Consider the following 57,204-nt stretch of genomic DNA (forward strand, 5'->3'; position numbering starts at 1 on the left):
AAGAAGGCCCCGGTCCACTGGACCGGGGCCTTCTTCGATCTATCTCACGAGCGGACGACCAGGTTCGAACTGGCGACCTCAACCTTGGCAAGGTTGCGCTCTACCAACTGAGCTACGTCCGCGCTGCGCCGTGGCGCGAGGCCTACTATACCCAACCTCGCTCCCGTGCGAGACGCACCGCCGCGTGCCGGTTCTCCACCCCGAGCTTGGACACGGCCGACGACAGATAGTTCCGCACGGTCCCCTGGGACAGCGCGGCCCGCTCGGCGATCTCCGCGACGGGTGCACCGTCGGCCGCGAGTTCGAGCACCTCGGCCTCCCGCGCCGTCAGCGGGGAGTCGCCGGAGGAGATCGCGTCGGCCGCCAACTCCGGGTCCACGTAGCGGTTCCCCGCGTGCACGGTCCGGATGATCTCCGCGAGCCGCTGCGCGCTGACGGTCTTGGGGACGAACCCGCGCACACCCGCCGCGAGCGCCCGCTTCAGATGCCCCGGCCGGCCGTGCCCGGTGACGATCAGCACCCGGCAGTCCGGCAGTTCGGCCCGCAGCGATGTGGCGACCCTCACACCGTCCGCCCCCGGCATCTGCAGGTCGAGCACGGCGACGTCCGGCTCGTGCGCCCGGGCCATGGCCAGCGCCTCCGGCCCGCTCGCCGCCTCCGCGACCACGGCCAGGTCGTCCTCCAGCGACAGCAGCGCGGCCAGGGCACCCCGGATCAGGTGCTCGTCGTCGGCCAGCAGCAGCCGCACGGGCCGCCCCGCCCTCGCCGGTGCGCCGGCTGCGCCGGTCATGACGCGCCCCCGGGAACGGCCGCGACGGCCGAGCCCCGTGCGACCGGGTCGGACACCGGGGCCGACGCCGCCTCCGGGCCCGAGGCGGCCTCCGGACCGGCCGGGCCCAGCGGTACCCGCGCCACCACCCGGAATGCCTCCCCGCCCACCGGGCCCGCCTCCAGCGTCCCGTCCACGACCGCCAGGCGCTCCCGCAGCCCGGCGAGCCCGGACCCGGCGCCGACGGAACGGCCGGCGTCCTCCTGCGCACCCGCCGTCCGCATCCCGTCGTTCTCCACGGTCAGCACCACCTGCCCCTCGGTCACCTTCAGTGTCACCGCGCACCGCACGGCGTTCCCGTGCCGCAGCACGTTGGTCGTCCCTTCCCGCACCACCCAGGCGAGCGCGGACTGCACCTCGCCGGGCAGCCCGGCGGCCTCGGCGCCGTCGACCGAGCAGTCGATGCCGGCCGCCGCCAACACGCCCTGGGCACCGGCCAGTTCGACCCCGAGGTCGGCCTCCCGGTACCCGCGGACGACCTCCCGCACCTCGCGCTGCGAGTCCTGCGCGATCCGCTGGACCTCGATCATCTGCTCGACGGCCTCGGGCCGCTCCCTGCGGGCCAGCTGGACGGCCAGCTCGCTCTTGAGGGCCATGACCGCGAGGTTGCGGCCGATCACGTCGTGCAGGTCACGTCCGAAGCGGAGGCGCTCCTCGGCGACGGCGAGCCGGGCGCGGGTCTCGCGGGCGTCGGCGAGTTCGTAGACGGCGTCGAGGAGCCAGACGGAGAAGACGGCCGTGAAGGCGAGCGCTCCGCCGCTGATCAGCACGACCATCGCCGTGACCAGCGCGCCGGGCCCCGGTGTGCCCAGCAGGAGGGCCAGCAGGGCGGAGCCCGCCGCGAAGCCGCCGACGATTCCCAGGACCCGCTTCCGGTCACGGACGCCGAGCGTCACGTTACCGACGCCGAAGATCACCACGACGCTGAAGATGCCGGCGTTGTCGGCGACCTCCCCCTTCAAGCCGTGGTCGGCGATCACGAAGGTGAGGACGGCGATCACCGCGGTGACGGCGGTGAGTGTCCACAGCAGCCGTACGGGCTGGGCCCGCCGGCCGCGCGTCCAGTCGAGTGCCCGGGACGCGGTCACCGCACAGGTCGCGGCGTGCAGGACCACCACGAGCAGCATCAGCCAACTGGCCGGCCGCCCCGGCCCCACCTCGGCGAAGGCGGGCAGTCCGGCCGCGAGGAGCTCGATCACCGCGAACATGTGGAACGACCACCGCGTGTACGCCTCCACCTTCGCCGGTGTGCTCTTCATCCGCCACCAGGTCCCCGGCCCCCGCATGGCTCAACTCCCCTCATCGGCGCGGTTCCCAGCGGAACCACCGCCGTACAGCAAACACCGCGATCACGGTCCAGGCCAGCGCCGTGGCGACGGCGCCCAGGGCGTCGTACGCGGACAGGTCGCCGGTCCAGCCGCCGCGCACCAGGGTGATGACCGGGGTGAGCGGCAGCAGTTCGAGGAAGGAGGCCAGGCGGTCCGGCAGCACTTCGAGCGGCACGGTGATGCCGGAACCGAGCAGCGACACGAACATCAGCGGCAGGCTGGTGACCTGCGCGCTCTCGGCGGTCCGGCTGAAGCTCGCGGTGACCGCCGCCAGCGCCACGCACAGCACGACACCCAGCAGCAGCCCCAGCACGGCCAGGTGTGGCGCGGACGGCGCCTCCATGTCCAGCAGGACCGTGCATCCGATCGCGACGAGCACGCACTGCGCGAGCGCGATGCCGGCGGCGGGCAGCGCGGCCCCGATCAGGATCTCCGGGTCGCGCAGTTCACCGGTCCGCAGCCGCTTGAGGACGAGTTCCTCGCGGCGGACGACGAAGATGTTGGTCAGGGCGGTGTAGACCGCGAAGAGGAGCGAGAAGCCGATGGCGGCGGTGAGCATGACCGTCCCGACGTCCAGTCCCGCCTCACCGAGGTCCATCTGGTCCGTCGCCGACCGCACGCTGAGCGGCAGCAGCAGCGGCACGAACAGCGCCGTGAACAGTGTGGCCCGGCTCCGCCCCAGCAGCGTCAGCTCGGCGCGGGCGAGCGCCGTCATCCGGCCCCTGAGGGTCGTCGTCCCGGCGGCCGCGACGACCGGCGCCGCACCCGCAGCGGTACCCGTCGCCCCCGTACCCGTACCCGTACCGCTGCCCGTACCCGTGGTCGTCCTCATACCGCCACCCCGCCCTGGTGCGCTTCCTCGCCCGCGGGCGATCCCATGTCCGTACGTGCCCCGGCGCCCGCCCGCGCCGCCTCCGCCGTCTCCCGTGCGATCCGCAGGAACGCCTCCTCCAGCGAGGCCGACCGCACCTCCAGCCGCCGCAGCTCGATGCGCGACCGCTCGGCCCACAGCAGCAGTCCGGTGGCCGCCCGCTGGAGTTCGTTCGTGCGCAGCACGACCACGCGGTCGTGCTCCTCGTGCCCGGTGACGCCCAGTTCGCCGAGCGGCGGCAGGTCGCCGAGGAAGTACCCGGCGGGCAGTTCGAAGGAGATGCGGGACGGCTGGGAGGCGGTCACCTCGGCCGGGGTCCCGGTCACGGCGACGGTCCCCTCGTGGAGGATGGCGAGCCGGTCGGCCAGGTCCTCGGCCTCCTCCAGGTAGTGCGTGGTGAGCAGTACGGTCGTCCCCCCGTCCCGCAGCTCCCGCACCAGTTCCCAGGTGTCCTGGCGGCCCTCCGCGTCGAGGCCGGTCGTCGGCTCGTCCAGGAAGAGGACCTCGGGGCGCCCGAGGAGCGCGAGCGCCAGGTCCAGGCGCCGCTTCTCGCCCCCGGACAACTGCTTGACCCGTACGCCGGCCCGCCGCCCGAGCCCGACGATCTCCAGGGCCTCCCCGACGGGCCGGGCCCCGCTGGTGCAGCCGGCCCACATCCGCACCGTCTCCGCGACGGTCAGCTCGGAGGGGAAGCCGCCTTCCTGGAGCATCACGCCGATCCGGGGGCGCACGGCCGCGCGCTCCCCGTAGGGGTCGTGCCCGAGGACCCGTACCCGGCCGCCGGACGGCGGTGCGAGCCCCTCCAGCACCTCGACCGTCGATGTCTTGCCCGCGCCGTTGGTGCCCAGGAGCGCGAAGAGTTCTCCCCGGCCGACGGAGAAGGTGATTCCCCGTACGGCCTCGAAACCGCCCCCGTACACGCGGCGCAGGTCGGTGACCTCGATCACGTTCTCGTGATCGTGAGTGTTCACGTCGTCGTGCCCGTTCGTCTTCATGTCCTCAGCGTCCCGGTGACACGGGCCGTGGAGCAGTGCGCGGTGTCATCACTCGGCATGACAAATGTCAGACGCGGGCAGCGGGATACACGGGGAGCGGGATACACGGGCAGCGGGATACGCGGGCGAGGGGAAGACGGACACGAAGAAGGCCCCGGTCCAGTGGACCGGGGCCTTCTTTCACGAGCGGACGACCAGGTTCGAACTGGCGACCTCAACCTTGGCAAGGTTGCGCTCTACCAACTGAGCTACGTCCGCATTGCCTCCGACCGGCTCCCACCGATCGGCGCGAGGACTACTTTACCTGATCCACCGGAGTGGTCGGTCAAGTGATCCAGAGCGGGTGACAGGAATTGCACACTGCGCCTTCCCCCTGGAAGGGGGATGTTCTACTACTGAACTACACCCGCGTGACTCCGGTGAGCCGGGCCTTTCGGCCTTGCCCCTCGGCGTGCTCCAGACTCTAGCTGATCCGCCGGGGGGCAACGCAAGTCGGTTGTCCCCGGGGGCCAAGTCGGCCGCCCCCGGGGCCCGCTGACGGACTCTGAGGGCGACCGTGTCCGGAGCGGTGCCTACTGCGCCTCGGCGAACGCCTCGTAGACCCGCTTGGGGATCCGGCCGCGCGCGGGGACCTCCAGCTTGTTGGCCTGGGCCCAGGCGCGGACGGCCGCGGGGTCCGGGGCGACCTGCGTCTGCTTGTAGGCCTTGCCCGACCTCGACCGCTTGCGGCCGGCGTCCACGTAGGGCGCGAGCGCCTTACGCAGTTTCCTGGCATTGGCTTCGTTCAGGTCGATCTCGTACGACTTGCCGTCGAGTCCGAAGGCGATCGTCTCCGCCGCTTCCGAGCCGTCGATGTCGTCGGAGAGAGTGACCACGACACGCTGCGCCACGAATATCGGTCCCTTCGTGCGACATCTCAGTCGTTGACGTGCTCTGACGTCAGCAAGATGTCGGTTGTCCGGCTGTTATTTGGGCAAAGTATCGGCTATTGCCAATTCATTTGTACAGTGCCCGGCATTGCAATGTGAAGACAGACTTAATCCGCCCGCGTGTCCCGCGCGCAATAGGGATCCCGGATCTTTCCCAGAAGTTTTCATGAGGGTGATCACCTGATACCGGATCGTGACCGCCGTCACCCGGAATCCCTGTAGATTCCTACGAATCTACCCGCGTAGAAATTTTGTACAGGTAGTCTGAAGGAACCTGCTCAGCACCACACACCGGGAGTGCCAGTGGCACGCGTCGTAGTCGACGTCATGCTCAAGCCGGAGATCCTCGACCCCCAGGGCCAGGCGGTGCAGCGCGCGCTGCCGCGTCTCGGTTTCGAGGGCGTCTCCGACGTACGTCAGGGAAAGCGATTCGAACTGGAAGTTGACGGACCGGTGGACGACGCCGCGCTCGCCCGCATCCACGAACTGGCGGAATCCTTCCTCGCCAACACCGTGATCGAGGACTTCACCGTCAAGGTCGAGGAAGTCGCGGAGGCCGGAAAGTGACCGCTCGTATTGGCGTCGTCACATTCCCCGGCAGCCTCGACGACCGGGACACCCAGCGTGCGATCAGGCTCGCCGGTGCCGAGCCCGTCGCCCTCTGGCACAAGGACAAGGACCTCCACCAGGTCGACGCCGTGGTGCTGTGCGGCGGTTTTTCCTACGGCGACTATCTGCGCGCCGGAGCCATCGCGCGCTTCTCGCCGGTGATGGAGACGCTCATCGAGCAGGCGAAGGCCGGACTGCCGGTCCTCGGCATCTGCAACGGCTTCCAGATCCTCACCGAGGCCCACCTCCTGCCCGGCACGATGCTGCGCAACGACCACCTGCACTTCATCTGCCGCGACCAGAAGCTGCGGGTGGAGAACGCCGAGACCTCCTGGACCACCGACTACACGGCCGGCCAGGAGATCCACATCCCGCTGAAGAACAACGACGGGCAGTACGTCGCCGACGCGTACACGCTCGACAAGCTGGAGGCCGAGGGCCGTGTCGCCTTCCGGTACCTCGACTTCAACCCCAACGGTTCCCAGCGGGACATCGCCGGCGTCACCAACGAGGCCGGCAACGTCGTGGGCCTCATGCCGCACCCGGAGCACGCCGTGGAGCCGCTGATCGGCACCGGCCGCACCGACGGCCTCCCCTTCTTCACCTCGATCCTCAAGAAGCTGGTCAACGCATGAGCCGGACGCCTCTGGACACGGTCGAGCACGCGGCCGCGACCCCCGACGTCGAGCTGCCCTGGGCCGAACTGGGCCTGAAGAAGGACGAGTACGAGCGGGTCGTGGAGATCCTCGGCCGCCGGCCCACCGGCGCCGAGCTCGCCATGTACTCCGTCATGTGGTCCGAGCACTGCTCGTACAAGTCCTCCAAGGTCCACCTGCGCCAGTTCGGTGAGAAGGCCCCGCAGTCCGACGCCCTCCTCGTCGGCATCGGCGAGAACGCCGGCGTCGTCGACGTCGGCCAGGGCTACGCGGTCACCTTCAAGGTCGAGTCGCACAACCACCCCTCCTACGTCGAGCCCTACCAGGGCGCGGCCACGGGCGTCGGCGGCATCGTCCGCGACATCATCGCGATGGGCGCCCGCCCGGTCGCGGTCGTCGACCCGCTGCGCTTCGGCGCGGCCGACCACCCCGACACCAAGCGCGTCCTGCCGGGTGTCGTCGCCGGCATCGGCGGCTACGGCAACTGCCTGGGCCTGCCGAACATCGGCGGCGAGGTCGTCTTCGACGCCTGCTACCAGGGCAACCCGCTGGTCAACGCCGGTGCCATCGGCGTCATGCGGCACGAGGACATCCACCTCGCGAAGGCGTCCGGCGCCGGCAACAAGGTCATCCTCTACGGGGCCCGCACCGGCGGCGACGGCATCGGCGGCGCCTCGATCCTGGCCTCCGAGACCTTCGACGACGCCAAGCCCTCCAAGCGCCCCGCCGTCCAGGTCGGCGACCCCTTCCAGGAGAAGCTCCTCATCGAGTGCACCCTGGAGGCCTTCAAGGAGAAGCTGGTCGTCGGCATCCAGGACCTCGGCGCGGCCGGGCTCTCCTGCGCCACGTCCGAGCTGGCCTCGAACGGCTCCGGCGGCATGCGCGTCACCCTCGACGACGTCCCGCTGCGCGACTCGACCCTCTCGCCCGAGGAAATCCTCATGAGCGAGTCGCAGGAACGCATGTGCGCGGTCGTGGAGCCGGAGAAGGTCGACCGGTTCCTGGAGATCTGCGACAAGTGGGACGTCATCGCCACGGTGATCGGCGAGGTCACGGACGGCGACCGTCTGGAGATCTTCTGGCACGGCGGCAAGATCGTCGACGTCGACCCGCGCACGGTCGCGCACGACGGCCCGGTCTACGAGCGCCCCTACGCCCGCCCGGAGTGGCAGGACGCCCTCCAGGCGGACGACGCGAACAAGCTGCCGCGCCCGGCGACGAGCGAGGAGCTGAAGGACCAGGTCCTGAAGCTGGTGGCGTCCCCGAACCAGGCGTCGAAGTCCTGGATCACCTCGCAGTACGACCACTTCGTGCAGGGCAACACGGTGCTCGCCCAGCCCGAGGACTCCGGCATGATCCGCGTCGACGAGGAGAGCGGCCTCGGTGTCGCCATCGCGACCGACGGCAACGGCCGCTACGCCAAGCTGGACCCGTACCACGGCGCCCAGCTGGCCCTGGCGGAGGCGTACCGCAACGTCGCCACCACCGGCGCCAAGCCGCTGGCCGTCTCCGACTGCCTGAACTTCGGCTCTCCCGAGGACCCGGCGGTCATGTGGCAGTTCGCGGAGGCCGTACGCGGTCTGGCGGACGCCTGCCAGCAGCTGGGCACCCCGGTGACCGGCGGCAACGTCTCCCTGTACAACCAGACGGGCGAGGTGGCCATCCACCCCACCCCGGTCGTCGCGGTCCTGGGCGTCATCGACGACGTGGCCCGGCGCACCCCGGTCGCCTTCCAGGAGGAGGGCCAGCTGCTCTACCTGCTCGGCGACACCCGTGAGGAGTTCGGCGGCTCGGCCTGGTCCCAGGTCGTCCACGACCACCTCGGCGGACTGCCCCCGCAGGTCGACCTGGAGCGCGAGCGCCTGCTGGCCGAGATCCTGATCTCCGCCTCCCGCGACGGCATGATCGACTCCGCGCACGACCTCTCCGACGGCGGCCTGATCCAGGCGGTCGTGGAGTCGGCGCTGCTCGGCGGCAAGGGCGCGCGCCTGATCGTCCCCGACGGTCTGGACGCGTTCACCTTCCTCCTCTCGGAGTCGGCCGGGCGGGCCGTCGTGGCCGTCCCCCGCTCCGAGGAACTCCGCTTCAACGACATGTGCGGCGCCCGGGGACTCCCGGCCACCCGCATCGGTGTCGTCGACGGCGACTCGGTGGAGATCCAGGGCGAGTTCACGCTCTCCCTGGAAGAGCTGCGCACGGCCCACGAGGCCACGATCCCGGCGCTGCTGGCGTAGTCCCCGTACGACGGAGCCCCGCCCGGTCGGTCATCGACGCTTCCGGGCGGGGCTTCCTCGCGTTCCGGCGGGTCAACGGACGTAGGCCCTGAGGATCTCCGTGTCGAGTGCGGTACCGGCCGGATCGGGGAGAGGAACTCTCTCGCCGAACGCCGCGGTGCGCACGTCGCGATAGCCGCCGACCAGCGGGTCGGGGCCGCTGTGCACGACAACCGTGCGGGAGCCCCGGTCGATCAGCAGGTACAGCGGGATCCCGGACTGCCCGTAGACGGCCGGCTTCTCCTGCCGGTCCCACCGGTCGGTGTCCGCGTCGTAGGAGGTGACCTCGACGACCATGAGTACCCCGTCGGGGTCGGCCCACTCGCCGTGCCCCGCGAAGTGCGCCTCGGGCACGAGCACCGCGTCCGGTCTCGCCCGGCCCTCCCGGGACGCGTCGACCCGGAGCCCCTGGCCCTGGTACAGGTCCAGGTCGGGCCTGGTCCGCAGAAGGTGCCGGGCCAGCCGGGCCACGATGGTGCCCCGGCTCCCGTCCGCGGCCCTCTTGACGCCGAGCCGTCCGTCGATGAACTCCAGCGTGACGGTCTCGGGAGCGGCGGAGGCGATCGCTTCGAACTCCTCCACCGACATCTGGGACGTGCGCTCGGCTCCGGCCTCCATGGCGCCCCCTTCCAGGTGAGGGCCAGTGGCACCGGGGTTTCGCCGTCGCCGGGTGCAGTTCGCCGTCGATCACGCTGGCGGGTGACCCCCTCCCAGGGCCCCGCCCTCGCCCAGAAGGGCCCTACGCTCAGCCCATGCCCCCCGCCAGGAAACGCCCCCGCACCTACGACCCCGCCAAGACCCGCAAGGCCGTGCTGGCCCAGTTCGGGAACGTACGGGAGGCGGTGGGCACCCTCACCGACGAGCAGCTCGCGGCGCCGACCCGGCTCGGCGCGTGGACGGTCCGGGACCTGGCCGCGCACCTCACCATGGCCGTCGAGAGCGTCAGCCGGGCCCTGGAGCGGCCCGAGCCGCCGAAGGCCGAGCTGAACCCCCTCGACTACGCCTCCGCGACCGCCGCCCACGCCGAGGCGATCGACGAGGGCAGCCGCGGCCTGGCCGCGGCCACCCCCGACCTCGTCGCCCTCTACGCGGGCGTCGAGCGGCGGATCACCGAGGCCCTCGCCGCCGCCCCGCAGGGCCGGATCATCGACACCCGGGCCGGCGGCATGCTGCTGGACGACTACCTGGTCACCCGCACGATCGAGCTGATCGTCCACACCGACGACCTGAACGCGGCCGTCCCCGGCCTCGCCGTCCCGCACGACCGGACCGCCCTCGCCACCTGCGTCCGGCTGCTCGCCGACACCCTGGCCGCGCGGGCGCCCGGCGGCTCGACGGAGGTACGGATCCCGCCGTACGCCGTGGTGCAGTGCCTGGAGGGGCCGAGGCACACCCGGGGCACCCCGCCGAACGTCGTCGAGACCGACCCGCTGACGTGGATCCGGCTGGCCACCGGCCGCCTGGACTGGGCCGGCGCCCTGGACGACGCCGAGGTCAGTGCGAGCGGCGAACGGGCCGACCTGAGCGCGCTCCTGCCCCTCATGCGCTGATCCGGGCCACGGAACCCGGTGGAACCACCCACGCATCCCACCCGTCCCACCGCCATGGACAAGCGACTGCGACTGACCCTCACCGCCCTGGCCGTGCTTCCGCTGCCGCTGCTCGCGGCCTGTGGCTCCGAGTCGGCCGGCGACCCCGGCAGCGGCGCCGTCGACGCGAGCACCAAGAAGTCCTCGGTCACCGGCGTCCGCTGGAAGGTGGACAGCCTCACCGTGGGCGGGAAGACCGAGCAGGCCCCCGCCGCCGCTTACCTGGAGATCGCCGACAACGGTGACGTCGAGGGCAACTACGGCTGCAACACCTTCGGCTCGACCGCCGCCTTCGAGAAGGACGGCATCGACTTCGAGACCGCCCGGTCCACCGAGATGGCCTGCGGTGACGCGCCCATGAAGTTCGAGAAGACCTTCGCCCGCACCCTCGACGCCGGGACGTTCACGCCCGAGACCACCGACGGCGGACTCACCCTCACCACAGGTGACGGCGACACCGTGAAGCTGACGAAGGAGAAGCCCGCCGCGCTGTACGGCACGACGTGGCGGGTCGACTCCCTCATGGACCACGACGTCGCCACCTCCCTCCCCGAGGCGGCCCGGGGCAAGGCGTGGTTCACCCTCGACAAGGAGGCCGGGACCCTCAGCGGAAGCGTCGGCTGCAACGACATCTCCGCGAAGGCCACGGTGAGCGAGGACCGGATCACCCTCGGCAGTCCGCGGACCACCCGGAAGATGTGCTCCGACTCACTCATGGCCGCCGAGAGGAGCTTCCTGGAGATCTTCAAGGGCACGGTGGAATATCGGATCGATCACCGCAGTATCACGCTGACCAGGGAAAACGACACAGGTATCGGTGCCGTCGCCGACAAGTGACGTGCGAAGGGCCGCAGTCGGGGACCAGGGTGGGCGGGATCGCCGGATTCGGACCGGTGCACGATCTCGCCTACACTCGGTGGCGTGCCACGTGGTGACGGACGACTCAACCACGACCTTCTCCCCGGCGAGAAAGGCCCCCAGGACGCGTGTGGCGTCTTCGGTGTCTGGGCGCCGGGTGAAGAGGTCGCGAAGCTCACTTACTTCGGGCTCTACGCCCTCCAGCATCGGGGCCAGGAATCCGCGGGTATCGCGGTCAGCAACGGCTCCCAGATCCTCGTCTTCAAGGACATGGGCCTCGTTTCCCAGGTCTTCGACGAGACCTCGCTCGGTTCCCTCCAGGGTCACATCGCGGTCGGTCACGCCCGCTACTCGACCACCGGTGCCTCCGTGTGGGAGAACGCCCAGCCGACGTTCCGTGCCACCGCGCACGGCTCCATCGCGCTCGGCCACAACGGCAACCTGGTCAACACCGCCCAGCTCGCCGAGATGGTCGCCGACCTGCCCAAGCAGGAGGGCCGTACGCCCCGCGTCGCGGCCACCAACGACACCGACCTGCTCACCGCGCTCCTCGCGGCCCAGGTCGACGAGGACGGCAAGGCGCTGACCGTCGAGGAGGCCGCTCCGAAGGTCCTCCCGCAGGTCCGCGGTGCCTTCTCCCTGGTCTTCATGAACGAGCACACCCTCTACGCCGCCCGTGACCCGCAGGGCATCCGCCCGCTGGTCCTCGGCCGGCTGGAGCGCGGCTGGGTCGTCGCCTCCGAGGGTGCCGCCCTCGACATCTGCGGCGCGAGCTTCGTCCGCGAGATCGAGCCGGGCGAGTTCATCGCCATCGACGAGAACGGTCTGCGCAGCTCCCGATTCGCGGAAGCGAAGCCCAAGGGCTGTGTCTTCGAGTACGTCTACCTGGCTCGCCCGGACACCGACATCGCCGGCCGGAACGTGTACCTCTCCCGCGTGGAGATGGGCCGCAAGCTCGCCAAGGAAGCACCCGTCGAGGCCGACCTGGTCATAGCGACCCCGGAGTCCGGAACCCCGGCCGCCATCGGGTACGCGGAGGCCTCGGGCATCCCGTTCGGTGCGGGTCTGGTGAAGAACGCGTACGTCGGACGTACGTTCATCCAGCCCTCGCAGACGATCCGCCAGCTCGGCATCCGTCTGAAGCTGAACCCGCTGAAGGAAGTCATCAAGGGCAAGCGCCTGGTGGTCGTGGACGACTCGATCGTCCGCGGCAACACCCAGCGCGCGCTGGTCCGGATGCTCCGTGAGGCGGGCGCGGCCGAGGTCCACATCCGGATCTCCTCGCCGCCCGTGAAGTGGCCCTGCTTCTTCGGCATCGACTTCGCGACCCGCGCCGAACTCATCGCCAACGGCATGACGATCGACGAGATCGGCACCTCGCTCGGCGCCGACTCCCTGGCGTACATCTCCCTCGACGGCATGATCGAGGCGACCACCATCGCCAAGCCGAACCTCTGCCGTGCCTGCTTCGACGGCGAGTACCCGATGGAGCTGCCGGACCCCGAGCTGCTCGGCAAGCGGCTCCTGGAGACCGAGCTGGCCGCCGGTCCGGCGGCCACGGCCGCGGCCGACGCGATCCGTCGCCCGTAAGCGGCGTCCCACCTGCAGTACGACACGAAAGTTCTCACCGTCATGTCTGAGACAACTGGTGCCAGCTACGCAGCCGCGGGCGTCGACATCGAGGCGGGCGACCGCGCCGTCGAGCTGATGAAGGAGTGGGTGAAGAAGACGCAGCGCCCCGAGGTCCTCGGCGGCCTCGGCGGCTTCGCCGGTCTCTTCGACGCCTCCGCCCTCAAGCGCTACGAGCGCCCGCTGCTCGCGTCCGCCACGGACGGCGTCGGCACGAAGGTCGACATCGCCCGGCAGCTCGGTGTGTACGACACCATCGGCCACGACCTGGTCGCGATGGTGATGGACGACATCGTGGTCTGCGGCGCGGAACCGCTGTTCATGACCGACTACATCTGCGTCGGCAAGGTCCACCCGGAGCGGGTCGCCGCCATCGTCAAGGGCATCGCCGAGGGCTGTGTCCTCGCCGGCTGCGCCCTCGTCGGCGGCGAGACCGCCGAGCACCCCGGTCTGCTCGGCCCGGACGACTTCGACGTGGCCGGCGCCGGCACGGGCGTGGTCGAGGCGGAGCACCTGCTCGGCCCGGATCGTATCCGTACGGGTGATGCGGTGATCGCCATGGCGGCCTCCGGCCTTCACTCGAACGGGTACTCGCTCGTCCGGCATGTCCTGCTGAACCGGGCGGGCCTGTCCCTGGACGCCGAGATCGCGGAGCTGGGCCGCACCCTCGGCGCGGAGCTCCTGGAGCCCACCAAGATCTACTCGCTGGACTGTCTGGCCCTCACCCGCACCACCGAGGTCCACGCCTTCAGCCATGTCACCGGCGGCGGTCTGGCGGCCAACCTGGCCCGGGTGATCCCCGACGCCCTGCACGCCACGGTCGACCGCTCCACCTGGACCCCGGCCCCGATCTTCGACCTCGTCGGCAGGACCGGTCAGGTCGAGCGCCTGGAGCTGGAGAAGACCCTGAACATGGGCGTGGGCATGATCGCCATCGTCCCCCAGGAGTCCGCGGACGTGGCCCTGACGACCCTGGCGGACCGGGGTGTCGACGCCTGGGTGGCAGGCGAGATCACCGACCGTGCCGACCACACGACAGGCGCGGAACTGGTGGGCGACTACGCGCGCGGCTGAACAGCACCAAGCCCCTGATGGCGGCCGACGGCCAGCCGTCAGGGGCGCGGGGAACTGCGCGAGCAACCACGAACAACCCGTGGTCGCCAGAACACAGTCACCCCCGAGCTATGAAGCGCGCCCCAGCCCCCAGCGGAGCGGGACCGCACAAAACCCGGTCCGGCGGTGGAAACCCACCCGGACCGGGTAAGCGCGGCGTTACGGCGTCAAGCCCCGCGGCGATGCGACGCCGGACCGGACTCGTCGTCCTCGTCCTCATCGTCGTCGTTGTAGAGATCCGCGTACTGGGAGTACGGGTCGTCGTCGTCTTCGTCATCCTCGAACGGCTCGCCATTCGGCGGCTGGCTCGAAGTCGAAGCGCCCAGCTCATTGGCCAGACGCGACAGATCAGTCCCGCCGCTGCTGTACTTCAGCTGGCGGGCGACCTTCGTCTGCTTGGCCTTTGCCCGGCCGCGCCCCATGGCTCGACCCCCTCGGATACGGGGCTCGGTGGCCCCAGAGTCTTGACACGCGTTCATGATCTGGAACGGACTCTCCATGGAGAGACCGGTCCGTAGGGCTTCCACGGTACCTGAGCCCACGCCCATACGGTACGTCGCCCGCAGGACGTGCCCGTGCCCAGGACCTGCGGGGAGCCCTTTCCCCGCTGGTCAAAGGTGATTTTAACCGTTTCTGGGCGAGCGACCCGCCGACGGAAGTGAGAGTTCTCTCTAAAGCCGCCGACGGGTACCGGCCGGCGCCGCGCCGAGGCCGTGCGGTGCCGGCCGTCCGGACTCAGCGGCCGCGGCGCAAGGCCGCCTCGTGCATCCGCTGTTCGGCGATCCGGTCGGCCGCCGCGGCCGGCGGAATCCCGTCCGTCTTCGCACGTGCGAAGATCGACAGCGTGGTGTCGAAGATCTTCGCGGCCTTCGCCCGGCACCGCTCGAAGTCGAACCCGTGAAGCTCGTCGGCGACCTGGATGACCCCGCCCGCGTTCACCACGTAGTCCGGCGCGTAGAGGATCCCGCGGTCGGCGAGGTCCTTCTCGACACCGGGGTGCGCGAGCTGGTTGTTGGCCGCGCCGCACACCACCTTGGCGGTGAGGACGGGCACGGAGTCGTCGTCGAGGGCCCCGCCGAGCGCACAGGGGGCGTAGATGTCGAGCCCTTCGGTCCGGATGAGGGCGTCGGTGCCGGCGACCGCCGTGACCCCGTCGGGGTGCCGGTCGAGGATCCGCCGCACGGCGTCCTCGCGCACGTCCGTGATCACGATCTCGGCGCCCTCGGCCAGCAGATGCGCCACGAGGTGGTGGCCGACCTTGCCGACGCCCGCGACGCCGACCCGGCGTCCGCGCAGCGACGGATCGCCCCAGACGTGCTGGGCGGAGGCCCGCATGCCCTGGTAGACACCGAAGGCGGTCAGTACGGACGAGTCGCCGGCGCCGCCGTTCTCGGGGGAGCGGCCCGTCGTCCAGCGGCACTCGCGGGCCACGACGTCCATGTCGGCGACGTAGGTGCCGACATCGCACGCGGTGACGTACCGGCCGCCCAGCGAGGCCACGGACCGCCCGTAGGCGAGCAGCAGCTCCTCGCTCTTGATCCGGTCGGGGTCGCCGATGATCACGGCCTTGCCGCCGCCGTGGTCGAGCCCGGCCATGGCGTTCTTGTAGGACATCCCGCGCGCGAGGTTCAGCGCGTCGGCGACGGCCTCCGCCTCGGTCGCGTACGGGTAGAAGCGCGTGCCGCCGAGAGCGGGGCCGAGCGCGGTGGAGTGGATGGCGATGACGGCCTTGAGGCCGCTGGCCCGGTCCTGGCAGAGCACGACTTGCTCGTGACCGCCCTGGTCCGACTGGAACAGGGTGTGCAGGACGCCGTCAGATACTTCGGTCACTGTGGTGACTCCTGGGTAAGAAGCGGCGGTGGGTCACAGGCTCCCGTACGGATGGCGGGGTCTGTGGGCATGAGAGTAGAGCCTGCGTCCGCCGTACAGCGGCGCAGCCTCAGGATCACCCCACGCGTGGAGTACGGACGTGGTGCGATCCGCACAGTTTTCCGGCCCGCCGGTGTGCGGGTTCGGCAGGTTTCCCCGGTGGCAGCCGGGGGAGGGAGCAGGCGTGCCCAAGGTGTCCTCGGTGATCGTCCCGTATGCGTCCTACCTTCGCGTGTACGAGCCGCTGGCGGCCTTCCCCGAGCCGGAGCGCGGTCACTGGACCCGCTACGCCCGGCGCACCGACCGGCCCTCGTACCAGGACGAGCTGCGCCGCTCGCTGGCGGACCTGCTGCCGACCCCGCCCGTCCCCGTGCCGGTGCACGAGAGCGGGGACGCCTTCGTGCTGGAGGCCGACGGGGTGGTCTGTGTCTGTCCCTGGCGGACGCGGCTGCGCGGCTGGCAGGCGCTCGGCGACCTGGCCGAGGAACTGCCCGCCCCGGTTCTGGACGCGGTGCTGCCGCCGCTGGTGCGGCGCCAGGCGAGCCAGGACTACGAGCGGTGGATGGCCGGCAACCCCGACGCCCGCCCGTGGATCCGCACGGCGACGTGGCAGGTGCCGCTGAACTGGTTCGTGCTCGTCTCGGACGAGGAGCGCACCTACGAGAAGGGTTCCGGCGAGAATTCGCCGGTGCTTCGCTATCGCACGCCCATGGTGCAGGCCCGGCGGCGGGTGGCACGGGGCCTGCGGACCCTGCGGGACACCGTCGACGAGGGGCCGCTCGTCGACGGTCTGGTCGACGTGGGCCGCTGGCTGGAGGAGTTCCACCCGCGCTCGCTCGTCGAGCTGGACTACGGCGGCCTGGTGCACGTCCTGCCCGCGGCCGAGCTGGACGGCGACCACTCGGCGGCCGATGTCGCCGAGGGCATCGAGGCCCTCCGCGACGGGGACGGGCCGGCCGCCGGGGAGGCGTACGGGCGGCTGGTCGAGCGCTGGCGGGCGGTGCGGGACAGGCGCTCGGCGAACTGAGACCGCCCTCGGCGATCAGATTCGAGCACTCGGCGAGCAGAACCGGACCGATCCGGTTGAACCGACTCAACCCCGCAGCCGTACTTGTGACGTGTGAGGCTGAGGAGCAAAGGCTTTCCATGAAGGCCGAACCATGGTGAACTGTCCATCCTTGACCCAAGCTTGACACCGCGCAGTTATCTGCGAGGTGCCACAGGGGGGACGTAGGTCCCGATCCGGGCTTTTGCGTCAAGAAGCCGCCAAGCGTGACGGATTGCACTTACGCGGGCCTTGCCTCTTACGCACCTCCTCGTGTCAAAATAGGACAAGGAGCCCGGGGGAGGCTCCTTCTGCCCGCGTATGGGTGGAATCTCAGCATTGCACGCTATTGGGGGGTCTTGAGACTCCTGCACGCCACTGTGACTGATCGTCACAGTGGCGTGACTGTCCGCTATGGCATGGTCCATCGGCATCCGTCGCTGATGAACACCTGGGAGGGCAATTCCATCGGTTTGGCCGACGCGGCTGGACGGATGGTGTAGTTGTAGTGCCGAGGACAAGCCGTTCGTCCTATAACCGACTCGACTCGCGTCCGCCATTTCGGGCAACGCGGGTCAAGGTGCAGAATTTAGAGGAAAGAACCGAGAAGGTTCGGTTCTCCCGAGGAGGCCGCTCATGACCGCTCGCACCCCTGATGCCGAGCCGCTGCTGACCCCGGCTGAGGTCGCCACCATGTTCCGTGTCGACCCCAAGACGGTCACGCGGTGGGCGAAGGCCGGCAAGCTCACGTCCATCCGCACGCTCGGCGGACACCGCCGTTACCGCGAGGCTGAGGTCCGCGCACTGCTCGCGGGCATTCCGCAGCAGCGCAGCGAGGCCTGAAACCTCGCCGAACAGGGCATTTCGGCTGATCCCCCATCGGCCGGAAGCCTGGAAGCACCACCGCTCAAGCTGCTTTGAACGACGCGGGTTCTGCCCCAACAGACCCCACGCCCCAGCCACACAGAACTTCCGGGAGGCCCCAGGTCCCCCGGGCCTCGTCAGGCAAGCACCACGGGTGCGTCGTAGATCGCGCTGGACTCCGCCGGGTCCAGCGCGATCTTTTTTGTGCGCCCGGCCGGCTGTTCCGGTCCGGAAGCGACAGGTTGTGCGCGGACTTGTCGGACTCTGGGGAGGCCTGTCGGATCTCCTGTGCAGGCCCCGGGAGACTGGTGCAATTGCACATATTAAATTGACCAGTTGTAGGAGACCGGTAAGAACCCGCGTTTCGGAAACTCATGCAGTGACACCCGTCACATGACGGAGCGCTTGTTGTCCGGTCGGCATCTGCGGTAGAGGGGGCGGGAGTTGCCCGTCGCCCGCCCCAGCCGAGTACGTTCCCTCCGGTGCGCGTCTCACGCCTTGGAGGGCGCCCCGTCCTCCGCGGTGCCCTCCGCGCCGTCCTCGCCGCCCGCCCCGTGCTCCGTGGCCAGCCGCAGCAGACGGTGGCAGATCGGGCAGTGGCGGGTGAGGTGGCGGTACGACGAGGCGGCCGACAGGTGAGCGCGGAGCAAGGCGCGGGTCTCGTGCCGAGCGGACGCCGTCATACGCCACCTCCGGGGTCTCGGGGCCCTGAGTCTGAGGTACCGGCGGAATGTGACGCCGTCAACCCCGCCCGGGCCGGTGGCGGGCGGCAGGCCCCTCCCGGCGGCGCGGGGGACCGCACGATCCGGCACGGGCGCCCCGCGCGCACCCGACCGCCCCGGCGGAGGCGTGAAGAGGCCGGCGCCCACCCGCCCTTCGGGCGCCGGGCCGGACCGGAGCCCAACAGCGAGAAGGCCCGCATCCGTTCGGATGCGGGCCTTCTTCTTCGTGCGGTCCTGACGGGATTTGAACCCGCGGCCTCCACCTTGACAGGGTGGCGAGCACTCCAAACTGCTCCACAGGACCAGGTTTCGCAGTCCGCGCCTTGTTGCCGCGCTGGCCTGCGAGAAGAGACTGTACAGGAGCGGGTGCCCCCGCGCGAACTCACTTTCCGTGCGGGGGCGGTTACGGCACCGCCGCGTCGATCGCCTTCACGATCCGCTTGTCGGAGACGGGGTAGGCCGTGCCCAGGGCGTGCGCGAAATAGCTCACGCGCAGCTCCTCGATCATCCAGCGGATCTCCAGGACCGACGCGGGCACGGGCCGCCCCTGGGGCAGCTGTTCCAACAGCCAGGCGTACTCGTCGCGCATCTCGTGGACCTTCTCCATCCGGGACGTGTCCCGCTGGACGCCGGTCGGCATCTGCTGCAGGCGCCGGTCGGCCGCCACCAGATAGCGCATCAGGTCCGGCAGCCGGCGCAGCCCCGCCTCCGTGACGAACCCCGGCTTCACGAGGGCGTTCAGCTGCCCCCGTACGTCCGCCAGGTTGGCGAGGAGGGCCGGGCTGCGCGTGGACTTCAGGCGGCGCTCACAGGCCTGCCAGGCGGCCAGCACCTGCTGCACCTGGCCGACGGTGCGGACCGTGGTGTCGACGATCTCCGCGCGGACCTTGTCATAGAGCTTGCGGTACGACGACTCGTCCCAGGCGGGTCCGCCGAAGTCGGCGATCAGCTTGTCGGCCGCCGCCATGGCGCAGTCGTCGAACAGCGCCTGGATGGAACCGTGCGGATTCGCGGACAGCGCCAGCTTCTGCGCGTTGGTGAGCTTTTCGCTCGCGAACTTCGCAGGGTTGACCGGAATGTTGCGGAGAATGAGCCTCCGGGTGCCCTTCCACATCGCTTCGGTCTGCTCCGCCTCGGTGTCGAAGAGGCGGACGGAGACCGTGCCGGCGGCCGCACCGTCGTCGACGAGAGCCGGGTACGCCTTCACCGGCTGCCCGGCGCGGCGCGTCTCGAAGACCCGGGTGAGCGAGCCGATCGTCCAGTCGGTGAGGCCCTTGCGCTCCAGGGACTCGCCGCCCTCGCGTTCGGCGGTCGCGGCGGCGGCCTGGGAGAGGGCCTGACGCGCCTTCGGCTTCAGCCGCAGCCGCAGCGACTCCAGGTCCTTGTCCTCGGCCAGCTTCCGGCGCCGTTCGTCGACGATCCGGAAGGTGATCTTCAGGTGGTCGGGGACGCGGGACCAGTCGAAGTCCTCGGGCGTCACCGGGACACCCACCATGCGCTTCAGCTCGCGGGCCATCGTCACCGGCAGCGGCTCCTGGAGGGGGACCGCCACGTCCAGGAAGCGCCGCGCGAAGTTGGGCGCCGGCACGTAGTTACGGCGGATCGGCTTGGGGAGGGAACGGATCAGCTCCGTCACGACCTCCTCCCGCAGGCCCGGGATCTGCCAGTCGAAGCCCTCGTCCGAGACCTGGTTGAGGACCTGGAGGGGAACGTGGACCGTCACCCCGTCCGCGTCGGCGCCCGGCTCGAACTGGTAGGTGACACGGAACTTGAGCGGCCCCTGGCGCCAGGAGTCCGGGTAGTCGGCCTTGGTGACCGCCTCCGCCGACTCCCGGATGAGCATCTCCCGCTCGAAGTCCAGGAAGTCCGGCTGCTCATGGCGCTTGTGCTTCCACCAGGAGTCGAAGTGGGCGCCCGAGACGACGTGCTCGGGGACCCGCTGGTCGTAGAAGTCGAAGAGGGTGTCGTCGTCGACCACGATGTCCCGGCGCCGGGCCCGGTGCTCCAGCTCCTCGACCTCGCTGAGCAGCTTGCGGTTGTCGGCGAAGAACTTGTGGTGGGTGCGCCAGTCGCCCTCGACGAGCGCGTTGCGGATGAACAGCTCGCGGCTGGCCTCCGCGTCGATCCGCCCGTAGTTGATCTTCCGCTGGACGACGATCGGCACGCCGTACAGCGTGACCTTCTCGTACGCCATCACGGCCGCCTGGTCCTTCTCCCAGTGCGGCTCGCTGTACGTGTGCTTCAGGAGGTGCCCGGCGAGCGGCTCGACCCACTCGGGTTCGATCCTGGCGTTGACACGGGCCCACAGGCGCGAAGTCTCCACCAGCTCCGCCGACATCACGAAGCGCGGGGGCTTCTTGAACAGGGCCGAGCCCGGGAAGATCGCGAACTTGGCGTTCCGGGCGCCCAGGTACTCGTTCTTCCCCGTGCTCCGCCCGCTCTCGCCCCCGGTCTCCTTCACGTCCTTCATGCCGATGTGCGAGAGCAGACCGGCCAGCAGGGAGACGTGGATGTGCTGCTCGGGGGCGTCGTCCTCGTTGAGGTGGATGTCCATCTGCCGGGCGACCGTGCGCAGTTGACTGTAGATGTCCTGCCACTCGCGGATCCGCAGGAAGTTCAGGTACTCCTGCTTGCACATCCGGCGGAAGGACGACGAACCGCGTTCCTTCTGCTGCTCGCGGACGTACCGCCAGAGGTTGAGGTAGGCGAGGAAGTCGCTGGTCTCGTCCTTGAAGCGGGCGTGCTGCTGGTCGGCCTGGGCCTGTTTCTCGGCGGGGCGCTCGCGCGGGTCCTGGATGGACAGCGCGGCGGCGATCACCATGACCTCGCGGGCGCAGCCGTTCTTGTCGGCCTCGACGACCATACGGGCCAGCCGCGGGTCGACGGGCAGCTGCGAGAGCTTGCGGCCCATCGGGGTCAGCCGCTTGCGTACGTCCTTCTGCGCCGGGTCGAGCGCGCCGAGCTCCTGGAGGAGCTGGACGCCGTCGCGGATGTTGCGGTGGTCCGGCGGATCGATGAAGGGGAACTTCTCGATGTCGCCGAGACCGGCGGCGGTCATCTGGAGGATGACGGAGGCGAGGTTCGTGCGCAGGATCTCCGCGTCCGTGAACTCGGGCCGCGCCTCGAAGTCGTCCTCGCTGTACAGGCGGATGCAGACACCGTCGGACGTCCGGCCGCAGCGGCCCTTGCGCTGGTTGGCGCTGGCCTGGGAGATCGCCTCGATGGGGAGCCGCTGGACCTTGGTGCGGTGGCTGTAGCGGCTGATGCGGGCGAAGCCCGGGTCGATGACGTACTTGATGCCGGGGACCGTGAGCGAGGTCTCGGCGACGTTCGTGGCCAGCACGATCCTGCGCCCGGTGTGCGGCTGGAAGACGCGGTGCTGCTCGGCGTGCGAGAGCCGGGCGTACAGCGGCAGGACCTCGGTGAACCGGTAGTTCTTCTTGATCAGCGCGTCGGCGGTGTCACGGATCTCCCGCTCCCCGGAGAGGAAGACGAGGATGTCGCCCTTCCCCTCGCCCTGCAGCTCCTCGACGGCGTCGCAGATCGCGGTGATCTGGTCCCGGTCGGCGTCGTCGCCGTCCTCCTCCAGCAGGGGGCGGTAGCGCACCTCCACCGGATACGTACGGCCGCTGACCTCGACGATCGGCGCGTCGCCGAAGTGGCGGGAGAACCGCTCGGGGTCGATGGTCGCCGAGGTGATGACGACCTTGAGGTCGGGGCGCCTGGGCAGCAGCTGGGCGAGATAGCCCAGCAGGAAGTCGATGTTGAGGGAGCGCTCGTGGGCCTCGTCGATGATGATCGTGTCGTAGGCGCGCAGCTCGCGGTCCGTCTGGATCTCGGCGAGCAGGATGCCGTCCGTCATCAGCTTGACGAAGGTCGCGTCCGGGTTCACCTGGTCGGTGAAGCGGACCTTCCAGCCCACGGCCTCGCCGAGCGGTGTCCGCAGCTCCTCCGCCACGCGTTCGGCGACCGTGCGGGCGGCGATACGCCGGGGCTGCGTGTGCCCGATCATGCCGCGTACGCCACGCCCCAGCTCCATACAGATCTTGGGGATCTGGGTCGTCTTCCCGGAGCCGGTCTCACCGGCGACGATGACGACCTGGTGATCGCGGATCGCGGCCGCGATGTCGTCCTTCTTCTGGCTGACGGGCAGCTGCTCGGGATACGAGACGGCCGGCACGCGCGCGGCGCGCTCGGCCATGCGGGACTCGCCCTTGGCGACCTCCGCCTCGATCTCGGCGAGCACGGCGGCCCGGGCCTCGGGCTTGCGGATCTTGCGCGCGCCTTCGAGCCTGCGTCCGAGCCGGTGCGCGTCGCGCAGGGACAGCTCGGCCAGGCGGGGGGCGAGGGCGCCGAAGGCGGGGGCAGGTGGCGTAGACATACGGAACCCAGGATCTCACCTCGACGAAACGAGGGGCGAACGCTTTTGCGTCCGCCCCTCGCCCGGTGCCTGTGATGCGTGTTACCGCGCGTCGACGTAGTCCTCGGCGCCGGCGCCCGCGAAGTGCTTGCTGTCGGGCTCCAGGTGGACGGGCACCCAGGTGCCGTCCATCGGGGCCTTGATGCCCTTGGCGAAGGAGCCGTTCGCCTTGGTCTTGACCGTGCCCATCAGGTACCAGCTCTTCTCGCCGCGGGGCCGGAACAGGATCTGGACCCGCTTGCCGCCGTACGCCTTCCAGCTCGTCCAGCCCACCGTGCTCGCGGGCTTCGCCTCCTGGAGGACGCCCTTCACGGTGAGGGTGCCGCCCTTGCGGACCGGCTCGGGGGAGGCGCCCGCGCCCTTGATCCGGGTCAGGGCCTTCACCTTGCGCACCGCCTTGCTGGTGGTGCCCCTGAAGTCCCGCTTGGTGTCCCCGGCGTACCGCAGTCGCCAGTAGCCGTCCGGGCTGCCCTTGAGTCCCTCGACGATGAACTGCGAGCCGAAGCCGGTCGTGACCGTCTTCTTGGTCTTCCACCCGGTCTTCCCGTCGGCGGAGTACTGGATGCCGACCTTGATCCGGCCGCTGTAGTAGTTGCCGGACAGGTCCACGATGCCGGTGACGTCGAGCTGGGCGTGCTCGTTCTGCGCCGCCGTGAACTCGGTGAACCTGCTCGTCGAGGTGACCTTGGCCGTCACGTCGGCGGTCGCGGTCCGCTGGATCCAGGGGTTGTACGGGTACGGCGGGAAGCCCACCTCGAAGGTGGTGTTGCCGTACACGCGCCTGACGAAGGTGAAGCGGCCGGCGGTGTCGGTGGTCGCCTCGGTCGCGTCGGTGATGTGGCTGTTCTTGTAGTCCAGCTCCAGCGGGATGCCCGCCAGCGGCTTCCATTCGGTGCCGCTGCGGTACTCCAGCCGCCCGGTGACCTTCATCTCGGCGTTCGCCACGACATGGAAGCTGCTCTTGTCGAGGAACAGGCGGGTCGGGGCGGCCTTGGGCCTGATGCCGATCACGGGGACCGTGGCGTAACCCAGGTCGCTGCGGTACCGGGCTCGGACCCAGCCGCCCTCGCTCACCTCGCGGGCGAGGGAGAAGTGGCCCTGGTCGTCCGTGGTGACGGTCTCCTCGACCGAATCGCCCAGGTCGATGTCGACGGGGGCGCCGGGCATGGCCTCGGTCGCCCGCGTGCTGGGATCGCGCAGGAGCAGATCACCGGTGGCCGTGACGACCTTGTCGTCGATGGTCGGCTCGGTCGGTGTGACGGAGAAGTCCGAGATCACGGGCTGCTTCTGGTAGCGCAGCACGCCCGCATTCTGCCGGACGGTGGTCTCGCCGCCGCTGGTGGTGGCCTCGACGTCGATCGTGTACTCGCCGAGGGTGTCCAGGTGGACGGGCGGGGAGGACCAGGTGCCCTCCCAGGAACTCGCGAAGTACGTCTGCGTGAACTCGGTGACCGTGGCCACCGGGGTGTCCGTGTCGGCGCTGCCGAGCGGACGCAGCTTCGCGGTGATCTTCTTGACGTCCTCGCCGGCCGCGCTGCCGTGGCCCAGGCGTACGTCGATGACCGACCAGTCCGCCGAGTCGCTGGACGCCTCCTGGACGACCGGAGCGGCCGCGTGGGCCGTGCCCGGTATCGCGAAGGTGGAGAGCAGGACGGCACCGGCCGTCACGAGCCCCCTGGTGATGTGTCTCAAGAACCCCCCATGGTTCCCGGTGGGCCGCGGCTCCGCGGCGGCCTCACTGTGAGCGACGAAAACCCCCTCCGGTCACCCGGAGGGGGTTTTCGCGCGATGTGGCTGGGGCCGGGGTCGAACCGGCGACCTATCGCTTTTCAGGCGATCGCTCGTACCAACTGAGCTACCCAGCCGCGGTGCTTCGTGAGAAACACCAGCGGTCCTGACGGGATTTGAACCCGCGGCCTCCACCTTGACAGGGTGGCGAGCACTCCAAACTGCTCCACAGGACCAAGGATGCGTACGACAGTGTCGCACACGTTCTTGCGTGCCCCCAACGGGATTCGAACCCGTGCTACCGCCTTGAAAGGGCGGCGTCCTAGGCCGCTAGACGATGAGGGCTATCGGCCCGCCTGGGCGCTTTGTCAGCGCGTCGGGGACGTGAGAAGCATATGGGATGGCAGGAGGTATCGCCAAAACGGTTTACGGGCCGCCGGGTGACCCGCTCGTGGACGTCCTGCCGGACGGTGACGGGGACCCCTCGTCCCCCGGCCGGGCACCGGGCTGGTTCTCCTTCGGCAGATGGCGGCTGACCTCCGCCGTCGTCAGCCCCAGACCGCCCAGCTTGATCTCGTCCCAGGCCTGCAGGCGGCGCGTGTCCCGGTCGAGGTAGAGGACGGAGGCCTCGATCGGGTCGGGCTCCTTGCCCTCCACGGCCCGTAGACCACTGCCGCCGGTCGAGCCCTCGATGCGCAGCCGGGTCCCCTGCTCCAGCATCTCCATCTCGGGGTGGTGGAGGTGCCCGGCGAGCACCAGCGGGACCTGGCCGTCCGTCTCCCGGGCGGCGTCCGGGTTGTGCGCGACCGCGATGTCCACGGGGGTGCCCGCCGCCTTCTGGGCGCGCAGGGCGTCCGCCAGCCGCTGCCCGGCCTCCTCCTCCGACGGCAGGCCCGCCTTCCCGGTCGAGCGGTCCGGGGTGAACTGCGGGTCCCCCGTCCCCGCGAACCGCAGCCCGCCCACGGTCACCGCCCTCCCCTCGTCGAGGACGTGGGTGTTGTCGATGCCCTCCAGATAGCGCTGGGTCAGGAGCGAGTCGTGGTTGCCGCGCACCCAGACGTACGGGGCCCCGAGGTCGGCGATCGGGTCGAGGAACCCGTTCTCGGCGGCGCTGCCGTGGTCCATGGTGTCGCCGGAGTCGACGATGACGTTGATCTCGTACTGCTCGACCAGCGAGGCGATGATCTTCCAGCTCGCGGGGTTCAGATGGATGTCGGACACGTGCAGGACGCGGATGGTCGTCGGGTCCGGCTGGTAGGCGGGGAGCGTGGACGTGACGTCGTACAGCTTGGTCACGTTCGTCACCAGGCGGGCCAACTCCTTCTGGTAGACGTCGAACTCGGTGACGATGCTGCGCGCGTTCCCCACCAGTGACGGCGCGGAGGAGAGCAGGCCGGAGAACTTCGGCTCCAGGACGGAGTTGGGGTTCCAGGTGGCGGCGGCCGTGCCTCCGGCGCCGGCCAGGAGCGCGAGGGCGAGGCCGCCGGCGGCGAGGGCGCGGCGGGGGCGGCGGTACACGGCGAGCCCGAGCGCGGTGGCCCCGGAGACGACGGCCACGCCGGAGCGTACGGCCAGGTCGATGGTGCCGTGCCGCACGTCGCCGGCGATCTCCTCCTGCAGCCCGGAGATCCGCTCGGGGTGGTCGACCAGAGCCTGGGCGCGCTCGGGGTCGAGCTGGTCGACGTTGACGTCCAGGCGTACGGGGGCGTGGTGGCTGTTCAGTTCCAGGGCGCCCAGCGGCGAGACGTTGATCTTCGTGCCGCCGGTGAGGGAGGGGCGCAGCGTCATCGTCGTGTTCATGGGGCCGACGGGCGTGCGGACGTTCCCCACGACCAGCAGACCCAGCCAGGCGCCGAGCAGAACGACCGCGACCAGGCTGAGGGCCCGTTTCCAGGGGTGGGGGCGCTGGACCAGCTCGGCGGTCGGGTGTGCGCGTCGGGACCGGTAGTGCCGGGCCAGGGCGCGGGGGATCCGGAGCAGGGGCGTGCGCGGGGTGTCGGCGGCGGATGGGTCGGCGGGGACGCGTGCCATTGGTCGCGTATGCCCAGGGGTGGGGGCGGATATGCGGAGGGGGCGGGCGGGTGCCGGGGCTTCGCCAGGTCGTCGTACGGGCTGTGCCGGGTTCGCCGTGCCCGGTGGGCCCGTGTGCTGCCCGTATCTCTCGTACCCGCGTGTCGTGCATGACAATGGCCGTGTGCTGGAAATGACGCGCGAGGAGTTCGAGGAACTGGTCGCCGAGGCGTTGGACCGGATTCCGCCGGAGCTGACACGGCTGATGGACAACGTGGCGGTGTTCGTCGAGGACGAGCCGCCCGCCGACGACCCGGAGTTGCTCGGGCTGTACGAGGGGACGCCGCTCACGGACCGCGGGGAGTGGTACGCGGGGGTGCTGCCGGACCGGATCACGATCTACCGGGGGCCGACGCTGCGGATGTGCGAGACACGGGAGGACGTGGTCGCGGAGACCGAGGTGACCGTGGTGCACGAGATCGCGCATCACTTCGGGATCGACGACGCGCGGCTGCACGCGTTGGGGTACGGCTAGGAACTGTCCGTCGGACGGGCCCGGAGGCGGCCCGGGCGCCCGACGGCGCGTGTCCTCTTGTGGGCGGCGGGAGTTGGGCAGGGGGACTCCCCTTCACGCCCCCCTCGGAGGTGGCCGCCGTGCGCGCCTTGAACGTATCCGTCCGTCTGGCCGCCGCGGTCATGGCCGTAGCGGCGGCGGCCGGCTGTATGAGCGTGGGGGACGACGCGCGGAAGCCCGGCCCTTCACCGTCGGCGGGGCAGCGGGGCGGTGAGAAGCCGGACGGGGGTACGGCGGTGACGGACGCAGGCGGTACGGGCTACCGGTCCGGACAGGGGAAGCGGCACGGTTCCGCGTCGCCCGGCCCGTCCTCGTCCGGGTCCCCGTCCGCGTCCGCGTCCGCGCCGGCTTCCGGGAAGGCCAGGCCGTCCGGGAGGGCGACGCCGCCGAAGGGGGACGGGGGCGAGGGGAAGGGGGAGGGGCCGCAGAAGCCCGAGCCGCCGAAGGGTGAGCCGTCCCCGCCGCCCGTGGTGGAACCCGAGCCCGAGCCGAGCGGGCCGGCGGAGTCGCCGTCGCCCGCGCCGGAGCCTTCGGCCGAGCCGTCGTCGTCCGCGCACGAGCAGGGCGCGCAGTTGATGGAACGGGAGCCGGCGCCGCAGGCGGGGGACGCGATGTAGGGGTGCTCCGGAGGGGTGCCCCGGAAGGAGTGCGCCGGAAGGAGTGCGCCGGAGGGGTGCGTCGGAGAGCTGCTCCGTCCATGCTGTACGATGATGTATCTGCCGCCGTTTCACGTCGGCCCTCACCCCCGCCCGAAACGATCGGGCCCGGACCTGCGGACATCCGCCCGGTTTGCCTAGAGGGGTGGCGGGTGCGTATGGTGGCAGATCGTTTGATCCCATTGCCCCATTGCCCGGCGCCATCACAGAAGCGCGCCGTGTGGCGCGTACTCTCCCTTGCCGTGGCGGACCGCATAGAGGCGGTCGTGTGCGAATCACGGAGTTGACGGGCGCGTGCCGACGAGACTCCGGAAGGTTTCGCATACGCATGTCCATTTCCAGTACTGATCACGTCGTCGTGCCCGAGAACGGCGCGGACGCAGAGGTCGTCGAGACCATCGAGAACGCCTCCGCCGAGGCCGCTCCCGAGGTCACCTTCGCGACACTCGGTCTTCCCGAGGGCGTCGTGCGCAAGCTCGCGCAGAACGGCGTGACCACCCCCTTCCCGATCCAGGCCGCGACCATCCCGGACGCCCTGGCCGGCAAGGACATCCTCGGCCGCGGCCGCACCGGCTCCGGCAAGACCCTGTCGTTCGGTCTGCCGCTGCTCGCGCAGCTGGCCGGCGGCCACACCGAGCGCAAGAAGCCCCGCGGCGTCATCCTCACACCGACCCGTGAGCTCGCGATGCAGGTCGCGGACGCCCTCCAGCCGTACGGCGACGTCCTCGGCCTGAAGATGAAGGTCGTCTGCGGCGGTACGTCGATGGGCAACCAGATCTACGCCCTGGAGCGCGGCGTCGACGTCCTCGTCGCCACCCCGGGCCGCCTGCGCGACATCATCAACCGCGGCGCCTGCTCGCTGGAGAACACCCAGATCGCCGTCCTCGACGAGGCCGACCAGATGTCGGACCTGGGCTTCCTGCCCGAGGTCACCGAGCTGCTCGACCAGGTTCCGCCCGGCGGCCAGCGGATGCTGTTCTCCGCGACGATGGAGAACGAGATCTCCACGCTGGTCAAGCGCTACCTGAGCAACCCGGTCACGCACGAGGTCGACAGCGCCCAGGGCAACGTCACGACCATGTCGCACCACATCCTGATCGTGAAGCCCAAGGACAAGGCGCCGGTCACCGCCGCGATCGCCTCCCGCAAGGGCCGCACGATCATCTTCGTCCGCACCCAGCTGGGCGCCGACCGCATCGCCGAGCAGCTGCGCGACGCCGGTGTGAAGGCCGACGCGCTGCACGGCGGCATGACCCAGGGCGCCCGTACCCGGACGCTGGCCGACTTCAAGGACGGTTACGTCAACGCGCTGGTCGCGACCGACGTGGCCGCCCGCGGCATCCACGTCGACGGCATCGACCTGGTCCTGAACGTGGACCCGGCCGGTGACCACAAGGACTACCTGCACCGCTCCGGCCGTACGGCCCGCGCGGGCCGCTCCGGCACGGTCGTGTCCCTGTCCCTGCCGCATCAGCGGCGGCAGATCTTCCGCCTGATGGAGGACGCGGGCGTCGACGCCTCGCGCCACATCATCCAGGGCGGTACGGCCTTCGACACCGAGGTGGCCGACATCACCGGCGCCCGGTCGATGACCGAGGTCCAGGCCGAGTCGGTCGACAACGCCGCGCAGCAGGCCGAGCGCGAGGTCGCCCAGCTGACCAAGGAGCTGGAGCGGGCCACGCGCCGCGCCGCCGAGCTGCGTGACGAGGCCACCCGGCTGACCGCGCGCGCCGCGCGGGAGCGGGGCGAGGACCCGGAGACGGCCGTCGCCGCCGCCGCGGAGGCCACCACCGTCGCCGCCGCCGTCGAGACGGACGGCCCGGTGGCCGAGGCTCCGGCCGCGATCGCCGAGCAGTCGGCCGAGCGTCCGGCGTACGAGCGTCCCTCGTACGACCAGCCGCGTCAGCGCCGCGAGGAGCGGGGCAACGGCGGTTACGACCGTGGTGACCGTGGCGGGTTCCGCCGCGACGGCGAGCGCGGCGGGTTCGACCGCCGTGACGACCGTCGGGACGGTGACCGTGGTGGCCGTACCTTCGAGCGTCGTGACGACCGTGGTGGCAGCGGCTTCCGCCGGGACAACGAGCGTGGCGGTTTCGAGCGTCGGGACGGCGAGCGCGGTGGGCGTTCGTTCGAGCGTCGCGACGACCGTGGCGGCAGCGGCTTCCGCCGTGACGACCGTGGTGGCCGCTCCTTCGAGCGCCGCGACGAGCGTGGCGGCCACCGGGGCAGCGACCGTCCGTTCAACCGTGACCGTCAGGGCGGCGACCGTCCGGGCTTCCGCTCCGGCGGCCACGAGCGTCCGTACGGCCGTCGTGACGACCACCGCGGCTCCGGCTCCGGCACCGGCACCGGCTCCTCCTTCGGGCGCCGTGACGACAAGCCGCGCTGGAAGCGCAACGGCTGATCCTGCTCGCCGAGGCGGGTGGCTGACGCCGGCTGATGCCTGAGGCAGTTGAAGGGCCCGTACGACTCCGGTCGTACGGGCCCTTCGCCTGTGTTCCGCCCTGTGGGTCCCGCACCGACCGGTCCCGCCGACTTTCGGCCACCGTGTGGCGCATGTCACGTCCGCGGAGAGGGAATTGCTGGGGGCATGACAGATGACGACATAGCCCGTGGGGCGGCCGGGGCTTCGGCTCCGGACTCTGTGTCGGTCTCGGTGTCCGACGAGGAACGGCTGGCCCAGCTGGGCTACACGCAGGTCCTCGCCCGCCGTATGTCCGCGTTCTCCAACTACGCGGTCTCCTTCACGATCATCTCGGTCCTCTCGGGCTGCATGACGCTCTACCTCTTCGGCATGAACACCGGCGGACCCGCGGTGATCACCTGGGGCTGGGTCGCGGTCGGCCTGATGACGCTCTTCGTGGGCCTGGCCATGGCCGAGATCTGCTCGGCCTACCCGACCTCCGCCGGCCTGTACTTCTGGGCCCACCGACTCGCGCCGGAGCGCAGCGCGGCCGCCTGGGCGTGGTTCACGGGCTGGTTCAACGTCCTCGGCCAGGTCGCCGTGACCGCCGGCATCGATTTCGGCGCGGCGTCCTTCCTGGCGGCCTACCTGAACCTGGAGTTCGGGTTCGAGGTGACCCCGGGCCGCACGATCCTCCTCTTCGCCGCGATCCTGCTGCTGCACGGCCTGCTGAACACCTTCGGCGTCCGGATCGTCGGCCTGCTGAACAGCATCAGCGTGTGGTGGCACGTGGTGGGTGTGATCGTCATCGTCGGCGCGCTCGCCGTCGTCCCCGACAGCCACCGGTCGGCGTCGTTCGTGTTCACGGAGTTCGTCAACCACACGGGCTGGGGCAGCGGGCTGTACGTGGTGCTGCTGGGCCTGCTGATGGCGCAGTACACCTTCACCGGGTACGACGCCTCCGCCCATATGACCGAGGAGACGCACGACGCCTCGACGGCCGGCCCCAAGGGCATCGTCCAGTCCATCTGGACGTCCTGGGTGGCGGGCCTGGTCCTCCTCCTCGGCTTCACCTTCGCCATCCAGTCCTACGACGGCGCCCGCGAGTCGGCGACCGGCGTGCCGCCCGCGCAGATCCTGCTCGACGCGCTCGGCGCCACCGGCGGCAAGCTGCTCCTGCTCGTCATCATCGGCGCGCAGCTGTTCTGCGGCATGGCGTCCGTCACGGCCAACAGCCGCATGATCTACGCCTTCTCGCGCGACGGCGCGCTCCCGTTCTCGCACGTCTGGCACACCGTCAGCCCGCGCACCCGCACCCCCGTGGCGGCGGTCTGGCTGGCGGCGGGCGGCGCGCTGCTCCTCGGTCTGCCGTACCTGATCAATGTCACGGCGTACGCCGCCGTCACCTCCATCGCGGTCATCGGCCTCTACATCGCGTACGTCATCCCGACGCTGCTGCGGCTGCGCAAGGGCGACGCGTTCGAGCGCGGGCCCTGGCACCTGGGCCGCTGGTCGCGGGTGATCGGCGTCGTCGCGGTGGTCTGGGTCCTCTTCATCACCGTCCTGTTCATGCTTCCGCAGCTGTCACCGGTCACCTGGGAGAACTTCAACTACGCGCCCGTCGCCGTCCTGGTGGTGCTGGGCTTCGCGGCCATCTGGTGGGCCGCCTCCGCCCGCCACTGGTTCCTCAAACCCGGACACGCGCGCAGCGTGGCCCGGGAGGCGGCGCGCAAGGGGGCGCCGGAGCCGATCGATCCATGACCCGGTGACGGGGCGGGGACAGGGACTGGGTCCGGGACCGGTTGCCGGACCCGGCAACGGCCAACTCGCCCTGCTTCCGGCGATCTTCCGTCCGTTCTGTTCTGCGGCGGCCCTTTTTGCGGCACTCCGACGCGGCCGGGTCACCGATACCCGATCGGACTCCCGGCCACGTCCGGCTATGCTCGGGGAGGCAACATCGCCTGGGCCCTTAGCTCAATTGGCAGAGCAGTGGACTTTTAATCCATTGGTTGTGGGTTCGAGTCCCACAGGGCCTACGGTTCGCGGGTGGGGGTTATCCCCTCTGACCTGCGGCGCGGCGCCCGGTTCGGCTTCGGCCGGGTCGGGCGCCGCGGTGTTTGGGGGCCTTGCCGATGAGCTCCTTCCGGCCCCACGGTCGAACTTCCTGAAGCCCTCGCGCTAGTCAGCGGTTCCGTTCGCCTCCGAGCTGCCCGTGGAGGACTCGGGCAGCGCGATGACGTACGTCCCCTTCGCGGGCAAGGTGGCGACGAGTCCTCGTTTCCGGAGCTCGACGACAGCTCGACGCACTGTGCCGATGCTCACGCGATACAGATCGGTCATCGCACGCTCGCCCGGCAGTGCGGCCCCTTGCGGCAACTTGCCGGAGGCGATGTCCGCCGCGATGGCATCGGCGAGTTTCACGTACTCGTAGCGCGGAAGCTCCGTCATCCCTCCACGATGCCGCAGCCTTCCGCGTACCGCAGGAGTGGAACGCGTCCCGACGCAGAGGGACGCGGAAGTAATCAGAGGGATGCAGGGGGACGCGGTTACCGGTATGGTCGAAATCAGCAGACCCCGGCGAGGTGTGGAGACCTCCCGGGGCATGGCCAACGCCTACTAGGAGCGTCGACATGACCGACCTTATCCCCCGTGCCCTCCGATGGCTGCGCCTCCTGTTCTCCCCCGGCACCGGCAAACGGCGACTGACCCGCCACCGTCCCTACCTCTGCCTGCATGTCACCGCCGTACGGCAGCACCCCCACACCCCCGCTCCCGCTCCCGCGTCCTCCGGACTTCCCCGTCACCGTTCCCCCTACGGCCTGCACACCCCCATCGACGGCTCCACCTCCGCCCTGGTCCGCCCCTACCTCGCCGCGCATGAGGAAGACGCAGCCCTCCGGCAGTACCGCCGTCTCGCGCTCGTCCTTGCCGCCGACTTCGGGGTCGACCTCGATCAGCACCTGGTCGGACTGCGGAAGGCAGCCGCCTGATGGAACACGTCAACGGCACACCCGTACCCGCCCACACGCCCGCGTCCGAACTCCGGCTCCTGCCCTGGCCGTCGCCCGAGGGAAAGCCCTGTTACCTGGTGACCGACCGTCACGGCGGCCGCCTCTCCCGTCTCGCCGACGAACTGGAGGCCACCCAACTCGCCACCGGCACCGACGTACTCGACCTCGCGCGTCCGGTGCTGGAGGACCCGGCCTCGCCGTACACCGAGGTCCGCTACGCGGGCATCCGTCTCGCCGAGTGCCTGACGGACGCCTTGCGTGTCGCCGAGTCCAGGGGTTCGCGCCTGCCGGTGCCGGACACCGAGGCCACCGACGACCTCGAAGAGGCTGCGGAGACCGCACGCGGGATGTAGGCGCAGCCCGCGGGCGCTTCGCCTCCCGTCCGGCCGGCGGGTACCGCGCCGACCGGACGGCAGGCGAGGCGAACCGCTCACACCTGCGGTCGCCCCGCCCCCGCCCCCGGCGCTCGCCGATGCCCCGCCTTCGACACGGGCTCCGGCGTCAACCTCGCCGTAGCCACGTACGAGACGACGACCGCGACGATCACCAGCGGCATGACGGTGACCCCCTCGAGCCCGATCAGCAGCGTGGCCAGCAGGACGGAGACCAGGGGGAGGCGCAGCATCGCGGCGCTCATCGCCCCGATACCCATCGCGAACCCCGCGACCAGGCTCAACCCCGGTAGGTGGGAGCAGAGGATGCCGCCCGCGGCTCCCACGAACATCGCGGGAAAGATCGGGCCTCCCCGGAAGGCGCTGAGTGACACGCAGTAGGCGAGTCCCTTGCACAGCACCAGCAGCGCCAGCGCGCCCACCGAGTACGTGGCACTGTGCGTGAGGAAGGGGTCCAGTGCCGTCTGCCCCGAATAGAGCACGTCGGTCGCCGGTTTGTCCGTGGCCTCCGCGTAGCCGATCGCCAGTCCCGCCACGACCAGGCCGATGACGATCGTGGCCGCCACTCGGCGCCGCTCGACGCGTGTCCTGAGCCGGACGGCGAGCCATCGGATGCCCGCGGCCACGAGCGCGGCCGACAGTCCGATGAGCAGAGCCCAGCCGAACTCCGCCGCTGTCGGGCGCACGGCCTCGGGTACGTCGCGCAGGACCAGGGAGTACGTGCCCAGCCCGGTCCAGGAGCCGAGCCCGACGAAGACGAGCGCACCGATGCCCGAGGCCAGCAGCCCGGGTACCAGCACCGCCGTCATCATCACCCCGCCCAGCCCGGAGGCCTCCATCAGGAGGAACGCCCCCAGCAGAGGCGATCCCAGCAGGGAGCTGACGGCCGCGAAACTTCCCGTCGCGCCCAGCACCGCGCTCATCTGCTCCGGCGGATCGCGTCTGACCAACCGCACGGCACCGGCGGCGAGGCCGCTGCCGAGTGCCAGGAGGGGTGCCTCGGGGCCGAGGACGGCGGCGAAGCAGAGCGTCGCCAAGGCGGCGAGGAAGATGCCGGGGAGTTCGACGGGCGTGGGCACACCGCCGGGCTGGAACCCGGCGCTCGGTTCATGACCGCCGTGCCCCGGCAGGTATCGGACCGTCAGACCTACCAGCAGTCCCCCGACGGCGAGCAGGGGCAGCGGCCACCAGGACGGAGTTCCGCCGAAACCCAAGGACTTGGGCAGATCCGAGTAGATCAGCGGCTGGACCTCCCCGACCAGCGCGAGGAACCCGAAGGCCGCCGCGGACACCGGCAGGCCGATCAGGGCGGCGATCAACAGGAGCACGAGGTAGGCGCGGCTCCGCAGAAGCGTCCTCGGGTCCGGAGGCGGGGAGCCCCCGGACCCGTCCGTACCGACCGGCATGCGCACAGCCTCCTCGCGGGTGCGGACCTCGTTCCGCGCGCTCCCGAGCCTGGCACGCCGGGCGGGGGGCGGCTCGCCGGCCGGGGCTGTGCGTGTGACAGAGGGGAGTAGGGAGGACCGCTGCCGCATGACGTCCGCTGTCACGCTCAGGTGTGAACGATGCCGACTGCCGGATGGCTGAAACCGGTCACTCGTCCTTCGGTCCGCGGACGACTTGTGACCGGGGCGCCCTGCCGCCGGATGGTTTCTTCTGGTTTGTTCCGAGAGTGGGTCAGAGTGAAGGACACATACATGCGTCGCTTTTTGGTCACTTCTCGGTATTTGCGCAACATATGCAGTTCGTCGCCTGGTTGGGCGGCATGTCTGTCTGCACGTGCCGTGAACACGGGGAGGGGCGGATGAAGAGGATCCTGCTGACGTCGGGGCTCGTCGGGATGCTGGTGGTGGGGTCCGCCGTGCCGACCGCGGCCATCTCGGACGCCGGGTCGACGCCGTTGCCCGGCACGGGCGCGCGGGTCGAGGTCAGCGCGTGGCAGTGCAACGCCTACGCCGACAAGTGCTCCTTCAAGACGTCGACGAAGACCATGAGGGGCGGGGCGAGGTACCCGGTCAGCAGGATCAGCAACACGGCGACGGTGAAGGCCAACGGCTGGCAGGCGACCCTCGCGCTGAGCCCGAGCGGTACGCCGGTGAGCGAGAGCACCCGGCAGGTCAGCTGGACGAACCAGAACACGTGGATCGCCGACATCAGCGGTATCGCCGACCCGGGAGGCTCGCTCAACACGAGCATCACCACCTGCTCCGACGGCGGTGCTTTCAAGTCCGGTGTCAAAGCGTTCGCTTCGGCCTGTGCCAACGACTGAGCGGTGAGGGAGCACGTGGACCGTCGGCGCCGGGTGCTCCTGTCGGTGGGTGCGGTCGCCGCCACGGCGGCTCTCGGGGCCGCGGTGTTCGGCGGCGGGCCGGTGGAACGGCCCGTGCCACCCGGTGCCGACCTGGCCGCACAACTCGACGCCCTGCGCGGCGCGAACGATCTCGTACGCGCCACCCGCGCCGATGTCGGGCGCGATCCCGCGCTGTACCCGACCGCGTACGGGCGTCTGGAGGCGTCCCTCGCGGCGGGGCCCCGGGGCGGAGGCGATACGGGCGTGCCTGCGGTTCGGACCGACCGTCTCGCCGAACTCGCCCGTACCGACGTCCTCGACACCCCGGCATGGCGGGCCCACTACGTGTGCCTCGCCCTCACGGGGAAGGGCGCGGACGGGAGCCGTGAGGCCGCCGCCGTTCTCGGGCGGGCGGGGCTGCGGGAACGGGCCGGGCGCGAGGCGCTCGGGTACCTGACCGCGCCGGACGCCGGGGACGACGCCCTCACCTCGCTCGCCACGCGGGCCGCCTTCCTCCAGACCCTGACCTGCCTGGGGCGGGACGGCGAGGTGCCCCGGGCCCGGCTGGAGACCCTCGCCGCGGACACCTCCCGTGCCGAGCAGGCCGTACCGGCGCTCTACGCGACGGAGGCCCTGCGCGCGGTCGGCGTACGGGCCCGCGCGACGCGTGCGGTGCGGGGTGCCGACGCCCGGCTGGCCGCGGGGTGCGCCGCCCTCGACCCCATCCAGCGGGCCGCCCTGACCCTGCTGCTCGACCGGCTGACCCGGCGGACGCACGACTGCCTGGTGCCGGTGCTGTCGGATGCCGACACCCAGACCCGCTGGCTGGTCCGGCGCGCCCTCATGGTCGGCGGCGACGGGACCGGCCACGCAGCCGGCTCGCTCCCCGAGCCGGTGGGTCACGTCCGGCCCGACGGCCTCGTCGCGAAGACGCCGGCCCAACTGGGCACGCTGACCGCCACCTACGACGCCGCGCGGGCTCTGACGGCCGGCGCTCAGCAGGAGCGCACGCCGTACTGGCTCGAGCGGCGGCTGAAGCGGATGGGCGCGGACGCCGGCCTCGAACCGTCCGATCGGCTGCTGCTCGCCATGACATGCCACCGGCTGGCCCTGACCTGTGGACCACAGGCCGCCAAGGGGGCGGCGGAGGCGGCTCGGCTGACGGTGCCGGGGCGTCTGACGCGGGAGAACGAGCGCCGGTGGTACGGCGTCATGGCGGCACGCGCGGAATTCGGGCTGGGCTGCGGGCGTACGGCCGTGGAGGCGCCGGACGGTGGGAGAGACGGGGAACTGTCCGCCCGTTCGCTGCGCGTCGTGGTCGTGCTCGCGGACGCCGGATGCACGGCCCAGGCGGCGCGGCTCACCGAGGGCACCGACCTCACGGAGCAGGCCCGCGGGGCGCTGCGCGCGGGGGACCTGGTGACCGCCTCGGACGCGGTCCAGGCGGCGCTCGCCTCCGATCAGAGCATCCCGCAGAGCCTCTGGGACGACCTGCCCCGGCTTCTCCGGCGCTACAGCGACACCGGATTCCCCGACCTGTACGCCCCCTCGCCGGGTGGCGCGGCCTCTGCGGACGCCACCAGAGCGGCGTACTACCTCCTCGCGTGACCTTCTCGGCGGCGAGCCGGAGGAACTCGCCCTCTCGCCCGGCCGCGCGCCCATCCGGTTTCGTCCGTCTCCCCACCCCGGAAGGACACCCCCCCATGAACACCGCCGCCCCGCCCGCCGCCCCGCCCGCCGTCGTGGCCGAGGGCCTGGCCTTCGGCTACGCGTCCGGCGGTGGTCTGACCCGTGCGGATCTCACGCTCGGCGCGGGCACGATGGCCGCCGTCGAGGGCCCGTCCGGTTCGGGCAAGAGCACGCTGCTCGCCCTCCTCGGGCTGATCCTTTCGCCGGCCGCGGGCTCGCTGCACATCACCGGGACGGACACCGGGGCCCTGTCCACGGCCGGCCGGGATCTGCTGCGGCGGCGGTCGATCGGCATCGTCCTGCAGGATCTGGGACTGCTGCCGTTCCTGAACGCCTGGGAGAACGTGGCCGCCGCCCTCGGCCCCCGGCTCGCCCGGCACCGTACGCAGGCCCGGGCGCTCCTCGGCGATCTGGACATGGCGGATCTGGCCGACTCTCGGGTCACCGAACTCTCCGGCGGGCAGCGGCAGCGCATCGCCGTCGCGCGGGCGGCCGTGAAGCGGCCGGCGCTCGTCCTGGCCGACGAGCCGACCTCGGGTCTCGACCCGAGGACCGCGGACTCGGTGATGGCCGCGCTGCGTTCGTGTGCGGAGAGGGGCGCGGCCGTCCTGCTCGTCACGCACGACGCGGCGGTCGCCGGGAGCTGCGACCGGCGGCATGTGCTCGACGGGGGAGTGCTGTCGGCCGCCGGCCTGCGGGACGCCCGGGAGGGGAGCCTCGGATGAGCCGCTGGAGTCTGTACACCTGGACGCGGGAAGCTCGTTCGCTGCGCAGGGCGCTGCCGGCACTCACCGTGCTGGCCGCGCTGCTGACCACGTCCGCGGGGGTGGCCGCCGGCGCCGCCGAAGCCGTCGAGCGGGACGTGCTCGGCTCGGGCGGGCTCACCCAGATCGAACTGTCCTCGTTCGAGGGCGACACCTCGGTCCGCCCGCTCACCACCTCGGCTCTGCGGGACGCCGCGTCCGTGCCGGGCGTACGGCAGGTCGTCGCCGACTACCCGTCCGTGCTGTACGCCGCGGAGGAGGGGACGTACGACCTGGCCGGTCACACCCTGACGCCGGGGGACGACCTGCCCGTCGTGCAGGGGCGGAACCCGGCGGCCTCCGGTGGGCTCGGGCGGGACGAGGTCGCTCTGCCGGCCCGCGCGCAGGGGACCGACTTCGCGCCGCTCCTCGGCCGTACCGTCGCGTTCGGGTACACCCGGGCGACGGGTGCGGCGTCCGGTACGACCGAGGTCATCAGGCTGCGGGTCACGGCCCTCTACGACCCCGCCTGGCAGGCCGACGGTCCCGATGTCGCCTACCTCGCGCAGCACACGGCCGCGCTGCTGGCCGCGGCGCGCGCCGGACAGACGCCGGAGACCTTCCGTGCGAAGGAGGGGGCGCAGTCCGCCGTCGTACGGGTCGGGCATCAGAGGCAGGTGGCTGCCGTGACCAAGTCCCTCCAGGCGGACGGGTTCTCGGCGTCACCCGTGTCCGACCGAGTGCGTGACCTGCCCGGTCTGTTCGGGGTGGCCGATCTCGCGATGCGGGCCGGGGTGCTGGTGCTGGCGGTCGGTGCCGTCGGGCTCGGGGCGGTACGCGCGGGGGACAGTGCACGGGCCCGGCTCGGGCAGTTCGCCGTCCTGCGGATTCTCGGGTCGGGGCGCTCGGAGCTCCGCAGGATCCTGCTCGGCGAGGCCGTCCTCACGGGTGGGGCGGCCGGTGGGGTGGGCGTCCTCGTCGGTACGGGTGTGTCCGTGGCTCTGGCCGGCCCGCTCAGCGACCTCCTCGGCCTGCCCATCTCCCGCGCGGACGCCCTGCCCGGACCGGCCTGGGCCGCCGCCGCGCTGGTGCTTCCCGCCGTGGGCCTGGCCGCCGGCACCCTCCTCGGCAGCCGCGACGTCCTGCGCCGCGACCCCTACCTCACGGCGCGGGCCCACGGCTGAGGGCGCGGGTAGCCGCTCCTCCTCCCTTCCTTCCACCCATGTCCACACGACGGTCCCTCCCCGGGAGACAGCCGGCGGGGGACAGTGGGACCACGGGGGCCGAGGGGAGTGCGGTGGGCGAGGAGAGGAACGGCTCGTGATCGAGGCGGAGTTGAAGGCCCGGGTCCGCGCGCCGGAGGCGGTCGCACGGATGCTCGACGAGTGGGGTGAGGGCAGGTCCGAGACGTACCAGGACACGTACTACGACCTGCCCGACGGCAGCCTGCGCGCCCGGGACGAGGAACTGCGGCTGCGGTTCCTGGCCGACCACGGCACGGGGGACCGGCGGACCCTCCTCACCTTCAAGGCGGCGGCCGTGGACGAGGCGTCCGGTTCGAAACCCGTTGTACGAGACGCGGGTCGGGGACTCACAGGTCGCGCACGCCATCCTGCGGCACCTCGGCTATGTGCCGGCGATCGTGTTCGAGAAGCGCTGCCGCAGCCACTCCTTCGAGGCGTACGGCCGGCGGATGCTCGCCACGCTGGTACGGGTCCCCGAGCTGGACGGCACGTTCCTGGAGGTCGAGAGCCTGGTGCAGGGGGAGGACGAGGTCGCCGGGGCCCTCGACGACATCCGCGCGGTGCTCCGCGATCTGGGCATCGCGCCGGAGGACCTCACTCGCGAGCCGTACACGGACGCGGTGGCGGCGGTCCGTGGTGCTCGGCCCCGGGCGAGCGGGTGAGTGGGTGCCGCACAAACACCTGGGGCCGGAATCCTTGATCGGATTCCGGCCCCAGGTTTTCAGTAGCGGGGACAGGATTTGAACCTGCGACCTCTGGGTTATGAGCCCAGCGAGCTACCGAGCTGCTCCACCCCGCGTCGTTGAAACCAGTGTACGCCATCTGCGGGACCGCGAGCACACGGGTTGATTCGGGGGAGGGCGAAGGCGCCGAGAGGGCTGGGAGGGGGGCGTTCGGTCGGTCTCAGCCGGCCAGGTGGTTGTTGGGTGCCTGTGCCCGCGCCTCGAAGTCCGCGAGCAGGACGACCACCGCCCCCTCCGCCGCCAGCACCGCGTTCCCGGCTGCCGCGTCCTCGACGAACGTGTCCGGCTCCCGCCAGGCCGTGACGACCCGCCGGATGCCCGCGTCGAGGACCAGCCGGGCGCAGGGCGCGGGGCGGGAGGCGCGGCGGGCGCACGGTTCCAGGCTGCTGTAGACCGTGGCGGAGGCGAGGCGCGGGTCGGCCGGGTCGATCTTGGCGAGGGCGGCCTCCTCCGCGTGGACCACGGGGTCGCCGCCCTCGCGGGAGTGGCCGCGGGCCAGCTCCGTACCGTCCTCGGCGACCACGACGGCCCCCACACTGAACGCGGTCCGCGAGGGCGGGCACGCGGCGGCCAGTTCGCAGGCCAGGTCCAGCCAGTGGCGGTCGGCGGGGGAGACGGCCCGTCCGGCGCCGGGGACGGTGGGGGCGTACCGGATGAGGACGATGTCGCCGACCGGCCGGGTCTCCAGCAGCCGGAGCCGGCTCCTCGGCCCCCCGGGGTACGCGCCCGTCCCGAAGAGTCGCGGCGCGTCCGCCTCGCCCACGAACACCGGTGCCACGGCCAGCTGCACCTCGTCCGCGAGCCCCTGCCGGAGCAGCTGGGTGTGCACGAGCCCGCCGCCCTCCACCATGAGGCGCCTGACGTCGCGTACGTCCGCGAGGTGGTCGAGGACGGCCGTCCACTCCAGCTCGGGGCCGACGGGCACCACGGCCACACCGTCCGGTCCCGTCGGCAGGTCCAGCCCGCGCAGCCGCTCGGCGCCCTTGTCCGTCGTGTACACGACCTTCTGGCCGCCGGTGTGCCAGAACCGCGCGGCCGGGTCGAGATCACCGGAAGCGCTGACCGTGACCTTGAGCGGGTACTCGGGGAGCCCGGCGGCGACGCGGGCCGCGCGGCGCTCGGGGGAGTTGACCAGCAGGCGGGGGTTGTCGGTGCGCAGGGTGCCGGCGCCGATCAGGATGGCGTCGACGGACGCGCGCACCTCGTCGACCCGGTCGAAGTCGGCCGGGCTCGACAGCAGCAGCCGCTCGGGTCCGGTGTCGTCCAGGAAGCCGTCGAGGGAGACGGCGGCGGACAACAGGACGTAGGGCTGGGGCATGGACGGCGCTCCCTTGGTTCAAGTTTTAAACAATAACTACACTGTACGTATGACGACCCGCTGGCTCACCCCCGACGAACAGCGTGCCTGGCGCGCCTACGTGGCCGCGAGTTCCCTCCTGGAGGACGCGCTCGACCGCCAGCTCCAGCAGGAGGCCGGCCTGCCGCACCTCTACTACTCCATGCTGTCCGCCCTCTCCGAGGCGCCGGAGCGCCGGATGCGGATGACCGAGCTGGCCGAGCGGCTCAAGATCACGCGCAGCCGGCTGACGTATGTCGTGACCAGGCTGGAGAAGGACGGCCTGGTGCGGCGCGAGGACTGTCAGTGGGACAGGCGCGGCAGCGTCGCCGTCCTCACCGACGAGGGCATGACCCTGCTGGAGCGCACCGCGCCGGGGCATGTCGAGACGGTGCGCAGGGCCGTCTTCGACCATCTCGGTCCCGAGCAGATCGGCCAGTTCGAGGAGATCTGCACGGCCATCGCGGCGGCGATCCAGGGCGGGAACCCCCGGACGGCCCCCGCCTCGGACGACCTCCCGTGGCGCCGCCGCGCATGCTCGTCGAGCCAGCAGGACGAGCCGGACCGGACGTGACGGGCGCACGGCCGTCCTGAGTCGTGACAGGCGCACGGCCGTCCTGCGTGACGGGAATGTGACGTATCCCCAAACCAGTTGCTTGAAATTTGAAGCAGGGGTTAGGGTCGCTCCGAGTGCTGTGCTTCAAAACTGAAGCACAGCGACACCCCGCACCAGGACCGGAGAACCCGCATGCCCGACATTCCCGCTGCCACCCCGCGTGCCCGCGTCCGGGTGCCGCTGCGTTTCCAGGACGGCTACGCCGTCGACGCCGAACTGGTCACCTTTCACGGCCTCGTCGACGGCCAGGAGCACCTGGCGCTCGTCCTCGGCGACCCCGCCCCCGGCACGGACCCCCTGGTCCGACTGCACTCGGAGTGCCTGACCGGCGACGTCTTCGGTTCGGCCCGCTGCGACTGCGGTCCGCAGCTGCGCGAGGCGGTGGAGCGGATCGCCGAGCGCGGTGGCGTCCTCCTCTACCTCCGCCAGGAGGGCCGGGGCATCGGCCTCTACAACAAGCTCGACGCGTACGCCCTCCAGGACCAGGGGCTCGACACGTACGAGGCGAACGCGGCACTCGGCCTGCCGGAGGACGCCCGTGACTACACCGCGGCGGCCCAGATGCTGGGTGCCCTCGGTGTCGACGCGCTGGACCTGCTCTCGAACAACCCCGACAAGGCGCGGCAGCTCCGCGACCTCGGCGTGGGCGTCCGCCACCGCGTCCCCACCGGCGTCTTCACCACCGCCCACAACGTCCGCTACCTCCGCGCGAAGGTCCTCCAGACCCAGCACACGCTCCCCCTGCCCGAGCTGACGGGACTGACGGGACTGACGGCGGGCTGAGCCCGGCTGGATTCCCTGGCCCTAGCCCACTCGGCCCCGCCGACTGGCCCCGCGTCCCGCCCCCGGAAACCCTGAGTCCGTGGGTACAGAGAACGGGTGGCGGGTGTGAGGGAGCCGGTCGGACGACGGTTCTCGTACGTCCGTACGCTCACTCGTGCCGTCCCGGCCCTGCTGATCACCGTCGGCCTCTTCTACGACCACTTCACCCCGCGTGAGTTCACGGCGATCCCCTTCTTCACCGCCGCGCCCCTGGTGGCCGCCCCGCTGTTCTCGCTGCACGGCACGGTGATCACCGGAATCGTCTCGGTCTCCGGGGTCAGCGCCGTGCGCGGCTACTACGGCGACACGAGTCAGGTGGACGCGATCACCGAGATCGCCACGGTGATCACCGTCGCCGTACTCGCCGTGCTGATCAACCGTCTCGTCCGCCGCAGCGACGCCCGGCTCGCCACCGCCCGGGAGATCGCCGAGGCGGCGCAGCGAGCCGTCCTGCCGGTGCCGCAGGAGCGGATCGGCGGGCTGGAGATCGCCGCGCGGTACGAGGCCGCGCAGGCGGGCGCGTCGATCGGGGGCGATCTGTACGCGGTGCAGGACTCGCCCCACGGCGTACGGCTGATCGTGGGCGATGTGCGCGGCAAGGGGCTGGGCGCGGTGTCGGCGGTGGCGGTGCTGATCGGCGCGTTCCGGGAGGCGGCCGAGCAGGAGTCGACGCTGGAGGCGGTCGCCCAGCGGCTGGAACGGGCGCTGGCCCGGGAGACGACCCGGCGGGAGGCGGCGCTGCGGGACGCGGCGGTGGAGTACGAGGGGTTCGTGACGGCCGTGCTGGCGGAGTTCCCGCACGGCGCCGGGCGCGCCCGGATCGTCAACCGGGGCCACCCCTCCCCGCTGCTGCTGCTCGCCGATGGCACCCTGTGCACGCTGGACACGTCGCGGCCGGCCCTCCCGCTGGGCATGGAGGACCTGGGCGCCTGGCCCGACCGCGCGGAGGAGACCGGGTTTCCGCCGGGTGCCACCCTTCTCTTCCACACCGACGGGCTGTCGGAGGCGCGGGACGCGTGCGGTGTCTTCTACGACCCGGTCGAGCGCCTGTCCGGACGGGTCTTCTCCGCTCCACGCGCCCTGGTGACGACCCTCGCGGACGAGGTGCGCCGGCACACGGGGGACAGCACGACGGACGACATGGCCCTGCTGGCGGTCCGCCGCCCGTGACATCGGGCGGATGCGGGTGCGGTGCGGGTGCATGGGCTGCGAGGGTCCGCGGGGGCCTCTCTGCCACCCAGCGTGACTGTGCGACGTTTCTCCGTAGAGATGCTGATGTCCCGTCAGAACTTTTGTTACTCCTGAGGCAAGTCAACTCGCCCGTTTTAAACCCCTCATGACCCGTAAAGTCCAGCAGGGGGGTCGGAACGATCATTCAGAACAGCTTGGATTGGAGTACTCGCGTCTATTAACGTTCGATAACGCAGCGCGGTCGTCCCAGCCGTCACAAGAGACGGCTCCGTGCTCACGCGCCGAATCCCGCAAGGGAACCGGGGAACCACCACCCTGGGGTGAATCGCACGGAGACCGTCGTGGCAGTCCGCACGACCGGTTTACGCGCGTAGGAGACCTTCCTGCTCCGAACCCGTCAGCTAACCCGGTAGGCGAGGAGGAAGGAAGGAGTACGCCCACGTGGCGTCGAACCGGTCCGCGACCGAAGCCCCGTTCGTGCCGAGCCAACGCGAAGGCGAGAGCCGGACGTTCGGCTACGGCAGCTACAACAGCGACAACGAGGGCCCCTGGCAGGAGTGGAATCCCAGCGAGGACTCCCTCCGCCCCGCTCGCGGTCGGCACCGCGTCGCCAAGAAGACCGGCGTACTCGCTCGTGGCGGCCTCGGCCGCAGCTCCACGGTTCTCGGCGTCGGTGTCATAGCCGCCGTCAGCGGCGCCGGCATGGCCAGCGCGCAGTCCGGCAAGGCCCCGGTGTCCATCTCGATGCCCGACATGCCGAACGTCGGCTCGGTCTTCGAGGACGAGGCCGAGGAGCCGGAGCCCGAGGCTTCCAGGACGCCGCTCAGCAGCGCCGGCCTGAGCGCCGCCGAGACCCAGCAGGGCGCCGCGGACGCCGGTGAGGCGCTGCGCGCCCGCATCATGGCCCAGGCCGAGTCCCAGCAGGACGCCTTCGACAAGGCCGCCGCCGAGGCCGCCCAGACCGCTGCCGCGGACAAGGCCGCCGAACTGGCCGCCAAGGAGAAGAAGGAAGCCGAGGCCAAGGAGGCCGCCGCCAAGAAGAAGGCGGCGGAGGAGGCCGCGGCGAAGAAGGAGGCCGAGCGTCTCGCCTCCCTCGCCAAGCAGTTCACGCTGCCCACCTCCTCGTACACCCTCACCTCCACCTTCGGCCAGGCCGGCCCCTACTGGTCCTCCGGCTACCACACCGGCCTCGACTTCGCCGCCCCGACCGGCACCCTGATCAAGGCCGTCCACGGCGGCACCATCACGCAGGCCGGCTACGAGGGCTCGTACGGCTACAAGACCGTCCTCACCCTCGATGACGGCACCGAGATCTGGTACGCCCACCAGTCCTCCATCGGCGTCAGCGTCGGCCAGAAGGTCGCCACCGGTGACGTCATCGGCCGCGTGGGCGCCACCGGCAACGTGACCGGCGCCCACCTCCACATGGAGGTCCACCCGGGCGGCTCCGCCAGCGGCATCGACCCGGCGGCGTGGCTGCGCAGCAAGGGCCTGACCCCGTAGAACCGGCCGTGAGAAGGAAGCAGCGACGCCGCGCGGGTCCGTGAGGACCGCGCGGCGTCCGTTTTCCCCGGGGTGGCGGCACGGCTGCCGACACGACGCTCGCGTGGGTTCATACGACGTTCACGTCGGGCCGGAATGCGGGCGTCCGCCGCGTCGGTTGACGTTGGACATGACTTCTCTTCGCAAGCTGGGCACGTCCGACATCGAGGTCTTCCCCCTCTCCCTCGGCGGCAACGTCTTCGGGTGGACGGCCGACGAGGCACAGTCCTTCGCCGTCCTCGACGCCTACGCGGCCGCCGGGGGCAACTTCGTCGACACCGCCGACTCCTACTCGGCCTGGGTGGAGGGCAACACGGGCGGCGAGTCCGAGAGGATCATCGGCAGGTGGATCAGGTCGCGGGGCAACCGGGACGACGTGGTCGTCGCGACCAAGGTGAGCCAGCACCCCGAGTACCAGGGCCTGACGGCGGCCAACATCAAGGCCGCGGCCGACGCCTCCCTCGCCCGGCTCGGTACGGACCACATCGACCTCTACTACACGCACTTCGACAAGCCCGAGGTGCCCGTGGAGGAGATCATCACCGCCCTGGACGACCTGGTGAAGGCCGGCAAGGTCCGCGCGACAGCCGCGTCCAACATCACCCCCGAGCGGCTGAAGGAGTCCCTGGACTTCGCGGACGCCGAGGGCCTGGCCCGCTACGTGGCCCTCCAGCCCCACTACAACCTGGTCTCGCGGGACACCTACGAGGGCCCGCTCCAGAGCGTCGCCGCCGACGCCGGGCTCTCCGCCGTCCCGTACTTCGCCCTCGCCAAGGGCTTCCTCACGGGCAAGTACCGCCCCGGCACGACCGTCGACAGCCCCCGGGCGGCCGGCGCCGGCGCCTACCTGGAAACCCCGGCCGGCACCCGGGTCCTCGCCGCCCTCGACGAGATCGCGGAGTCCCGCGGAGCCGCCCACGCCACTGTCGCCCTCGCCTGGCTCGCCGCCCAGCCGACGGTCGCCGCGCCGATCGCGTCCGCGCGGAACCTGGACCAGCTCCCGGACCTCCTGGCCGTCGCCGACCTCACCCTCACCCCCGAGGAACTGCGCCGCCTGACCGAGGCCTCGGCCTAGCCCGCGGCCCGGGCGACGGGCGCTAGGACCGGTACGGGTTGTACGAGGGGTACGCGGCCACCCCGTAGGCAGCCGGCTGGGGGTGGGCGGGCCCGTACCCGCCGTATCCGGCGTGCGCCCCGTACCCGTATCCGTATCCGTAGCCGTATCCATGGCCGTGCCCGGGCCCGGGCACGGCGTCCCGTCCGGCGTACCCCATCGCCGGGCGGGCCACCTCCCGCCGTCGCCACAGCTCGAACAACAGTTCCCGCTCGCGCAGGGCGAAGTCACTCCCGGCCCGCCCCCGCAGCCCCCGGTGCCGGAGGAACGCCAGCCGCGTCGCGTACGCCTCGTACTCCGCGACCGACCGGGCCCCGGCCTTCCCGAAGTGGTGCGCCGCGTACTCCCGCGCCACCCGCCGGGCCCGCATCGACCCCAGCACGTACGGCTCGGCCGGTGTCAGCCATCCCGCGGCCGCGTACGCAGGCAGCGCCTCCCGCACGGTCCGCAACTCCCGCTGCCGGGCCCAGATCACCCACCAGGTCAGCAGTCCGAACGCCGGCACCATGAACCCCGCGTAGACCGCGAAGAACCCGTACTCCCCGAACGTCGCCGACCCGTTCCACACCGAGTGCATCGCCATGGCGAGCAACAGGCCGCTCAGCGGGACGAGGACGCGCCGCCCCCGCTGCCAGTCCGCGGCGACCGCCGCCACCCCGAAGCCGATCCCCGTCAGCACGGTGAACAGCGGATGCGCGAACGGCGACATGATCACCCGTACGAAGAACGTGGCCGCGGTGACCGACGTCAGCCCGCTCCCCCCGCTGAGCTGGTCCGTCCCGAAGGCGGTGCCCAGATAGAGGATGTTCTCGGTGAACGCGAAGCCGGTCGCGGTGAACCCGGCGATCACCACCCCGTCCACGATCGAGGTGAAGTCCCGTCTCCTGAACAGGAAGACGAGCAGGACGGCCGCGGCCTTGGCGGTCTCCTCGACCACGGGCGCTATGACCGTGGCACCCAGGGTGTCGGCGTGCGAGGGATCGGCCGTGGCCGTCGCTATCCAGCGCGTCGCGAAGCTGTTGGCCACGATGGCTATCAGCGCCGCCGCACAGGCTCCCCAGGCGAACGCGAACACCAGGTTCCGCCAGGGCCCCGGCTCCACCCGGTCCAGCCACCGGAAGGCGGTCATGAGCAGCGGCACGGGCAGCAGGGCCAGCCCCAGTCCGACGAGGAACCCCTCGGTGCCGGTCTGTTCGCGGACGAGCGCGAGGATGACGAAGCCGGAGAGGCCGAGCAGCGCGGTCAGCGCGCCGTATCTGATGCCCTTCCGCTGCCACCAGCGCGTGGGCCTGAACGCGTACCCGTCGGCGGAGCCGGGGGGATGCGTCGGGTAGGGGGGACTGGTGGCCATTGCATTGACCCTAACGAGGGAGGGGCCCGCCCGCGACGGCGCATGGGGGCGGCCCGCCGGACCGCGCGCGCCGCCGGCTTCCGTCCGAACGACGGCCTTCAGACGCCTGTGGGGGGGTGTTCGGGTTGTCCGGACTGCCGTGTCCGCTGTCGCTCCTGCTGGTCTTCACGCTGCTGTACGCGGCGGAAGAGCAGATCGTTCACCACATGACCCTTGTCCAGTCCCTGCCCCTCGAAACGGGTCAGCGGCCGGAAGTCGGGACGTGGCGCGAAGCCGCCGTCGGCCCGGGTGTTCTCGAAGTCGGGGTGCGCGCTCAGCACGTCCAGCATCTGCTCGGCGTACGGCTCCCAGTCCGTCGCACAGTGCACGATCGCCCCCGGCGCCAGCCGTGACGCGACGAGGGTGAGGAACTCCGGCTGGATCAGCCGTCGCTTGTGGTGGCGCTTCTTCGGCCAGGGGTCGGGGAAGTACACCCGGAGCCCGTGCAGCGAGGCGGGCGGGAGCATCTCCCGCAGGAGAATGATCGCGTCGCCGTTCGCGACCCGGACGTTCGTCAGGCCGTACTGGTCCGCGAGGTTCAGCAGGTTTCCCTGGCCCGGTGTGTGCACGTCCACGGCGAGCACGTTGGTGTCCGGATCGGCGGCGGCCATCCGCGCGGTCGCCTCGCCCATCCCGAACCCGATCTCCAGCACGACCGGCTTCTCGTCGCCGAACAGCTCGACGAGATCCAGCGCCCGCCCGTCGATGTCGAGCCCCCACTTGGGCCACAGCCGCTGCAGGGCGTCCGCCTGCCCGGCCGTCACCCGACTCCGGCGTGGCTGGAAACTCCTGATCCGCCGCTCGAAGTGCGACCCGGCGGGATCCGGCTTGGGCCCGTCGGGAAAACGCGGCTCACCCTTGACCCGGGTGGGTCGAAGGGAGGCACCGGGGGTGCGGGGCTCGGGGGCATCGGCGGAGTCAGACACAGTGCCCCGATTTTACGTCTCCTCCGGGCCCACGCCCCCGCGGCACCCTCCGGTGGTCCCGCGCCGGCCCGGCGCCACCGCCCGGAAGCGTGCGACCACCACCCCGTCACGCCTCGGCCAGCGCCGCCAGTGCCCTTCTGCCGACCTCCCGCCCGATCGGCAGGGACGCGGTCGCCGCGGGCGAGGGCGCGTTCAGCACGTGCACCGCACGCGCTCCCTCCCGGATCATGAAGTCGTCCACCAGCGTCCCGTCGCGGAGCACGGCCTGAGCGCGCACGCCTGCGGGCGCGGGCACGAGATCCCCCTCCGAGACCGCCGGCAGCAACCGCCGCACCGCCGCCGTGAACGCCCTCTTCGACACCGACCGGCGAAGCTCCCCCGCGCCGTACCGCCAGTGCCGCCGGGCTATCCGCCAGGACCCGGGCCACGCCAGCGTGGCCCCCAGCTCACGCGGCCGTACGGTCCCCCAGGCGTACCCTTCGCGGGCCAGCGCGGGCACCGCGTTGGGCCCGACGTGGACGCCGCCGTCGATCCCGCGGGTCAGGTGCACCCCGAGGAACGGGAACGCCGGGTCGGGCACCGGATACACGAGTCCACGGACCAGCTCGGGCCGCGCCAGCTCGTAGTACTCGCCCCGGAACGGCACGATCCGCATCCCGGGGTCGTCCCCGGTCAGCCGGGCCACCTCGTCGCAGTGCAGCCCGGCGCAGTTCACCAGCACCCGGCCGCGGACGACGCCGCCGCCCCGGATCCGGACGGCGACCCCCAGCGAGGCCCGCCGGTCGATGCGCTCGACCTCGGCGCCGTAGCGGATCTCGGCGCCGGACGCCCGCGCGAACTGCCGGGCGACCCCGACGTAGTCGCAGATCCCGGTGGTGCCGACGTGTATGGCCGCGAGCCCGCGCACCTCCGGCTCGTACTCGGCGATCTGGGCGGCGCCCAGCTCCCGCACCGGAATCCCGTTCTCCCGCCCGCGCTGGACCAGGGCGTGCAGCCGGGGCAGCTCCGACTTCTCGGTGGCCACGATCAGCTTGCCGGTGACGGCGTGCTCGATGCCGTACTCGGCGCAGAACTTGACCATCTCGGCGGCGCCCCTGACGGCGTACCGCGCCTTCAGCGAGTCCGGCCGGTAGTAGATCCCGCTGTGGATGACGCCGCTGTTCCGCCCGGTCTGGTGCCGGGCCGGGCCCGGCTCCTTCTCCAGCACGGTGACCTGCGTGCCCGGCGCGGCCCGTGTGATCGCATACGCCGTCGACAACCCGACGATCCCGCCGCCGACCACGAGCACATCGCAGTCGTACGCGCCCTGCCTCCGCACGCGCCCCACCTCCCGACTCCGATAGTGCACTGCACCACTGACAATGCCCTCAAACCCGGAAGCCGTCCCCATGGCGCTGGTCACGTTCTCCGATGCCGGTCGCCCAGGGCCGTGCCCCATCAGGGGCGCGGGGAACTGCGCGAGCACCCCCCACGCACCCGCACCCGCCAACGACCCCGCAGACGAGAAGGCGCCCCGAACCTACGCCGGCGTCATCAACAGGGGCCGCGCCCTCTCCCGCAGCTCAATGACCCGCGGCTCGTCCCCGTACGGCTCCAGGCGATGCAACAGATCCTTCACGTACTCGGTCGTGCGCGCCGAGGAGATGCGCCCGGCGACCTCCACCGCCCGCACCCCCTGCTCGCATGCCGCGTCGAGGTTGCCGGACTCCAGCTCGGCGACCGCCGACACCACGAGCCGCAGCCCGTGCGAGCGTACGAACTCCTCCGTCGGCCGCGACAGCGCCTGCTCCGTGAACCGGCGCACCTGACGCGGCGCCTTGAGGTCCCGGTAGCACTCGGCCGCGTCCGCGGCGAACCGGTCGTAGCCGTAGAAGCCGAGCCAGGTCGGGTCGTTGTCGCCGTCGCGGGCCCGCTCCAGCCAGCCCTCGGCGGCCTTGAGGGCCGCCCCGGCGGCGACCGCGTCGCCCGCGCGCGCGTGGGCCCGCGCCTCGACGAGCCGGAAGAAGCTCATGGTGCGCGCGGTGGCCAGCCCCCGGTTGCGTTCGAGCGCGGCCTGCGCGAGGTCGACGCCCTCGTCGCCGAAGCCGCGGTAGGTGGCCTGCAGCGACATCGTGGCGAGCACGTACCCGCCGAGCGGTACGTCGGCCGCGGCCCGCGCGAGCCGCAGCGCCTGGATGTAGTACCGCTGCGCCGCCTCCTGCTGACCCGTGTCAAAGGCCATCCAGCCTGCGAGGCGGGTGAGTTCCGCGGACGCTCCGAACAGTGCGCGGCCCACCTCGTCGGAGTACGAGCCGAGCAGCAGCGGCGCGGCCTCGACCCGCAGGCACTCCGGCACCATGGACGAACGCCAGTCGCCGCCCCCGTACTTGGAGTCCCAGCGCCTGGCGTCCTCGGCGGCCTCGCGCAGTTTCTGCACGTCGCTGTGGCCGACCTTCAGCGGCGACCCGGAGCCCTCAGCGGAGCCCGCCTCGCGCGCCACCGAACTGTCGGCCGGGGTTATCAGCCAGCGCGAGGCGGGTGTGGCGTACGCGCTCACCGCGAACGACCCGGCGAGGGACTGCCAGATGCCGCCGGTGCCCGCGCGGCGGCCGGCGAGGTCGAGGCGGTACAGCTCCGTCGCCGCGCGCACCGCCTGTCCGACGTCACGGGGGAAGGCGAGGCCCACCTCGGGGGCGGGATCCGCGTCCGCCAGGCCGATCTCGTGGAGCGGCACCGGGCGGCCGAGCTTCTGCCCGATCGCGGCCGCGATGAGATGCGGCGCGGCACCCTGGGGGACCATGCCCTTGGAGACCCACCGCGCCACCGAGGTCTTGTCGTAGCGAAGTGTCAGCCCGCGTTGGGCGCCAAGGTCGTTGACGCGACGCGCGAGTCCTGCGTTGCTGATTCCCGCGAGGGCGAGAACGGTGCCGAGTTTTTCGTTCGGCCCGCGTTGCTCCCTGGACATTGCGCCACCCCTCGAACAGACGGCTGCCGCGGCGGCATAGGCACGCGGCATTCGTAAACCCAGCGTAGTTCGCCGCATCCCAAGCGTTAAGGGGCGTAAATCCGGATGGCGGGATTGTGGTCCGTACGAAAGTGCGGGCGCAGCACGGAGTGTGGTGATGTGCTCCCGATGTGTGGCCGTGCGCCTGTCCGTGCGCTCTACTCCGGCCACCGGGGGAGCGGTTCCATGGTGGTGCGTGGGTCGGCCCGCTGTACTGGATCCAGTGGGCTGGGGGACACCGCCGCCTACATCCCCGCGGGCGGCGGACCGGTCCGGGGGGCGAACTCCGCCTCCCGGACTGTGCGTTGACGCTGTGTCGTCATCGGGGGCGGTACGGCGGGCGTGCCGACTTCGCCCTTCGAGGACGATTTGGCCGAAAATCGACGGTGGTCGTCGAGCGTGAATACCGCTCCGACCACGTCTGTTGAGGGCGCGTTAGGTGTTTTGGGGGAGCGTACCGGGGGCGCATTCGCGTCGTAGACCCGGGGTCCGTCTGGGTGAACCACCCCTCGTCCGGGCCGACCTGAGGGCATGACGGGGGAGCGTTCACGGCTCCCCGGGGGCGCACTCGGCGGTGCACAAGCCGGACCACACGCCTCCGGCAAGCCTCCTTCGTGGCAGCATGGGGACCGTTCGTACGGTGCACCGGTTGTCCACAGCCTGTGGAGGCGTCGATGCGGTGGTTGGTGGGATGGAGCAGTACCGCCGCTGGCGCGCCCGCCTTCGGTTCCGCCGGCGCGACCGGACCCGACGGTGAGAGCGTGCACCCGGTCGGCTCCCACCTCCTGTGGGGCGACCCCGACCCGCTCTGGGCCGTCGGCGACTGGCGCCCCGACGAGGTACGGGTCGTGACCGCCGACGTCCAGACCAGGATCGCCGTGCTCGGCATCTGCGGCGCCTCCGACGAGCAGCTGCGCGTGGGCCTGTTCGCGGCCCGGGGCGGCGCCCTGCGCCACCTCACCGCCTGGCCCGGCAGCTACACCGCCGTCGTCCAGGTCGGCCGCCGGGTGACCGTCTGCGGCGACCTCGCGGGCGCCCGCCCGGTCTTCCACACCCCCTGGGCGGGCGGCACGGCGTATGCGACGGCGGCCCTCCCCCTCGCCGACCTCGTCGAGGCCAACCTCGACTTCGGGCACCTCGCGGCCCTGCTGGCCGCCCCCGACGTACCGGACGCCCTCCAGGACTCCACTCCGTACGACGGCGTGCGCCGCATTCCTCCGGGGCACGCACTGATCCTGCGCGCCGGGGCGCGTGAGATCGCCGGCTACGAGCCGGTCGCCTCCCTCGCCGTCGCCGCGCCCTCCGCCGACCCGGACAGCGCCGTGGACGCGGTCCGCGACGCCCTCGTGGAATCCGTGCGGGTCCGTCTCTCCGCCCCCCGGCACGTGCCCGACGTCGATCCCGGCCCGGTCCCCGGCATGGGCCCCGCCGAGCGCCGCGCCGCCCGCGGCATGCCCGTCCCCGGCATCGGCGCCGATGTCTCCGGCGGTCCCGCCTCCGGCACGCTCGCCCTGCTCGCCGCCGGTCTGCCGGGCGCCCCCGGCACGGTCCTCGGCCACGGCACGGGCGCCGGCGAGCGCCTCCTCGCCGTCACCTTCAACGACCTGGTCACCTCCGGCCGCGAGACCGAACTGGAACGCGCGGGCACCCTTGCCGCCAACCCCCGCCTCCATCACGTGGTCGTGACCGGCGGCGAGGAGGTGCTCCCGTACGCCGACCTCGACGTCCCCCTCACCGACGAGCCGGGGCCCTCGCTGGTGACCGCCGCCCGCCACCGCGCCCGCCTCGCCTCCGGCAGCGCGGACCACTTCACCGGCTACGGCGCCCGCCAGGTCCTGGACGCCCACCCCGCCCGCCTCGCCGACCTCCTGATGGACCGCAAGCGCCGCCACCTGGTCCGGCCGGTCGCCGCCCTCGCCAAGGCCGACGGCTCGGTGATGGTCCCCGCGCGCGTGTACAGCGCGGCGCGGAAGCTGGCCCGCACCCCGTACCGCTCCGGCGTCGAGGTCCTCGCCGACCGCCTCATGCAGCGCCGCTTCGAGGAGCCCGGCGGCGCGGTGGGCGCCTCCCTGGCCGCCCTCACCTGGGCCAGACCGGGCCCGGCCGCCCGCTGGCTCACCGGCGAGGCCCTGGCAGAAGTATCGATTCGCCTGGGTGCGACGACGGGCCGCTCCACCGTCGGCCCCGGCCAGCGCCCCGGCGACTTCCGCGCCCGCGCGGCCCTGGCCCGGCACGCGGCGGACCTCCGGGTCCTCGAACAGGCGGCGGAGATCCGCTCCCAGCGCCTGCACACCCCCTTCCTCGACAACCAGGTCGTCCGCGCCTGCCGCGCCCTCCCCGAAGCCCTCCGCGTCCTGCCGGGCGCCCGCGCCGCGATCCTCCGTACGGTCCTGGAGGGCGCCGGCGTCACCGACCTCCCGCCCGGCTGGGGCGCCCCCTCCCACGCCACCTCGCACGCCGCCGCCCGCACCGGCCTCCGTGTGGCCGCCGACACCCTGATCACCCTCTTCGACACCCCCCTGCTCGCCCAGGCGGGCATCGTCGAGGCCCGAGTCGTCCGCAAGGCCCTCCGCGCCGCCGCCGAGGGCGAACCCCTCCCGCTCGACGGCCTCGCCGACCTGGTCGCCCTCGAACTCTGGCTGCGCCGCCTCCTCTCCCGCCGAGGCACCTGCTGGACGGGCACCCCCGCCAGACAACGCGCGGTACCGGCCGGCATCACCCCCCAACGAGGCGCCCTCGGCACGGGAGCGACGGCGCGACACGTCTGACCCCGGCACGCGGCGGGTTCGGCCCAGGGCCCGAGGCGACGACCTGTCCGGCCCAGGGCCCGAGGCGACGACCTGTCCGGCCCAGGGCCCGAGGCGACGACCTGTCCGGCCCAGGGGCATGGCGAACCGCGCGCCGGCCGACGGCCTCTTCACGACCCCGAGTCCGGCCGCAGCGGGCGGCCGTAGTCCGGCTGCAACGCCCGCACCTCCGTGCACGACCGATGCGCCGAGACCGCGACGGTCACCCTGGCCGACAGCGCCGCGACCGTGCCGCCCGCCTCGGCGACCACCCGCGCCCACTCTCGCTCCCGACCAGTACGACGCCGAGCGGGCCGCCCCGCCCGTACGCCACCGAACACGCCACCGGCGCGATCCACGGCCCGCCGGACGCCCTCACCGACCTCGCCGGAGCCCTGGAGACCGTTCTCACGGACCCGGCACCGGGCGTGCACGGCCGGTCCCTCACCCGCAGCTGAACCGCGCATCCGCCCAGTCCGCCGGCACCGGCAGGTCGTAGCGGCCGTGCGGCTCGACGACCAGCCGTACCGTCTCCCGCCCACGGAGATCCACCCGTACCGGGAGCGCCGGTTCCCCGCCCCGCACCGGACCGGACCTCCACAGCCGGACCCCGTCGCCGTAGACGGAGAAGCGGACCTCGCCGAGGCCGTGCGTCAGGTCGTCGACGCCGACCAGCGCGTCGTACGCGTCGCACCGGCGGTTGAGATCGATGGTCACGGAGGAGCGGCCGTGCACGGTCACGCCGTTGCCGTACCGCTTTCCGGCGATCGACATCCCGTACCGCTGCCAGACCCAACTGCTCTCCGCGAGCCGCATCTCGGGCGCGGTGCCGTCGCCGAGGACGCCGTACCGCAGCTCGTTCCACCGGTAGACGGCCGGGGGAGCGGGCGGGGCGGGGGCAGACGGTGACGGGGTCGGCGGCGGAGACGGCTTCGGCGGCGCGGGGGTCGGGGCCGGCGCGGGAGGGGGCTTCGGCTTCGCGGCCGGTGCCGGGGTCATGGTCCGCGACGGCGTAGGCGTGGGCGTCGGCTTCGGCTTTGGTGCCGGTGACGGCCTGGACATCGGCACCACCCTCGCGGGCGCGCCCCGCGCGGGCCTGTCCCGAGGCGTCGACGGATCCGGCCGCGGCGCGGCCACGGCGGGCCGCGTGGCGGACGGCTCGGCGGCGGGCTCCTCCCGCCGGACGTCGCCGCCCGTCAGCGCCATCGCCACCGCCGCGGCGACCATGCCGGCCACACTCACGGCGATCCCGGCCTTCGCGGGTCCGCCGAGCCCCTCCGCGGCGGCCCCGCCGGCACCCTTGCCCGCCACGGCCGCCGCCGCACCGGCCGCCCCGGCTCCGGCGCCCCCGGCGACGAGCGCGGCGACCTTCGCGTACCCGGCCGCGCCGAACCAGCCGATGACCGCGACCGGTACGACGGCCGGGATCCCGCTCGCGACCTCCTTGATCTGCCCGGCGGCCAGCCGGCACGCCGCGCACTCCTCCAGATGCGCGCGCAGCCCCCGCTCGGCCCGCGTCCGCAGACTGCCACGGGCGTACGCGCCGAGCCGGTCGGCGTAGCGCCCGCACACGCCGGGGTCACCGGCGAGCGTGGCGCTCACATGCGCCTGCAGATACGCCTGCTTGAGGCCCTCCCGCGCCCGGCTGGCCAGGACCCGGGTCCCGTTGGCGTCGAGCCCGAAGAGGGTGGCGACCTCGCTCGGCGACTCGTCCTCGACCTCGGTGTGCCACAACACCGCCTGCCAGCGCTCCGGCAGCGAACGGAACGCCCGCATCGCCATCGACTGCTCGGCCTCGTGCATCGCCCGCACGTCGGCGCCGAGGTCGAGCGTGTCCGTGTCCGACGCCTCGGTCCCGCGCGACGCCTGGGCCGCGAACACCGCGAAGTCGTCGACGAGCTGCTCCCGCCGGGCGGAACGCGTCCACGTCGCGGCGACCCGCCGCACGGACGTCAGCAGATAGGCCCGTACGGCGTGCTGCGGCCCGGAGCCGCCCCGGACCGCCTGCAGCATGCGGGCGAAGACCTCGGCCGTCAGGTCGTCGGCGGTGTGTGCGTCGCGGCAGCACGTACGCGCGTACCGGCGTACGGCCTCCGCGTGCCGCCGGTACAGCTCCTCGTACGCCGAGTCCTCCCCGGACCGCATCCAGTCGATCAGGTCGGCGTCGGAGGGCGCCCGCGGCGGTAACACCCCGGAGTCGGAGCGGTCCCACTGCGCCGGAACCCCGCGCCCTCCTTGCTCGGGCACCTGAGGCTCCGCCTCCGCCCCGGACGCCGCCGTCTCCGGCCCCGGATCTTCCCGCCCGTCAACGCCCATCGCGGAAGCCCCCGCCGCCAGCCGACCCAGTCCCCAACACCAGGGCAGAGTGCCATATTGGCTTTTGTTCAGTCCCGGTACTACGGGCATACCACTCGT

General features: G+C 71.7%; 46 protein-coding genes, 9 tRNA genes, 1 pseudogene and 1 riboswitch. Of the genes and pseudogenes, 28 read left to right on the forward strand and 28 right to left on the reverse strand.

What is annotated here, in order from left to right:
- Nucleotides 1-49: 49 nt before the first annotated feature.
- From ACFU5F_RS26200 to ACFU5F_RS26235, 8 genes are all read right to left on the reverse strand, one after another.
- Nucleotides 50-122: transfer RNA gene (locus ACFU5F_RS26200), tRNA-Gly, on the reverse strand.
- Between the two features lie 23 nt (nt 123-145).
- Nucleotides 146-790, reverse strand: coding sequence for a response regulator (locus ACFU5F_RS26205; protein ID WP_383891893.1), 645 nt, complete (start codon nt 788-790; stop codon nt 146-148).
- Nucleotides 787-2,115 carry a sensor histidine kinase gene (locus ACFU5F_RS26210; protein ID WP_383891896.1) on the reverse strand — a complete coding sequence of 443 codons (1,329 nt, stop codon included), beginning with the start codon at nt 2,113-2,115 and terminating at the stop codon, nt 787-789. The genes ACFU5F_RS26205 and ACFU5F_RS26210 overlap by 4 nt, the downstream gene beginning before the upstream one ends.
- A gap of 13 nt (nt 2,116-2,128) precedes the next feature.
- On the reverse strand, nt 2,129-2,872 hold the full coding sequence (locus ACFU5F_RS26215; protein ID WP_383892015.1) for an ABC transporter permease: 744 nt from the start codon (nt 2,870-2,872) through the stop codon (nt 2,129-2,131).
- A 113-nt stretch (nt 2,873-2,985) separates the two neighbouring features.
- Nucleotides 2,986-4,023, reverse strand: a complete 1,038-nt coding sequence (locus ACFU5F_RS26220; protein WP_383891899.1) for an ABC transporter ATP-binding protein — start codon at nt 4,021-4,023, stop codon at nt 2,986-2,988.
- A 185-nt stretch (nt 4,024-4,208) separates the two neighbouring features.
- A tRNA-Gly gene (locus ACFU5F_RS26225) sits at nt 4,209-4,281 on the reverse strand.
- Between the two features lie 80 nt (nt 4,282-4,361).
- Nucleotides 4,362-4,433, reverse strand: a tRNA-Gly gene (locus tag ACFU5F_RS26230).
- 162 nt (nt 4,434-4,595) lie between these two features.
- Nucleotides 4,596-4,913 carry an Lsr2 family protein gene (locus tag ACFU5F_RS26235; RefSeq protein WP_013002422.1) on the reverse strand — a complete coding sequence of 106 codons (318 nt, stop codon included), beginning with the start codon at nt 4,911-4,913 and terminating at the stop codon, nt 4,596-4,598.
- Nucleotides 4,914-5,255: 342 nt separating this feature from the next.
- On the opposite strand from ACFU5F_RS26235, the gene purS reads away from it, so the two are divergent.
- The 3 genes from purS to purL are packed head-to-tail and all read left to right on the forward strand — an operon-like array spanning nt 5,256 to nt 8,451.
- The gene (gene purS / locus ACFU5F_RS26240) at nt 5,256-5,519 is read left to right on the forward strand and encodes a phosphoribosylformylglycinamidine synthase subunit PurS (RefSeq protein ID WP_005482678.1); all 264 of its coding nucleotides are present in this window, start codon (nt 5,256-5,258) and stop codon (nt 5,517-5,519) included.
- Entirely contained in the window at nt 5,516-6,196 is a 681-nt protein-coding gene (purQ, locus tag ACFU5F_RS26245) for a phosphoribosylformylglycinamidine synthase subunit PurQ (RefSeq protein WP_086803083.1), read from the forward strand. The genes purS and purQ overlap by 4 nt, the downstream gene beginning before the upstream one ends.
- Nucleotides 6,193-8,451: a phosphoribosylformylglycinamidine synthase subunit PurL gene (purL, locus tag ACFU5F_RS26250; RefSeq protein ID WP_383891904.1), complete on the forward strand. Its 2,259-nt coding sequence runs from the start codon at nt 6,193-6,195 to the stop codon at nt 8,449-8,451. Before purQ ends, purL begins: the two co-directional genes overlap by 4 nt.
- A 72-nt stretch (nt 8,452-8,523) precedes the next feature.
- Here purL and ACFU5F_RS26255 read toward each other — a convergent pair whose 3' ends face one another.
- Nucleotides 8,524-9,108 (reverse strand): Uma2 family endonuclease, encoded by a 585-nt coding sequence (locus ACFU5F_RS26255; RefSeq protein WP_383891906.1) that lies wholly within the window; start codon nt 9,106-9,108, stop codon nt 8,524-8,526.
- Nucleotides 9,109-9,242: 134 nt separating this feature from the next.
- Between ACFU5F_RS26255 and ACFU5F_RS26260 the strand changes: the two genes are divergently transcribed.
- From ACFU5F_RS26260 to purM, 4 genes are all read left to right on the forward strand, one after another.
- The gene (locus ACFU5F_RS26260; RefSeq protein ID WP_383891908.1) at nt 9,243-10,040 is read left to right on the forward strand and encodes a sterol carrier family protein; all 798 of its coding nucleotides are present in this window, start codon (nt 9,243-9,245) and stop codon (nt 10,038-10,040) included.
- A gap of 18 nt (nt 10,041-10,058) precedes the next feature.
- The gene (locus ACFU5F_RS26265; protein ID WP_383891911.1) at nt 10,059-10,916 is read left to right on the forward strand and encodes an META domain-containing protein; all 858 of its coding nucleotides are present in this window, start codon (nt 10,059-10,061) and stop codon (nt 10,914-10,916) included.
- Nucleotides 10,917-11,000: 84 nt separating this feature from the next.
- Complete coding sequence (purF, locus tag ACFU5F_RS26270; RefSeq protein ID WP_383891914.1) at nt 11,001-12,527, forward strand: amidophosphoribosyltransferase; 1,527 nt, start codon at nt 11,001-11,003, stop codon at nt 12,525-12,527.
- Between the two features lie 42 nt (nt 12,528-12,569).
- The gene (gene purM, locus ACFU5F_RS26275) at nt 12,570-13,640 is read left to right on the forward strand and encodes a phosphoribosylformylglycinamidine cyclo-ligase (protein WP_383891917.1); all 1,071 of its coding nucleotides are present in this window, start codon (nt 12,570-12,572) and stop codon (nt 13,638-13,640) included.
- A 206-nt stretch (nt 13,641-13,846) separates the two neighbouring features.
- On the opposite strand, the gene ACFU5F_RS26280 is transcribed toward purM, so the two are convergent.
- On the reverse strand, nt 13,847-14,101 hold the full coding sequence (locus ACFU5F_RS26280) for a DUF3073 domain-containing protein (protein ID WP_037726253.1): 255 nt from the start codon (nt 14,099-14,101) through the stop codon (nt 13,847-13,849).
- Nucleotides 14,102-14,414: 313 nt separating this feature from the next.
- Nucleotides 14,415-15,509, reverse strand: a complete 1,095-nt coding sequence (locus tag ACFU5F_RS26285; RefSeq protein ID WP_383891921.1) for a Leu/Phe/Val dehydrogenase — start codon at nt 15,507-15,509, stop codon at nt 14,415-14,417.
- 223 nt (nt 15,510-15,732) lie between these two features.
- Here ACFU5F_RS26285 and ACFU5F_RS26290 point away from each other — a divergent pair, with 223 nt between their 5' ends.
- Nucleotides 15,733-16,575 (forward strand): hypothetical protein, encoded by an 843-nt coding sequence (locus tag ACFU5F_RS26290; RefSeq protein ID WP_383891924.1) that lies wholly within the window; start codon nt 15,733-15,735, stop codon nt 16,573-16,575.
- Between the two features lie 654 nt (nt 16,576-17,229).
- Complete coding sequence (gene bldC, locus ACFU5F_RS26295) at nt 17,230-17,436, forward strand: developmental transcriptional regulator BldC (protein ID WP_003949541.1); 207 nt, start codon at nt 17,230-17,232, stop codon at nt 17,434-17,436.
- Nucleotides 17,437-17,948: 512 nt separating this feature from the next.
- Here bldC and ACFU5F_RS26300 read toward each other — a convergent pair.
- From ACFU5F_RS26300 to ACFU5F_RS26335, 8 genes are all read right to left on the reverse strand, one after another.
- Complete coding sequence (locus ACFU5F_RS26300; protein ID WP_383891926.1) at nt 17,949-18,140, reverse strand: DUF6274 family protein; 192 nt, start codon at nt 18,138-18,140, stop codon at nt 17,949-17,951.
- A gap of 268 nt (nt 18,141-18,408) precedes the next feature.
- Nucleotides 18,409-18,483 (reverse strand) — tRNA-Asp (locus ACFU5F_RS26305).
- A 99-nt stretch (nt 18,484-18,582) separates the two neighbouring features.
- Nucleotides 18,583-22,560, reverse strand: coding sequence for an ATP-dependent RNA helicase HrpA (gene hrpA, locus ACFU5F_RS26310; RefSeq protein ID WP_383891929.1), 3,978 nt, complete (start codon nt 22,558-22,560; stop codon nt 18,583-18,585).
- An 81-nt stretch (nt 22,561-22,641) separates the two neighbouring features.
- Nucleotides 22,642-24,291 carry a hypothetical protein gene (locus ACFU5F_RS26315; protein ID WP_383891931.1) on the reverse strand — a complete coding sequence of 550 codons (1,650 nt, stop codon included), beginning with the start codon at nt 24,289-24,291 and terminating at the stop codon, nt 22,642-22,644.
- A gap of 99 nt (nt 24,292-24,390) precedes the next feature.
- Nucleotides 24,391-24,464 (reverse strand) — tRNA-Phe (locus ACFU5F_RS26320).
- Between the two features lie 24 nt (nt 24,465-24,488).
- Nucleotides 24,489-24,563 (reverse strand) — tRNA-Asp (locus ACFU5F_RS26325).
- A gap of 36 nt (nt 24,564-24,599) precedes the next feature.
- A tRNA-Glu gene (locus ACFU5F_RS26330) sits at nt 24,600-24,672 on the reverse strand.
- Nucleotides 24,673-24,753: 81 nt separating this feature from the next.
- Entirely contained in the window at nt 24,754-26,358 is a 1,605-nt protein-coding gene (locus ACFU5F_RS26335) for a metallophosphoesterase (RefSeq protein ID WP_383891934.1), read from the reverse strand.
- 163 nt (nt 26,359-26,521) lie between these two features.
- On the opposite strand from ACFU5F_RS26335, the gene ACFU5F_RS26340 reads away from it, so the two are divergent.
- The 5 genes from ACFU5F_RS26340 to ACFU5F_RS26360 all read left to right on the forward strand — a co-directional run bounded on the left by ACFU5F_RS26340 (nt 26,522) and on the right by ACFU5F_RS26360 (nt 32,007).
- Nucleotides 26,522-26,872: a metallopeptidase family protein gene (locus ACFU5F_RS26340; protein WP_059249887.1), complete on the forward strand. Its 351-nt coding sequence runs from the start codon at nt 26,522-26,524 to the stop codon at nt 26,870-26,872.
- Nucleotides 26,873-26,982: 110 nt separating this feature from the next.
- Nucleotides 26,983-27,528, forward strand: a complete 546-nt coding sequence (locus ACFU5F_RS26345) for a hypothetical protein (RefSeq protein WP_383891937.1) — start codon at nt 26,983-26,985, stop codon at nt 27,526-27,528.
- A gap of 367 nt (nt 27,529-27,895) precedes the next feature.
- Nucleotides 27,896-29,971, forward strand: a complete 2,076-nt coding sequence (locus ACFU5F_RS26350) for a DEAD/DEAH box helicase (RefSeq protein WP_383891940.1) — start codon at nt 27,896-27,898, stop codon at nt 29,969-29,971.
- 186 nt (nt 29,972-30,157) lie between these two features.
- Complete coding sequence (locus tag ACFU5F_RS26355; RefSeq protein WP_383891943.1) at nt 30,158-31,732, forward strand: amino acid permease; 1,575 nt, start codon at nt 30,158-30,160, stop codon at nt 31,730-31,732.
- A gap of 202 nt (nt 31,733-31,934) precedes the next feature.
- Nucleotides 31,935-32,007, forward strand: a tRNA-Lys gene (locus ACFU5F_RS26360).
- Nucleotides 32,008-32,149: 142 nt separating this feature from the next.
- Here ACFU5F_RS26360 and ACFU5F_RS26365 read toward each other — a convergent pair.
- Nucleotides 32,150-32,419 carry a GntR family transcriptional regulator gene (locus ACFU5F_RS26365; protein ID WP_383891945.1) on the reverse strand — a complete coding sequence of 90 codons (270 nt, stop codon included), beginning with the start codon at nt 32,417-32,419 and terminating at the stop codon, nt 32,150-32,152.
- A 182-nt stretch (nt 32,420-32,601) separates the two neighbouring features.
- Between ACFU5F_RS26365 and ACFU5F_RS26370 the strand changes: the two genes are divergently transcribed.
- Complete coding sequence (locus tag ACFU5F_RS26370; RefSeq protein WP_383891948.1) at nt 32,602-32,961, forward strand: hypothetical protein; 360 nt, start codon at nt 32,602-32,604, stop codon at nt 32,959-32,961.
- On the forward strand, nt 32,961-33,335 hold the full coding sequence (locus ACFU5F_RS26375) for a hypothetical protein (protein WP_383891951.1): 375 nt from the start codon (nt 32,961-32,963) through the stop codon (nt 33,333-33,335). The genes ACFU5F_RS26370 and ACFU5F_RS26375 overlap by 1 nt, the downstream gene beginning before the upstream one ends.
- A 77-nt stretch (nt 33,336-33,412) precedes the next feature.
- Here ACFU5F_RS26375 and ACFU5F_RS26380 read toward each other — a convergent pair whose 3' ends face one another.
- Nucleotides 33,413-34,780, reverse strand: coding sequence for a chloride channel protein (locus tag ACFU5F_RS26380; protein WP_383891953.1), 1,368 nt, complete (start codon nt 34,778-34,780; stop codon nt 33,413-33,415).
- A 398-nt stretch (nt 34,781-35,178) separates the two neighbouring features.
- On the opposite strand from ACFU5F_RS26380, the gene ACFU5F_RS26385 reads away from it, so the two are divergent.
- The 5 genes and pseudogenes from ACFU5F_RS26385 (at nt 35,179) to ACFU5F_RS26405 (ending at nt 40,002) form a co-directional block, all read left to right on the forward strand.
- Complete coding sequence (locus ACFU5F_RS26385) at nt 35,179-35,643, forward strand: hypothetical protein (protein WP_383891955.1); 465 nt, start codon at nt 35,179-35,181, stop codon at nt 35,641-35,643.
- 3 nt (nt 35,644-35,646) lie between these two features.
- Nucleotides 35,647-37,272 (forward strand): hypothetical protein, encoded by a 1,626-nt coding sequence (locus ACFU5F_RS26390; protein ID WP_383891958.1) that lies wholly within the window; start codon nt 35,647-35,649, stop codon nt 37,270-37,272.
- A gap of 95 nt (nt 37,273-37,367) precedes the next feature.
- A complete protein-coding gene (locus tag ACFU5F_RS26395; RefSeq protein ID WP_383891961.1) occupies nt 37,368-38,078 on the forward strand; it encodes an ABC transporter ATP-binding protein in 711 nt (236 codons plus the stop codon).
- Entirely contained in the window at nt 38,075-39,280 is a 1,206-nt protein-coding gene (locus ACFU5F_RS26400) for an FtsX-like permease family protein (RefSeq protein ID WP_383891964.1), read from the forward strand. The genes ACFU5F_RS26395 and ACFU5F_RS26400 overlap by 4 nt, the downstream gene beginning before the upstream one ends.
- Before the next feature lie 136 nt (nt 39,281-39,416).
- Nucleotides 39,417-40,002: pseudogene (locus tag ACFU5F_RS26405) on the forward strand (class IV adenylate cyclase).
- 63 nt (nt 40,003-40,065) lie between these two features.
- On the opposite strand, the gene ACFU5F_RS26410 reads toward ACFU5F_RS26405, so the two are convergent.
- Together ACFU5F_RS26410 and ACFU5F_RS26415 are read right to left on the reverse strand one after the other, a co-directional pair.
- A tRNA-Met gene (locus ACFU5F_RS26410) sits at nt 40,066-40,139 on the reverse strand.
- A 104-nt stretch (nt 40,140-40,243) separates the two neighbouring features.
- A complete protein-coding gene (locus ACFU5F_RS26415; RefSeq protein ID WP_383891967.1) occupies nt 40,244-41,401 on the reverse strand; it encodes a dihydrofolate reductase family protein in 1,158 nt (385 codons plus the stop codon).
- 49 nt (nt 41,402-41,450) lie between these two features.
- Between ACFU5F_RS26415 and ACFU5F_RS26420 the strand changes: the two genes are divergently transcribed.
- The 5 genes from ACFU5F_RS26420 (at nt 41,451) to ACFU5F_RS26440 (ending at nt 46,665) form a co-directional block, all read left to right on the forward strand.
- Nucleotides 41,451-41,993 (forward strand): MarR family winged helix-turn-helix transcriptional regulator, encoded by a 543-nt coding sequence (locus ACFU5F_RS26420; protein WP_383891970.1) that lies wholly within the window; start codon nt 41,451-41,453, stop codon nt 41,991-41,993.
- A 174-nt stretch (nt 41,994-42,167) separates the two neighbouring features.
- Nucleotides 42,168-42,818: a GTP cyclohydrolase II gene (ribA, locus tag ACFU5F_RS26425; protein WP_383891973.1), complete on the forward strand. Its 651-nt coding sequence runs from the start codon at nt 42,168-42,170 to the stop codon at nt 42,816-42,818.
- 96 nt (nt 42,819-42,914) lie between these two features.
- On the forward strand, nt 42,915-44,027 hold the full coding sequence (locus ACFU5F_RS26430) for a PP2C family protein-serine/threonine phosphatase (protein WP_383891976.1): 1,113 nt from the start codon (nt 42,915-42,917) through the stop codon (nt 44,025-44,027).
- Nucleotides 44,028-44,317: 290 nt separating this feature from the next.
- A riboswitch (cyclic di-AMP (ydaO/yuaA leader) is annotated at nt 44,318-44,479 on the forward strand.
- Between the two features lie 10 nt (nt 44,480-44,489).
- Nucleotides 44,490-45,551 carry a M23 family metallopeptidase gene (locus tag ACFU5F_RS26435; RefSeq protein ID WP_383891979.1) on the forward strand — a complete coding sequence of 354 codons (1,062 nt, stop codon included), beginning with the start codon at nt 44,490-44,492 and terminating at the stop codon, nt 45,549-45,551.
- Nucleotides 45,552-45,720: 169 nt separating this feature from the next.
- Complete coding sequence (locus ACFU5F_RS26440; protein ID WP_383891982.1) at nt 45,721-46,665, forward strand: aldo/keto reductase; 945 nt, start codon at nt 45,721-45,723, stop codon at nt 46,663-46,665.
- Nucleotides 46,666-46,687: 22 nt separating this feature from the next.
- On the opposite strand, the gene ACFU5F_RS26445 is transcribed toward ACFU5F_RS26440, so the two are convergent.
- The 4 genes from ACFU5F_RS26445 to ACFU5F_RS26460 form a co-directional block, all read right to left on the reverse strand.
- Complete coding sequence (locus tag ACFU5F_RS26445) at nt 46,688-48,055, reverse strand: PrsW family intramembrane metalloprotease (protein ID WP_383891985.1); 1,368 nt, start codon at nt 48,053-48,055, stop codon at nt 46,688-46,690.
- Between the two features lie 98 nt (nt 48,056-48,153).
- Nucleotides 48,154-49,020, reverse strand: coding sequence for a tRNA (guanosine(46)-N7)-methyltransferase TrmB (gene trmB, locus ACFU5F_RS26450; RefSeq protein ID WP_383891987.1), 867 nt, complete (start codon nt 49,018-49,020; stop codon nt 48,154-48,156).
- A gap of 106 nt (nt 49,021-49,126) precedes the next feature.
- Nucleotides 49,127-50,338 carry an L-2-hydroxyglutarate oxidase gene (lhgO, locus tag ACFU5F_RS26455; protein WP_383891990.1) on the reverse strand — a complete coding sequence of 404 codons (1,212 nt, stop codon included), beginning with the start codon at nt 50,336-50,338 and terminating at the stop codon, nt 49,127-49,129.
- A gap of 201 nt (nt 50,339-50,539) precedes the next feature.
- Nucleotides 50,540-51,964: an MFS transporter gene (locus tag ACFU5F_RS26460; protein WP_326581195.1), complete on the reverse strand. Its 1,425-nt coding sequence runs from the start codon at nt 51,962-51,964 to the stop codon at nt 50,540-50,542.
- 713 nt (nt 51,965-52,677) lie between these two features.
- Here ACFU5F_RS26460 and ACFU5F_RS26465 point away from each other — a divergent pair.
- On the forward strand, nt 52,678-54,771 hold the full coding sequence (locus ACFU5F_RS26465) for an asparagine synthase-related protein (protein WP_383891992.1): 2,094 nt from the start codon (nt 52,678-52,680) through the stop codon (nt 54,769-54,771).
- A 221-nt stretch (nt 54,772-54,992) separates the two neighbouring features.
- Nucleotides 54,993-55,247, forward strand: a complete 255-nt coding sequence (locus ACFU5F_RS26470) for a hypothetical protein (RefSeq protein ID WP_383891994.1) — start codon at nt 54,993-54,995, stop codon at nt 55,245-55,247.
- On the opposite strand, the gene ACFU5F_RS26475 is transcribed toward ACFU5F_RS26470, so the two are convergent.
- Nucleotides 55,234-57,105 carry a sigma-70 family RNA polymerase sigma factor gene (locus ACFU5F_RS26475; RefSeq protein ID WP_383891997.1) on the reverse strand — a complete coding sequence of 624 codons (1,872 nt, stop codon included), beginning with the start codon at nt 57,103-57,105 and terminating at the stop codon, nt 55,234-55,236. The genes ACFU5F_RS26470 and ACFU5F_RS26475 overlap by 14 nt on opposite strands.
- Nucleotides 57,106-57,204 lie beyond the last annotated feature (99 nt).

This window comes from Streptomyces sp. NPDC057438, assembly GCF_042802995.1.
GTDB lineage: Bacteria > Actinomycetota > Actinomycetes > Streptomycetales > Streptomycetaceae > Streptomyces.

Coding starts and splice junctions, on each gene's coding strand:
- ACFU5F_RS26470 (WP_383891994.1), top strand. CDS start 54,993: ATGCGCCGAGACCGCGACGGTCACCCTGGCCGACAGCGCCGCGACCGT.
- ACFU5F_RS26300 (WP_383891926.1), bottom strand. CDS start 18,140: ATGACGGCGTCCGCTCGGCACGAGACCCGCGCCTTGCTCCGCGCTCAC.
- ACFU5F_RS26365 (WP_383891945.1), bottom strand. CDS start 32,419: ATGACGGAGCTTCCGCGCTACGAGTACGTGAAACTCGCCGATGCCATC.
- ACFU5F_RS26460 (WP_326581195.1), bottom strand. CDS start 51,964: ATGTCCAGGGAGCAACGCGGGCCGAACGAAAAACTCGGCACCGTTCTC.
- ACFU5F_RS26475 (WP_383891997.1), bottom strand. CDS start 57,105: ATGGGCGTTGACGGGCGGGAAGATCCGGGGCCGGAGACGGCGGCGTCC.
- ACFU5F_RS26355 (WP_383891943.1), top strand. CDS start 30,158: ATGACAGATGACGACATAGCCCGTGGGGCGGCCGGGGCTTCGGCTCCG.
- ACFU5F_RS26350 (WP_383891940.1), top strand. CDS start 27,896: ATGTCCATTTCCAGTACTGATCACGTCGTCGTGCCCGAGAACGGCGCG.
- hrpA (WP_383891929.1), bottom strand. CDS start 22,560: ATGTCTACGCCACCTGCCCCCGCCTTCGGCGCCCTCGCCCCCCGCCTG.
- ACFU5F_RS26415 (WP_383891967.1), bottom strand. CDS start 41,401: ATGCCCCAGCCCTACGTCCTGTTGTCCGCCGCCGTCTCCCTCGACGGC.
- ACFU5F_RS26395 (WP_383891961.1), top strand. CDS start 37,368: ATGAACACCGCCGCCCCGCCCGCCGCCCCGCCCGCCGTCGTGGCCGAG.
- ACFU5F_RS26400 (WP_383891964.1), top strand. CDS start 38,075: ATGAGCCGCTGGAGTCTGTACACCTGGACGCGGGAAGCTCGTTCGCTG.
- purM (WP_383891917.1), top strand. CDS start 12,570: ATGTCTGAGACAACTGGTGCCAGCTACGCAGCCGCGGGCGTCGACATC.
- ACFU5F_RS26375 (WP_383891951.1), top strand. CDS start 32,961: ATGGAACACGTCAACGGCACACCCGTACCCGCCCACACGCCCGCGTCC.
- ACFU5F_RS26215 (WP_383892015.1), bottom strand. CDS start 2,872: ATGACGGCGCTCGCCCGCGCCGAGCTGACGCTGCTGGGGCGGAGCCGG.
- ACFU5F_RS26370 (WP_383891948.1), top strand. CDS start 32,602: ATGACCGACCTTATCCCCCGTGCCCTCCGATGGCTGCGCCTCCTGTTC.
- ACFU5F_RS26335 (WP_383891934.1), bottom strand. CDS start 26,358: ATGGCACGCGTCCCCGCCGACCCATCCGCCGCCGACACCCCGCGCACG.
- ACFU5F_RS26420 (WP_383891970.1), top strand. CDS start 41,451: ATGACGACCCGCTGGCTCACCCCCGACGAACAGCGTGCCTGGCGCGCC.
- ACFU5F_RS26205 (WP_383891893.1), bottom strand. CDS start 790: ATGACCGGCGCAGCCGGCGCACCGGCGAGGGCGGGGCGGCCCGTGCGG.
- ACFU5F_RS26220 (WP_383891899.1), bottom strand. CDS start 4,023: ATGAAGACGAACGGGCACGACGACGTGAACACTCACGATCACGAGAAC.
- ACFU5F_RS26280 (WP_037726253.1), bottom strand. CDS start 14,101: ATGGGGCGCGGCCGGGCAAAGGCCAAGCAGACGAAGGTCGCCCGCCAG.
- ribA (WP_383891973.1), top strand. CDS start 42,168: ATGCCCGACATTCCCGCTGCCACCCCGCGTGCCCGCGTCCGGGTGCCG.
- ACFU5F_RS26445 (WP_383891985.1), bottom strand. CDS start 48,055: ATGGCCACCAGTCCCCCCTACCCGACGCATCCCCCCGGCTCCGCCGAC.
- bldC (WP_003949541.1), top strand. CDS start 17,230: ATGACCGCTCGCACCCCTGATGCCGAGCCGCTGCTGACCCCGGCTGAG.
- ACFU5F_RS26465 (WP_383891992.1), top strand. CDS start 52,678: ATGCGGTGGTTGGTGGGATGGAGCAGTACCGCCGCTGGCGCGCCCGCC.
- ACFU5F_RS26210 (WP_383891896.1), bottom strand. CDS start 2,115: ATGCGGGGGCCGGGGACCTGGTGGCGGATGAAGAGCACACCGGCGAAG.
- purL (WP_383891904.1), top strand. CDS start 6,193: ATGAGCCGGACGCCTCTGGACACGGTCGAGCACGCGGCCGCGACCCCC.
- ACFU5F_RS26380 (WP_383891953.1), bottom strand. CDS start 34,780: ATGCCGGTCGGTACGGACGGGTCCGGGGGCTCCCCGCCTCCGGACCCG.
- ACFU5F_RS26385 (WP_383891955.1), top strand. CDS start 35,179: ATGAAGAGGATCCTGCTGACGTCGGGGCTCGTCGGGATGCTGGTGGTG.
- ACFU5F_RS26440 (WP_383891982.1), top strand. CDS start 45,721: ATGACTTCTCTTCGCAAGCTGGGCACGTCCGACATCGAGGTCTTCCCC.
- ACFU5F_RS26260 (WP_383891908.1), top strand. CDS start 9,243: ATGCCCCCCGCCAGGAAACGCCCCCGCACCTACGACCCCGCCAAGACC.
- ACFU5F_RS26255 (WP_383891906.1), bottom strand. CDS start 9,108: ATGGAGGCCGGAGCCGAGCGCACGTCCCAGATGTCGGTGGAGGAGTTC.